The sequence below is a fragment of the Enterococcus sp. 9E7_DIV0242 genome, from assembly GCF_002140975.2.
In the GTDB taxonomy this organism is placed as follows: domain Bacteria; phylum Bacillota; class Bacilli; order Lactobacillales; family Enterococcaceae; genus Enterococcus_L; species Enterococcus_L clewellii.
Map to the genome: position 1 here is coordinate 1,787,127 of NZ_CP147247.1, position 57,671 is coordinate 1,844,797.

A 57,671-nucleotide genomic window follows, 5' to 3' on the forward strand; every position below is an offset into this window, starting at 1 on the left:
CTTCAAGAAATCGAAACGCCCCATCCAGAAGAAATTGCTGATGCACATCTTTTTGATGAATTTCTGGAAAAATGGGACCGTGGCGAGTATACAGATTAGGAGATAGACATATGCTATTAACCGTAACGCTTAATCCTTCTATCGATATTTCTTATTTTGTAGACAACTTTCAAATGGACCATGTCAACCGCACAGACAAAGTAACGAAAACTCCCGGTGGAAAAGGGCTAAATGTCAGTAGAGTCCTCCATCAATTAAAAATCCCCGTAACAGCAACTGGTTTTCTTGGCGGTCATACAGGGGAATTATTGAAAGATGGACTCGATCAGTTAGAGATCAAGCATTCTTTTTCTCCTTGTGCAGAAGAGACACGCAACTGTATTGCGATTCTATCAGAAAATAAGCAGACAGAAATTTTAGAGCCAGGACCTACCATCAAGCAGGATGAAATCAATCAATTCTTAAAAAACTTTACTGTACTATTAAAAACCGGAATTGAATGGGTCACACTTTCAGGAAGCTTGCCTCAAGGCTGTCCAGATGACTTTTATCAGACGCTGCTAGCTCTATCAGAAAAAGAAAAATGCAAGGTACTGTTGGATTCATCTGGTCCATATCTCCAAAAGGCACTGGCTGGAAAAAACAAACCCTATCTCATCAAGCCAAATCACCAGGAGCTTGCTGACCTGTTGCAAAAGAAACCCAGTCGTAACACAGAGACACTCCTTGATTATCTGAAAGATCCATTATTTGATGGCGTTTCGTATATTGTTGTGACATTAGGCGCAGAGGGTGCCTTGATTAAAAACGGTGACAACTATTACAAAGCTTCACTGCCAAAAATACAGGCCATTAATCCCGTTGGCTCAGGAGATGCTTCTTTAGCTGGGATTGCTGCTGCACTTTATCATAAGAAGTCTCTCTCTGATGTATTGAAAACAGGGATGACGACAGGTTTGCTCAATACATTAGAAGCTCAGACTGGAACGATCGATATAGATCATTTCAATGACTACTTTGATCAAATTCACGTAGAAAAACTTTAGGAGGAAAATAAAATGAATGACTCATTAAAACAGTCCGCTATGAAACGTTTGGCAAATAAAGACGGAGTAATCGCCGCATTAGCTATTGATCAACGTGGCGCTATGAAAAAAATGATGACCCGCTTTCAGCCTTCAACAGACGATAAAGAAATTGAGGCGTTTAAAACCCTCGTTTCAGAGGAATTGACGCCTTATGCCTCGTCGATTTTACTTGATCCTGAATACGGTCTTCCAGCAAGTAAGGCGCGTGACAAAGAAGCTGGGTTACTTTTGGCTTATGAAAAAACGGGTTATGATTCTTCTGTAAAAGGGCGCTTTCCTGATTTACTTGATCACTGGTCTGTTCGACGTCTGAAAGAAGCTGGAGCAGATGCTTGTAAATTCTTACTCTATTATGATGTCGATGAAAGTGTTGAGATCAATGATCGAAAAAAAGCATTTGTTGAAAGAATCGCCTCCGAATGTATCGCAGAGGATCTCCCTTTTTATCTAGAGCTTCTTTCGTATGATGACACGATCGACGACCCACAGTCGAAAGAATATGCACAGATCAAGCCTCGAAAAGTGATCGAAATGATGAAAACTTTTTCTGAGCCTCAATTTCATGTAGATGTATTAAAGGTAGAAGTTCCGGTAAACATGAACTTCGTTAAGGGCTTTGGTGAAGAGAGTATCTACACCAAAGAACAGGCGCAAGCCTATTTTCTCGAGCAAAGTAGTATAACAGATATTCCCTTCATCTTTTTAAGTGCAGGCGTTTCAGCTGACTTATTCAAGGAAACCCTCCGCTTCGCTAAAGAGGCTGGATCGACCTTTAATGGGGTCCTTTGCGGACGGGCAACTTGGGCTGGCGGCGTAGAACCATTTATAAAAAATGGTGAAACAGCCGCTAGAGAATGGCTACAGAGTACCGGGCGAAAAAATATTGAAGAATTGAATGCTGTTCTAAAAGAAACAGCTACCCCATATACGGAAAAAAACTAATTTTATTTAAACAAACCGATGATTCCAAGAAAAGCCTTCTTTTCTGAAATCATCGGTTTGTTTTTATTTTATGCTGGATATGCTTGAAGTCTTCAATAGCAATCTCTTGATTTTAAACGATTATCTACTGCCCATCTTCCAATACAGGTAATTCTGTATGTTCAGTCAACTCTTTTGTTTCTTGTTTTTCCGGTAAAACAGTAACCATCACTTCATCGACACGATGTTCGTCCATCTTTTTGATTTCCAGCTTTAGTCCCGGAACATCAAGCATTTCTCCAACAGTCGGTACATGGCTAAGCTTCGTCATAATATACCCACCAAGCGTAGTAGCATTGGTATCATTCTCAAGTCCAAACAAGTCTTCAAGTACATCAAACTCCGCTGCACCTTGAATCAAATATTGACGTTCATTTAATTTTTGATAATCGGTTTGACGGTCATCATGCTCATCCCAAATCTCACCAACTAGCTCTTCTACCACATCTTCCAAAGTAACAAGCCCTTCTGTCCCACCATATTCATCAACAACGATCGCCAAATGACTTTGCTCCCGTTGAAATTTCTTCATCAGCTCAGAGATACGCATAGCTTCATGAATGAACAAGACTGGTTTAACAATGTCTACCAGTTCCATTTCTCCAATCAGCACATCATAATAAAAATCCTTTTGATTTACAACACCAAGTACTTGATCGATCGTTTGGTCATAATAGGGCAAACGAGAAAGTCCACTTTCACGAAACAGATCCGAAATTTCTTCTAGTGTTCGCTTGCTGCTGATCGAAACGATTTCAGGACGTGGTGTGTAAATATCTTGAACCTCCAAGTCATTGAACTCCACAACATTCTTTATTAGAATCTCATCTTCTTCATCGATCGAGCCTTCCTGTACCGCCTCTTCTACCAAAGTCAACAACTCTTCTTCCGTGATCGAAGGTCCGCCATCTTTTTTAGGCATCAGCCAAACGAGCACTTTTTTCATGCCGGCAAAAAACAACGTCAATGGAGATAACACAACAATCAAAAGCTTCAATGGTCTGGCAAACATCAGTGCAAAATATTCTGGCGATTCCTTAGCAATCGTTTTGGGTGAAATCTCAGCAAAAATTAGTACAACAATCGTCATCACAACAGTAGAAAGAGTCACACCCATATTTCCAAAATAAGCTACGAACAACATAGTAGCTATAGAAGAGCTCGCAATATTTACAATATTATTCCCAATCAAAACCGCTGAAAGAAAACGGTCAAAATCATTTAGCAAATCTAGTGCAATTTTGGCACGTTTATCGCCGGCTTCTGCCAGCTTCATCATTCGAATTCTATTCAGCGAAGAATAAGCTGTCTCACTGGAAGAGAAGAATGCCGAAAGTAAAATCAATATCATCAACACAGGCAACATTATGCCTATCTGGGGGTCCATAAAATGTCATCATCCTTTTTTTCTTTTCTACCATTATAACGGAGTGAATGGTTGTTCGTCTATATGATTCTTAATAATCCATGAGAGTACTATTTCAATCATCCACGAAAGGACGCACCCAAAAAAGAGATGAGATAGTTCGCTCCTTCACTCAGACTACCTCATCCCCTCTATTTTTCATTATCCAGTTACAAAATACCTATTCTATCTTTTCGTATAATAAATGCGATCCAACGCGATAGTTGTCAGTAAAAAAACTCTATGGTCATGGGCATCATCAATCTCAATATGATACTCATCTCCACCCATAGTCAGTTTTCGCTTATCAATGTCGCAAAGAATCTCTCCATTGAGTGTAAACTGATGGCTACCGGTTGCTCCATAACCCAGTTGCACTGCACCTAAAGGAGAATCAATAGTAAAATTATAACTAAAAATATTTAATGATCGTGCGATCGAGATAGCCTTTTGTTCTCCTACGCTGATATGGTATTTCTTGAAATTGTATCTCAAAAATGACCCAAGTACACTGAACAGATTCATATCTGTCCCACATTTTGCTACAGTCTTGCCTTCTAAATCAGTAATCTCGAAATTTTCACGTCCTAGAAAACTTCCTTTTACTTTATACACGGCATTGCCCGCCCCATCCAAAATCTCATATGTCGGTTTTAAAGCAACCAATTTCTGTTTCACTATATATTTCATTTTAGTAACTCCATTTCTTTTTTCACAATCTACTTACGTCTTAGATTCTATCTTTTTCTTAAGAATATACTTCAGCCTATTTCACTTAAAATGTACGAAGCAGCACTTTTTCACCAACGATATAGATCGATAGTTCTTCTCCAGCCACGTTATACTCCAATAACTCCATGCCTTCACTTGCAGAGTCTAGCATATCATTCAAAGCTTCTTGCATCTTTTCTTCCGTGCCTCCAAAAAAATGAACAAGCTGCTGTTGCTGTGCCTCATCGGTCATCTCGGTTTGAATCGCTGTCATATCTGTTGTCAACCGTTGGATAACCTCCGTATTATCTGAAACCGTTGCTTCCGGCTCGCCGTATGTTTTAATCAGCTGATCCTTTGTAAGGCCTATCTGAATATCATCAAAATCAGCTTGTTTCTTCTCTGTTTTTGCCGCTTGATCTGTTTTATCCGCAGCCGAACCGCAGCCCGCAAACATAATCGTTACCATACTTACTAAAATCCCTATATAAATCAATTTCTTTTTCATTTTATTTCTCCTTATCGTCAACGATTTTTTCATTACTCTTCTAGAGTACTTTGATTTACTTTATCGCCCGTCGGGGCACTCTAGCTTATTTTCTTTTTTGAGGTGCATTTTCATGACAGCTGATACTAGAGAAAGTAGCTACTCTGCCTCCGATAAACTTAGTTCCTGTCTACTCAATAAATTGTATTCATCATCATAGACTGTGATATTTACTGGCATCTTTTCTTCTATCAGATGTAGTGCTGCATAATATAATAGCTCAGTATCAGGTTCCAACGCCTCGTCTTTTAGTGCCATAGGATCAAGCTTGTCACTCTGATCAGCTAAAATCGTGTGTGACAGCTGCTCTTTCCCTTGGGTAAAGAAAAAAAAGTCCTGATTGGGGAAATCGCCGTACTATTCTTTTTATTTTTAAATGTATAATAAATAATTAGGGTTTTGTTATCAAAGGAATCAGGTACTACTACCCTATCTGTGATTGTTATTCTATAGTCCATTGTTTCAATTGTTCCTTCTGTAATAGGCGGGATCGTGTGTGTTCGTTTTTTTATGTCCGTCCCATCAATGTCCAGAACATTTATTCGTTCATTTTCATGAATCGCATAAAGATAGCCGACCGGTTTTCCAGAAATAGACAGAATATCGCCATCCTTTGGCCACGCTTCTTTTTCAATCAGCGATACATTCAAGTACAGAGGTTTTTTTTGATTTCTCAATAAATAAACAGAAATATACCATTCACCATCTAATGTTTCTTCTGGAGAATCTATTTTCATAGGGGATCCCTTCATTTGAGCAACAAAAGAAATCTCTTGCTCGAACATCCCTGATTGCGTGATCAGCTGTGGATTATTAACATACGTATACAGGTTGCTATATAGTTCATTATTCATTTGAAACTCGGATTCCTTTTGGTCGCTATCCAAAATAGTTTGAGTACTCTTAGCTACCGAATCATTAGTAGTAATATCTCGCAAATCAGATTGACGAAACAAAAAACAACTATTCACTATCATTCCAAGGATAAAAATAAACACTAATCCCAACAAATACTTTTTACTCAAGTAATACCTCCTAAAGTTGAACGTGTTGTGAAGTTCAATTTGTGCGCGCTCACATTTTATACCTACAACATGTAGTTATACTAGCATACGTTATTATAAAGTGTCAATATTCATGTTATAATTAATTGGCTGAAATTTTTTATTTTCAAAAAAATACAACTATCAAACTATAAGGAGACTGAAGATGGCTTCATTGATATCTGATTCAGAATTGGAGATACTACGGATTATCTGGGCGCATAATCAACAGATGATGTTCTCTGAAATCGTTGATGAGCTTCATAAAAAGGAATTTACCTGGAAAAATAATACGATTTTGACTTTCCTGTCACGTTTGACGGAAAAAAATATGTTGAGGGTTCAAAAAAAAGGACGAAAAAACGAGTATATCGCTCTTTTGACAGAGCAAGAATACCTCAAACTGGAAACAAAGGAATTTGTTGGAAAGGTTTATGAGGGCGAGGTCAAGGGATTGATTGCTACATTGGTTGAAAATGAATTAATTTCCAACGATGAAATGCAGGAACTAAAAGATTATTGGGAGAAGCATGCGAATGACGATTGAGCAATTTCTTAATTTATTGTTTTCGCTTAGTTTATCTGGCTCTATCATTTTTTGTGTATGGAAGGCGTTCAGTTGCCTTTTTCAAAAGCTATTTACAAAGCGTGTTCACTACTACCTGTTGTTAATCGTACTTCTCCGCTTCCTACTTCCAATAACTGCAGAATACAGCTTAATCAGTACACTGTATCCTGCGATAGAGTCTACCTCTTTCTATGAAATGATTTTTGGTATAGGAAATAGCGCATCTCCTATCATTGTAGGGGAAAATGTTGTGATCGGGGATAATGTCGTAATGGGAAGTGTTCGTACACCAATTGACCGCTATATATTCTATTTCTGGTTGATTGTCGCTTTTTTCCTTATAGTGCAAAAAATAACAAAATACCAAAGCTTTATAAAGTATATCAAAGCCGATTGGACACCTGTCGACGACCCTGAAATTCTGGATATCCTAAGTACGATTTGTGAGGAGAAAAAAATCACTCGTCCTATCGAGCTTTACACGACCTCATTGATTTCTTCACCACTACTGCTTGGTGTAGCCAAAAGCAGCATCGTTCTACCACATGTGAATCTGACAAGTAGGCAATTGTCTCACATCCTTTCACATGAATTGACGCACTATAAAAGCAAGGATCTTTTGTATAAATGGCTGATGCAACTCATTCTCTGCCTTCATTGGTTCAATCCGTTGATCTATTTTATCAACAGAACACTCAATCGCGAATGTGAATATGCTTGTGACGAGGCATCTACACGCTTTATGACAAAGGAAGAGCGGTATCAGTATGGCATGACCTTGATAGAAATGACCAAGCATTCTGGGACTTACAAGGAGAAAACCGCCGCGATTACCTTATATGAAAATGTTAATGAAATACAAACTAGGCTGAAGGTGATGCTTGACTCACAAAAACTGAGAACACAGAGCAGTCTATTGGTCGCCTTAGCCACAATACTTCTGATTGGCTGCTCTCTTTTTACAGGTGCTTATGATGTTTTTCCAAGAAAGCAAGCAGAGTCGTATCCAAACAGCTCACAAGAAACACCGTCATCTTCTCAAAAAACACCTGGAAGACAATTTTATTACAAGTAAAATGACAAATGAAGCTCAGTGGACTAAGTTTTCTTAATCCGTGGAAGAAAGGTTTATCACATTATGGAATATTCTTATGAAATAACTTTGGATGATATGATGGTTTATCAGGAACAGCTCTTTTTATCAGAGTGTGTCCCCTCTATAAAAGATTCAGTGAAACGTTGGGAAAGATTGGTTTTCTTATTATTGCTCATTGCTATGCCACTGGTCTTATATTTGATTCTTAACAACTTACTTATTTCAGGAGTGGGATTAGTCATTGGCGGGATTATATCTGCAGCCTTTAAAAGCAAATCAACTATCTATTTTTGGCAAAATTATCAATCAAAAGCGAGGAAAGACCTGCTCGTGACCTATTTTAACAATGATGAAAAAGCAACGATTCCTTATACATTAACTGTTTCTTCAGATAAACTAGAAATTCGTTCAACTTTTGCAAAAAAAAGAATTTCTACAGGATGAAGTTACTTTTAAAAAGATCACAGACAGCTACGTTTTTTTCTATACGAAAAAGCATGATGCTTCCTATATTCCATTAGGCAAATTATTCTCTGGGAAAAAGGAGATTCTTTCCTGGTTTTCTTACTAATCACAACAAATAAGCTGTTTGAGTAAATGTACGTGACATACCCCACATTTATTCAAACAGCTATTTTTTCTCAGGTTTCTAAACGTTTACCTCAGGTTTCTCTGCTATTTGGTCAACCAAAAGCTTTCATCCAACAGACTGAACACTATTTCTTTTTCAAGCTGACCATCCAATCGGACAGTTATCCAATGCTCTTTGTTCATGTGATATGCTGGAAAAAAATCATTTGATTGCGAAAGAATTTCAGCCATCTCCAAGTCTACTTTAACATTAACAACCTCCATCAGCTCATTTCCAGCTAAACCCACTTTATTTCTTGGCAGCTTCATTATCAGCGCATACCATTTCTTATTATAGTTATGACGAAGAACTGTATACTCCGGCTGCTTTTTGAAAGGATGATCTGGTATTGTTCCATAGGTTTCCTGTACATAATCCAGTACTTCTTTTATTGAGATGATTGCAGTTCCTCCTCCCTATTTTAGATGTATCCATTCTACCAAATAGAGAGTTGGTAAAACAGAATAAACTGTCGACTATGTAAGAGCACAGCAAAAAAGAGAACTCTCCTCTTATAATGAGTAGAATCCCCTTTTATTTTCGTATTATTTAGCTAAAGCGTCTTTCGCTTGGTCAGCCAAAGTTGTGAACGCAGCTGCATCATTTACAGCTAAGTCAGCAAGCATTTTACGGTTAATATCAATTTCAGCCAATTTCAAACCGTGCATTAATTTAGAGTAGCTCAGGTTGTTCATACGAGCTGCCGCGTTGATACGTGCAATCCATAATTTACGGAAATCACGTTTCTTTTGACGACGATCTCTGTATGCGTAGCTGTAAGATTTCATTACTTGTTCTTGAGCTGTTCTAAATAAAGTATGTTTTGATCCATAGTAGCCTTTCGCTAACTTAAGGATTTTTTTACGACGTTTACGGGTTACTGTTCCACCTTTAACACGTGCCATGTTGAATTCCTCCTAAATATCTATCATTTCTTTGGATTTTTTATTTTTTTCGTTACAAGAGTTGTTCAGCTATAATTAGCTAAAATCATTTCATTCCTGCTAATTGCTGACGAATACGTTTGAAATCGCCTGCTGATACCATTCTTGCTTTACGTAATTGACGACGTTGTTTTTTAGTTTTACCATGGAAACGGTGACTTGTAAACGCACGGAATCTTTTTAAACCGCCTTTACCAGTACGCTTGAAGCGTTTTGCTGATCCGCGGTGTGTTTTTTGTTTTGGCATGACTAATTTTCCTCCTCAAAATCTTTTGTTCTGACGAACAGGTCCATTGATATTTCTCAAACTACTTGTCGATTTTCGGTGCCAGCGTTAGAAACATGCTGCGTCCGTCCATTTTCGCTTTCTGTTCCACTGTAGCAATATCTGCTGTTTCTTCAGCTAAGCGATCAAGAACTTTCTGACCAATTTCTTTGTGGGTAATGGCACGGCCTTTGAAACGGATCGAAGCTTTCACTTTGTCACCTTTTTCCAAGAATTTACGTGCATTACGAAGTTTTGTGTTAAAGTCGTTGACATCAATTGTCGGACTCAAACGAACTTCTTTTACGCTGATTACTTTTTGTTTTTTACGAGCTTCACGCTCTTTTTTCTGCTGTTCAAAACGGAACTTTCCATAATCCATTATCCGTGCCACAGGTGGTTTTGCGCCTGGAGCAACAAGGACTAAGTCTAGGTTTGCAGTTTCAGCAATTTGCAAAGCTTCCACTTTCGTCTTAACACCTAGTTGTTCACCATCTTGCCCGATCAAACGTAACTCACGCGCACGAATCCCGTCGTTCACCATCATATCCTTTGCTATGGTCATTCACCTCCAAGTTTTTTAGAGAACATCCAACAGAATGCGTTATTCTTTTCCTTGTGTTTCAGTGACAAGGCATAAAAAAAGCCGGTTCCATTCAGAACCCGCGTAAATTCATACTCATATCTTACCGATACAAGGAATCCTCTTATCCAGCCCAGTGATATACTCAACTAAGGCGAGAAGCGGGTGCTTCTGCTTTTATTTCTCAACTAGAACAGTATAAACGATATTTTATTTATTGTCAATACTGTTTTTTTCTCTTTTATTGTATCCGTTAATTCGGTTGAAGTTCTTGCATCTCGTACTGAAATGACTAAACAGTGTGGAAAAAGATATTCAAATCCCGTGCTCTATCTACACCTTAAACCGAATAAACGGTGGGTAAGAAGCAACTCCTTCGACAATAAGCTGAAATTCAGCAAAAATCTATGGATCGATTTTCGTAAATTTTCTCTTATTGTTTGAAGCTTAACGCTTCTGACCCAACCTCTATAGTATCCTTTATTAATAATTAGTGAACTGCCTTCCAACCAAGTCGGAGAGCTTCTTAGAAACAGATAATCTATTATCTTATATCCCCTAAGCTAACCCTGTAGTCCCTACAGTTTTTCATACTTATTGATTCAATCCTTGCAACAATAACTGAATACTGCTCGCTGTTTCAGTATCACTTTCACTGAGCTCTTGATCAATATCCAGTATCATCTTAGTAGGAATCTTTGTTGCTTCAATTTGATCATTTTTCTTTATCTTGATTAGTCGCTTATCGTGCCACATGGCCTTGTATTCTAGCTTGGATACAAATAGCGACCAAGAAACATCAGAAACCCTTTTTGTTAATTTACAGTTTCGATGAAACTCCTTTTTGTGTGCCTCTTCAATACAAATCAAATCATATTCCTTGATCAGATCTGTGGTTACTTTGTTCAGAAAATCATTGCGCTGATTTAGCAACCGTTCCCTTAATTTCGCTACCTTCATTTTTTGCTTCTGATAATTTTTCTGCTCTAACAGATCCAAACCCTTTTGGCTAGCCAACTTTTTCTTTCTCGCCAGCTTTTTCTCTTCTCGTCGAATTTTACGTTCAATTTCTTCTGTCAAACAATCATTATCGATTCGCCGTCCATTAGACAATACAGCGAGCTCTGAACAACCGAGACTGATTCCCACAGCCTTGTTTGTCTTCTTTTGACAGGCAATTGTCTCTTCGCACAGGATCGATACAAAATATTTTCCAGTTGAGGACTTTGAAATTGTTGCAGATTTTATCTTTCCCTTCACTTCACGATGCATTTTGACTTTTATCAATGATTTTAATTTCGGAATTTTCAAACAATTTAGACCAACAAACTTTATTGTACCATTTTGATTGTTGGTTGTGTATGACATAACCGGATTTTTTCTTGATTTCATTTTTGGAAAGCCAACATCTTTCCCACTATAAAATCTTTTTAGAGATCGTTCCAAATGAACCTGCGCATTCGCAAGAGCAAGGCTATCGACTTCTTTCAACAACGGATGCTCCCTTTTATACTTCGCCGGAGTCGGTAAACTCTGCTTCAGCTGAGGATTCTTTTTGGCTTCTCTGTACAGGTTGATTCGATCCTGCAACAAGAGATTATGGACCAGATAAACACTTGAAAAAGTCTTTTCAAAAAATTCGATTTGAGACGAGGTAGGATAGAGTCTGTATTTACAGGCTTTTAACACTTTCACCAATAACACCACCCTGCGAGAGCGACAATCAGAAGGAGAAACAGCTGACCATTTCAGACAGCCTTGAGCAACCTTCTGATAGACCATCACTCGTAATTCCTTTTTTCAAACATACCAAGAGTAATATAAAAGCTGAACAAGGATGTCCAGCTTTTATAGGATTTTCTACTGAGTGTCGCAACACTCAGAAATAAATTAAACTAATTTGCCCATCAATGAAGTGCTTTTGCCTTTTTATCGGCAATTTTTTGACTGTACATATCGATTTCATCTTCTGCACAATAAACATAGTGTTCCGGTGCTACTTCACGCAGCTGACGCTCTTTGCCGTCTTGCGGCTGAGGCTTGTAAACAATCCGTTTACGTGTACGTTCATAGTCTGGATCTGGTAATGGGATAGCTGAAAGCAAGCTCTCAGTATACGGATGAACACCATAGTTGTAGATATCATCACTTGAACCCATTTCCAACAGTTTCCCACTGTGCATAACACCGATACGGTCACTGATATGTTTTACCATGGATAAATCATGGGCGATAAACAAGTAAGTCAATCCAGCTTCTTTTTGAAGATCTTGAAGCAAGTTAACTACCTGTGCCTGAATCGAAACGTCTAAGGCAGAGATCGGCTCATCACAAATGATGAACTTCGGATCAACTGCTAATGCACGAGCAATACCGATACGCTGACGCTGACCACCTGAAAACTCATGTGGATAACGTGATGCGTGGCTTGGATCAAGCCCAACAACTTTCAGTAACTCTTCGACTCTAGCTGTACGTTCTGCATCATTTTTTGCTAATTTATTGATATCAATCCCCTCAGCGATGATATCATTTACTTTCATTCTAGGATTCAGTGAAGCATAAGGATCTTGGAAAATCATCTGTACTTCACGACGGAATGCCTGCATTTTTTCCTTTGAACGGATATTTGCAATATTCTCGCCATCAAAGATGATTTCTCCATCTGTCGGATTGTATAAACGAATAACGCTTCGGCCTGTAGTTGATTTACCACTACCGGATTCGCCAACTAATCCAAATGTTTCGCCTTCATAGATATGAAAACTGACATCGTCTACTGCTTTTACTTCATCAGGACGACCAGTATTAAAATACTGCTTCAAGCCTTTAACATCTAAAAGTAACTTACGTTTTTCTAAATCCACTAGTTCGCTCCTCCTGTCTCTGAAATATTATGACGCTCTCTGTAAATAGCCCAACGTCTTTCGATTTCCGCCGGAGGAGTTACTTTCGGCGCTTGCGGAGCTAACAACCAAGTTGCTGCTCTATGCGTAGGTGATACCTCAAAATAAGGAGGTTGTTGTTCTGCATCGATTTTCAATGCGAACTCATTTCTAGGATAGAACGCATCTCCTTTAGGAGGATCCAATAAATCAGGAGGTGATCCTGGGATCGCATATAGCTTCTCTTCTGTTCCTTCCAATGTTGGCATTGAACCAAGCAAGCCCCATGTATATGGATGCTGCGGGTTGTAGAAGATTTCCTCAGAAGTTCCCACTTCCACGATTCGTCCACCGTACATAACTGCTACACGATCAGCAACATTCGCCACAACACCCAAGTCATGGGTGATGAAAATGATTGATGTGCTGATTTTTTGTTGTAGGTCCTTCAACAGTTCAAGAATCTGTGCTTGAATTGTTACATCCAATGCAGTTGTTGGCTCATCGGCAATCAGAACTTCCGGGTAACAAATCAATGCAATCGCGATTACGATACGCTGACGTTGCCCACCTGAAAATTGGTGAGGATAGTTTTTCAAACGCTTTTCAGCATTTGGAATACCAACCAACTTCAATAGTTCAAGTGCTTGAGACAAGCCTTCACTTTTTGAAACTTTATTATGCTTAATCAAAGATTCAGCGACCTGTTTGCCGATCGGCATTGTTGGGTCCAATGATGTCATTGGGTCCTGGAAGATCATTGCGATCTCTTTTCCACGAATGGTCTGCATTTCTTTTTCTGTCTTTTTAACAATGTCAGATCCTTTGAAAAGAATCTCACCTTTATGAATATTCGCATTACTGCTCAATAAGCGCATGATTGTTCTGGTTGTTACAGATTTCCCACTACCAGATTCACCAACGATTGCCAGTGTTTCCCCTTTATGAAGATCAAAGTTCACACCGCGAATGGCATTGACTTTTCCTGCGAATGTATCAAAAGATATATGCAAATCTTTTACTTCTAATACTTTTTCCATAGTCATTCACTCTACTCTTTCATCTTAGGATCTAAGGCATCACGCAAACCGTCAGCCAGTAAATTGAAACAAATCATAATCACAGATAATGTTGCTGCCGGAATCCACATCAGGTAAGGCAAGAATCTGAATGTCTTGTATCCTTCATTCAGTAATGTACCCAGTGAAGCGGTCGGCGGTCTCAATCCCAATCCAATGAAACTCAGGAATGCTTCGAAGAAGATCGCTGATGGAATACTGAACATCATTTGGACAATGATTATACTTGAAATATTCGGAAGGATGTGTTTAATGGCAATCTTCAAGCGAGATTCTCCCAAGGTTTGGGCTGCCAAAACAAATTCCTGATCCTTCAATTTCAAGGTCTGGGCTCGAACGATCCGAGCCATTGAAATCCAGTTCGTTACCACCATTGCAAGAACAATAGATAAAATTCCTGGATCAAATACAGTAAGCATCAAAATCATAACAACTAAGTTGGGAATACCGGAAAGGACTTCTAGAATACGCTGCATCACAGTATCTACACGTCCACCCAGTAACCCTGAAATCAAGCCATAGGTTACCCCGATTGTAATATCAAGAATTGCCGCAATAAAGGCGATCAATAATGACACACGTGTCCCCATCATTAAACGACTAAGAACATCACGGCCTAATCCATCTGTCCCGAAATAAAAATTCAGATTATCCGGAACTTTTGCTTGTGCATATTTATCGACCACTTGTCCTGCAACAACAGCTTTTCCGTTCAAGCCATCAATAGCATCTAACCCCGGAATTCTCGGAGGTAAGTTGATATACGAAACATTTTGTTTGGTTGGATCATGTGGAGATACCCAAATTGAACCAATAGAGATGATGATAACGACAATCAAAATAGCCAGTGAAATAACTGCCGCTTTATTTTTCTTCAAACGGCGCCATGAATCCTGAATAAAATTCAGTGACGGCGCAACGATTCGTTCTCTTTCTTTTGATGTTGACGCATCTAAAAGCTGAAACTCATCAGAAGGAATATTTTTAACAGAATCAGGTACTTTGTTCAAATCGATTGTTTCCATTAGCTATTGTCACCTCCTGATACACGAATTCTTGGATCGATCAAGCCATAAAGCAAGTCAACAACCAAAATAACGATAACTAGCATTGTAGAATAAAGGATTGTTACTGCCATAATCGTTGGATAGTCATTAGTCATGATCGACTTAACGAATTGTTCCCCAATACCAGGGATCGCAAAAATATTTTCAACAACAAGAGAGCCTGTCATCAAGCCGACAGCCAAAGGTCCCAATAATGTGATCAACGGGATCAAGCTGTTTCTTAAACCGTGTCTGAACGCCACCTGCCAGCGGCTTAATCCTTTCGCACGAGCTAACTCTACATAATCACTATGTAAGACCTCGACCATCTCGGTTCGAATAAACCTGGCCGAATCCGCCATAGGACTCATCGCCAAAGCAATCGTCGGTAATATTGTAGAAGCAAAGGTCTCCCATTTTGCGATTGGCAGTATGCCCAATTTCATTGCGAAAATGTATTGAAGCAGTACCGCAAAAACAAAGTTTGGAATAGACCGCCCTAAAATTGCAAGTAGGGTTGCTAAAGTATCCACCCAGGTATTTTGACGCATTGCTGCGATAATCCCTAATAGAATACCTACAAATGTACCGAATATAATCGCTTGTCCACCTAATTGTACAGAAGGACCGATACGATTAAACAAGAGTTTCGCTACTGGCTGATTTTTAAATTGGAATGAAATCCCAAAATCACCCACTACAAGATTTTTTAAATAGATTCCGTATTGAACGATGACCGGTTTGTCCAGACCGGACTGCTTGTTCAACATGGCAATTGTTTCTGGACTTAGTTTTTCCTGGTTGGTATATGGTGTACCTGGTAATAATTGCATTAGGAAAAACGTAAGTGTTGCGATTAACCACAATGTGATTATCATGAAGAAAACACGTTTAAGAAAATACTTCCCAAAACTGTTCAAGAATGACACCTCCGAAATTTTTTTGACTTCAACAGCTGTTTTCGATAAAGTATAGACAATAAAACTAATATAGACAAGGAAAGAACCTATGAAAAAATTAAAATGGCCATTGGCCACATTTATAATCTCCAGTTTTGGCATTTTTATCTATTTATTTCTAATAAAAAAATCAGTTACTGTCCAATCCATATCTGATACGTTCTTTATCGTTTCACTTTTCTTTCTCATCATCGGAATTGCACTGTGGATTATGTCCTCAGGATTCTTTGATAATTTCCAATACTTTATGAAAAAAGCTTTTCAGCGGAGAAAGAAAAATGAACCGAAAGAATTTATACCATTTTCAGAAATCGGCAACGCCCACCGGCTTTACTGGCTTGAAACAGGGGGACTTTTGCTGATTCCAGCTATCGTTTCCTTACTATTTTACTTTTTCTAAGCAAAGATAGCAAGAGGACCGTTGCCTTTTCCTAAGAAGGCAAGGGTCCTTTTGCTATATACAGCTTCTGCTAAATTAGCGTGACATACGAGTATTTCCTTTGTTTATACTCTATTCAAAGGAGGCTTTTCATGTGTAGAAAATTTAACAGACTTATATAGACAGCTCTTTCAGCTTATTCTGAAACGTATGTCCACTTGTAATCATATTGAGCTCCAGCTGGGTGGAAACCAACGTCTTTAATCTTCGCAGAGCGCATATGACCTTCTGCTTTTTGATAAAGAGGAATGACACCCATCTCACCTGTAATGATTTTTTCTGCATTTACTAAATCATCCCAACGTTTTTCAGGATCATTCGCATTTGTTGTTGCAGCAGATTTCAAGTACTCATCATATTCTGTGTTGCTGTAACGTCCACGGTTGTAAGAGTTATCCGTGATGAACAGATCTAGGAAACTACTTGGATCAACGTAGTCAGCACCCCAGCCGCCCATTACAACATCAAAATCACCTTTATTTGAGCGATCCAGACGTACAGAGAATGGTACCGGACTCAATGTTACTTTTACGCCATCCAATGCATCTTGAATCGCACCTTGGATGTATTCTGTTACTTTCTTAGAAGAATCTGTATCAGAAGAAAGAATGTCAAACTCAAGAGAATCGATATTCAGTTCTTTTTTCGCTTTTTCCCAATGTTCTGCTGCTTTCTTTTCGTCAGAGGTGATATCATCCCCAGCATCTTCTACAAAGTCAGCATCTGTATCAGGATTAGTAGACATATCAGCTGGTACTAAGCCTTTCGGAGCTACTGATCCATCACCAAGAATTGAGTTTACCAATGCATCGCGATCGATAGAATAAGAAATGGCTTTTCTTAAGTTTTCATTTTTGAATGGTGAATCGTCTTTAATTTGATTTAATTCTAAATATTGTGTTGATGCTTCTTTTTGAATTACATATTCAGGGTCTGCTGCCATTTGTTGCGCTAACTCACCTGTAAGGATTACGTCGTCCGCTTGACCGTCTTGGAATAGGTTCAATGAAGTTGGTGCTTCTTTAACAACACTTATTTTCACTTCATCTAATTGAACAGTATCAGCATCCCAATAGTCTGCATTTTTCTTGTAAGACCATTCTGTATCTGTACCAGGTCCGTCAAATCCGTCTAGTACAAACGGGCCATTATAAACAGCATTTTCGCTTGTTGCTGCATATTCTTTTCCATGTTGTTCCACGATATCTTTTCTTTGTGGGAAGAATGAAGGGAACGCTAACAGGTAATCAAAGTAAGGCGTTGCTTGCTCAAGTGTGATTTCCAACTCGTAATCACCGATTGCTTTGATTCCTAATTCTTCAGGTTTCGCTTCGCCATTCGCAATTTTTTCACCATTTTTTACTGGTGCAAACATATACCCATACTCAGAAGCCGTCGCAGGATCAACTGTACGCTGCCAGCCATAAACGTAATCTTCTGCTTTTACCGGCTCGCCATCTGTCCATTTAGACTTTTCATTCAGTTTTACGGTATAAACTGTTCCATCTTCATTGACTTCAGCCATTTCAGCGGCACCAGCAATGATTACTTTGTTGTCCAAGTCTAATCTGTATAACCCTTCATAAACATTGTTCAACGCAGTAAAGCTGATTACATCGGTCGCAACTGATAAATCGGCACTAGGCATTTCTTGTTGCTCGATTACACGGAAAATTTGTTCTCCGCTCGCTTTTTTAGTAGAGCTTGAATCTGCAGATTTTGAATCATCTGTTGAACCACTGCCGCCTCCGCATGCAGTTAATACTCCTACACTAAGTAAAGTGATTGTCCCTAAAGCAAATGACTTCTTTAACTTCATTCCCTTTTCCTCCTAAAAAATTCTGTCGTCAATTTTTCTGAAAACTCAGAATTTAATAATTATTTATTGCTATGGGATATAGTTTACCTTCATAACATTAAAAAATCAAGAAAAATCTTATGCTATCTTAATAATAAGTCGTGAAACTTTCTTTTTGCTCAGAATTCATCACTAGGAGTGTACATTATACAATGATTGTCTGATTGTACATCCTCATTTTTCTCACAGAATTAAAAAAACAACTGTGATCATTAGAACGAGAAGGAAATTGTTCTAGTATAATGTAGGATAAAAAGTGCGAATGAAAGGGAGAGATTATAGATATGAAAGAAAAAAAACGAATCACACCAATGCTTTCAGGCAATTTGATTGCTGAAATGCCCACATTTGAAGATGAAGCGACCATTGATGCTGTGCTACTCGAAAATGAGGGGCTGTACGAGGCCGATTTCCATCATCTCTTCATCAAAGAGAGCCACATCAAAAAATTTCAAATGCCAGCTAGTCGGTTGAGTCAATTTGAATGTGTTAATGTTGTTTTTGAACACTGTGATTTTTCCAACTCTGAATGGATTGGTTCCGGCTTTCATCAGGTAGAGTTTCGCCAATGCAAGCTGACTGGTTGTAATTTTGCGGAAGCTTACTTGAAAGACTGCCTTTTCAGTGACTGCATTCTGGATTATGCCTCTTTTTCAATGTCTACAATGAAGGTAGTTCATTTTGAAGAATCCAGTTTGAGACAGGCTGAATTCTCTGAGCTGGATTGGCAGCATTTAAAAATGAAAGATTGCCAACTTACACAGAGTCAGTGGTTTAATACGCCTTTAAAAAATTTGGACTTTTCAGAAAACCAATTTGATACAATTGCTCTTTCGCCTGAATCAATTCGGGGAATGATCGTGAATGCCGAACAAGCGTTGACAATCGCGGAAACATTGGGAATCATTCTCAAGTAGCTGTTATTTTATTCCTAAAAACTGTGGAAATCCCCAGTTGACGGGCTTAACGTTTTCTTTAGAAATGAGCGAAAGAATTTTACTTGCTTTCCCTTTTTCGATAAACTAATGAAGGTTAACTATGTGAAATCTACGGAGTAGCAGGCTGATCGTCTGCTTTCTTTTTTTGCCAGTCAGCTGAAATCAAGAACATAGTGATGTTCTCAGGTTCAGCCTTTAGTGGTACTAATTAATTGAGGTTGTGACAAAGCTCTTCCATGTCTCAAGGATTGTAATAACCTGAAACCTGTGGAAGCAGAAGAATGCAGCTTCAAACACTAAGCCGGAAATCCTCCAATTTTTTTCACAAATTTTTACGAATTTCCGTCTTACTATCGAAGATGCTGCCTTTGGAACATCGTATGTCCGTTTTTCGGGGGAGTTATGGCATGTAATTGTCACAGTCCCTAGATTTCACAAATCGAAAGGAGAAAGAAAGTGAAAAAAGAATTTATTGAGATCTGGGGAGATCTCGTTACAATCAAGGATTTAATTATTGCTGTTGCTGTGTGTAGCGGTTTTACTATGGCGGGGTATTTCATTGCTCCGGCCACAGACCAGACAAAGCAATTATTTTTTGGACTCGGTGGTGCTGTTCTAGGATTTCTGATTATCACCTTTGCGATAAAACCAAAACGAACAGTCGTTGAGGAGGAGGAATAGTTATGGATATTTCTTTGCTTTTGCAAATGCTGTTGGCGATTTTTGGTGCCATCGTTCTTTATACATTTATTGGTTTTGTTCCCGGTACGGATGAAACATCTGTACTGATGCCAGTCACACTGGCACTGGTTCTTTCTGGTGTAAAGCCGATTGTTGTTCTCACCTTCTTTATTGCAGCAATCATCACATTGAACCTCATGAATGCTATCCCTACTGCCCTTGTTGGGTTGCCGGGTGGTGTCATGTCAACACCAATGATTGAGCATGCCCTCTTTCTTAAGGACAAAGGATTGGCGGCAACGAGTATCAAAAAAATGGCGACTGGCTCAATCATCGGAACTGTCGTAGCTATTCCTGTCAGCCTTTTGCTGGCAAATATTTTGGCTCCTTTTTCTGAATCAGTTAAAGCCTACGCGTCCCTACTTTTCGTATTTGGTGCTGTTTTTCTGGCACTGATTGGAAAGAACAAATTATTCGCTTTACTCAGTATCATTCCACTAGCTCTTCTTTTCCAAGGGCTGCGTTATTTATACTGGGGTATCGGTGCCGTTCCTCAAGAAAAAAATGTAACAACTTCTTTCTTCTTGGGAATTACGATTGGTCCGTTAATCGTCTCTTTACTGGGTTTGCTAAACAAGCAAAAAAGAGACCAACTTCCTCGCCATGACAAAAAGAAAATTACTATAAAAAAAGTATCTGAAGAGGACAGCTTGAAGCACCCGCTGAAAACTGTAACAAAGAAAGAAGCAGGGACAAGTGCTCTCGTTTCATTACTATCTAATTTCCTTTTCTTTTTAAGCCCTGTTGGTTTAACTATTCTTTTCGGTGAGCTTACAGCGAATAAAGAAAAAGACCCTGTGAAAAAGGCAAGCATGGCAATCACTTCAATGAGTGCTCTTTCTCATGCAACCTATCTTTCAGGTGTGATCATTCCATTGATTGCCTTAGGGATTCCGCTTTCTCCTGTAGCTGTCGGACCAGCAAATGCACTGTTTAACGCGCCACCTGTTTTTACGCTAGACAACAATATTCATCACCTGCTTTCACGAAGTGAATTTATCTTTTCTATTTTATTAGCAGCAGTGATTGCTTCTGTTGTTACTTACTTTATTGCTATGAAATATGCACAGCAGATGACTGCTTTTGTACTGAAAAAAATCCCCCATGAAGCAATTTTAGGTCTGTTCATTGGCTTTATCCTATTGCTTGCCTATATGGATGCCGGCTTAATCAATATTTTTGGTGTTTTATTAGTCGGGATCGTATGTGGTACCTTGAACAATATGGGGGTCAATTACGGTGTCCAGTTTATGATTCTTTACGCAGCTCCTTGGATCACTGCGCACTTACTATTTTAATATCAAAGGATGTATATCATGAAAGAAAAACATTTAGGGACCGGCACTGCTACAGGGAAAATTATCCTGATGGGCGAACATGCCGTGGTTTATGGAGAACCCGCAATTGCCTTTCCCTTTCATGCTGCTGCGGTGACAACGACCGTTGAATCAGCCGAAAACATGTGGCTGGATTGTACTTATTTCTCAGGTCCTCTATCAGAGTCACCTAAACAGCTTCATAATATAAAAGAAAGTATCGTTGAGACATTAGCATTTCTATCTAAGAACGACTCCCTCGCCATCACCATTGCCAGTACGATTCCTCCCGAAAGAGGCATGGGATCAAGCGCAGCAGTTGCCGTTTCAGTAATTCGCAGCATCTTTGATTACTATAATTATGTAGCAACAGATAAAGAGTTAGCGATTTTAGTGAATAACGCAGAAAAAATTGCTCATGGAAATCCTAGTGGCATTGATGCTGCAGCGACAAGTGGACAACAGGCGCTCTTCTTTGTGAAGGGGCAAGAATTACAGCCATTTCCAATGGATTTGAAAGATGCTTGGTTAATTGTGGCAGACACAGGAATCAAAGGTCAGACACGAGAGGCTGTCAAAGATGTTGCCCACTTATTTGAAATAGACAAAGTGACTATCAGCAAAAAAATCACCACTTTAGGAAATCTGGTACAAAACAGCAAGCAGGCAATTTTGACAAATGATGTACAACAGCTTGGGGATGCGATGGATCAGGCTCAACAGCTTCTTACTGAACTAACCGTTAGTCATCCGATGATCCAACAACTGGTAAACGCGGCCAAAGCAAACGGTGCTCTTGGAGCTAAGCTGACAGGTGGTGGACGTGGCGGTTGTGTCATCGCTTTGGCTAGCTCGCAACATTCTGCAGAAAAAATTGCCACTGCATTTCGACACACAGGTGCAGTGAATACTTGGATTCAATCATTGGAGGCACAAAAATGAACATCGGAAAAGCACGTGCGTATACAAATATTGCCTTAATCAAATATTGGGGAAAGAAGGACGACCAGCTTATTTTGCCGATGAATAACAGCCTTTCACTCACACTTGATGCTTTTTATACGGAGACTAGTGTCTTATTCACAACAGAATTATCAGCTGATCGCTTTTATTTAGATGGTCAATTACAGAATGAACAACAGACCAAGAAAATTGGCCGCTTTCTGGATCTTGTGCGTCATACTTATGATGTTCCCTTGTTTGCAGAAATAAATAGTCATAACTTTGTCCCTACAGCCGCTGGCCTGGCATCTTCTGCTAGTGGTCTAGCAGCTTTAGCCGGAGCTTGCAGTGCTGCATTGAATTTATCACTCTCACCGAAGGAATTATCCAAACTCGCTCGACGAGGATCAGGATCAGCTTGTCGGAGTATTTTCGGCGGCTTCGCTGAATGGCAGAAAGGCGATTCAGACGATACCTCCTACGCCATCCAAGTTCCTTCTGATTCCTGGGAAGAGGAACTATCTATGTTGTTCGTCTTAGTGAATGATGCGCAAAAAGATATTTCCAGTAGAGATGGTATGAAGCGCACTGTTGAAACCTCTGTTTTTTATCAAGGCTGGTTGAACGCCGTTACTGACGATTTAGCGACAGTCAAACAGGCAATCGGAGAGAAGGATTTCACTCGTTTAGGTGAAACGGTTGAATCAAATGCCTTGCGTATGCATGCAACAACACTCGGTGCAACACCACCATTTACGTATTGGTCCCCAGATAGTCTGAAGGCGATGAACCTCGTTCGTATTTGCCGCCAAGAAGGTATCCTCTGCTATTTCACAATGGATGCGGGACCGAACGTCAAGGTCCTTGTACAGAAGAAAGATAGCAAATGGTTAATGGCACGTTTTGCTGAACAATTCAGTAAAAATCAGCTAGTACTGGCTAACGCCGGACCAGGCATAGAAATACTTGATTCAGAAAGGTCGTTGACACATGATTGAGATTTCAGCACCAGGTAAGCTGTTCATTTCAGGCGAATATGCCGTTGTTGAGCCTGGGCATCCTGCCGTAATCGTTGCAGTTGATCAATTCGTGACAGTTACGTTAGAGGAAGCACAGGACGAAGGCAGTATTCAATCTGAGCAATACCGCTCGATTCCTGTGCGATGGACCAGAAAAAATACTGAGCTAGTTTTAGATATTCGTGAAAATCCGTTTCATTATATTCTCGCCGCAATTCGTCTGACGGAGAAATATGCACAGGAACAGAATGCCTCACTCACTTTTTACCATTTAAAAGTAACTAGCGAACTCGATAATGCGAATGGTCGAAAATATGGACTAGGCTCAAGTGGGGCCGTTACTGTTGCTACTGTGAAGGCATTGAATGAGTTTTATCAACTGGGATTGGACAATGAGAAAATTTTCAAGCTGTCTGCGTTAGCACACTTGGCTGTCCAAGGAAATGGCTCTTGTGGGGATATTGCTGCCAGCTGTTATGGTGGTTGGATTGCATTCTCTACCTTTGATCATCCCTGGGTTAAAGAGCATTTAGAGACGCTGACACTTCACGAGCTACTGAATAGCCACTGGCCAAGCCTGATGATCGAACCTCTTCCTGTTCCCAAGCAGCTTAGACTGTTGATTGGGTGGACAGGGAGTCCGGCTTCAACTTCGGATTTGGTAGATCGTGTTCACCGTTCTAAAGGTGATAAAGAATTGTCCTATCAGTCATTTTTAGATGAAAGTAAAGCCTGTGTTACACAAATGATTCATGGCTTTAAGACAGACGACATTCGGATGATCCAAACAGCATTAAGAAAAAATCGTGCATTATTGCTCCAGCTTACGGACTTGACCGAAGTGGTCATTGAAACACCTGCGCTTAAGAACCTTTGCGATTTGGCGGAACAATTTGGCGGAGCAGCGAAGTCATCCGGTGCTGGTGGTGGGGATTGCGGCATCGTACTATTCAAACAAAAATCAGGTATTTTGCCTTTAGTCAGCGCTTGGGAGAAGCAAGCCATCACCCCTTTACCATTGCATGTCTATTTTTACGGAGGTCATACACATGAAGAATCGAAAGGATGAACATCTATCTCTAGCGAAAGCTTTTCATAAAGAACGAGAAAATGATTTTGATCGTGTCCGTTTTGTACATCATTCGTTTCCCGAAACGGACATGGAAACCGTAGATATTTCTACTGCTTTTCTAGGTTTTACCTTCCCCCAACCCTTTTACATCAATGCGATGACTGGCGGCAGTGAAAAAACCAAAGAGGTCAACCGGCAGCTGGGGATCATTGCTAAAGAAACTGGGGTATTGATTGCGACTGGCTCTGTCAGTGCAGCAGTGAAGAGTCCGGAGCTTGTCGATTCATTTGCTGTCATACGTGAAGAAAACCCAAAAGGGGTGATTTTTGCAAATATTGGTGCTGGAGCGTCCTTAGAAGAAGCGAAGCGAGCTGTTCAGCTCGCTCAAGCGGATGGGCTCCAAATCCACGTCAACGCACCTCAGGAACTTGTTATGCCTGAGGGAGACCATCAGTTCAGCAGCTGGTTAGAGTCTATTGAAGCCATCATTGCCGGAATCCAACTTCCGGTAATTGTTAAAGAAGTTGGCTTTGGTATGAGTAGCGAAACGATCGACAAGCTTCACCAGATCGGTGCCACCGCTGTTGATGTCAGTGGTCAAGGCGGAACCAGCTTTACTCAAATCGAAAACGCACGTCGGAAAAAACGGGAGTTGGACTTCCTATCTGACTGGGGACAATCAACTATCCTTTCGCTACTAGAGTCCGTCAGTCACCAAAAAGATATGACTGTTCTAGCCTCCGGCGGCATTCGACAATCGCTTGATATCGTCAAATGCTTAAGCTTAGGTGCCAAAAGTGTTGGGATTGCAGGAACTATTTTGAATGAACTTCTTACTAACGGCTTAGATGAAACGATCCAGCTAATCAGACAATGGGAAAGTGAACTGAAGATGCTTTACACCTTGTTAGGAAAAAGTAAAACTGCTGATTTGCTGACAACAGATCTTATTTTCGAGCGTTCTATCATTGATTGGTGTGAAAGCCGTGGCATCGCTTGGCAGCACTATGCCCAACGAACATAAGAGTTTTACTTATTCGAAAGACTTAAACAACTGACAAAAAGCAGGATCGAGAGCAGAGATAGCTAAAGCTCGCTCAGAATCCTGCTTTTTTGCTTTCCCTACGTATTCATCGTATTTGCAAGGATGTTCAATTGGGTTGCCAATGTCCCCAACTGATTCTCCAAAATATCTACTCTTATTTTGGTTCGCTCGATTTCTTCCATCAAAAAGGGTTCAGCTTTTGACTGTCCACCTTTTCGCTTTGTTGTGCTATAAAGTCTATCCAATCCAGAACCCACATACATTTTCACAATATCATCAGCAATTTCAGAAGTAACTGTAACCATTGTTTTAGGCTTGCCGTCCGGACCAAAATAAGCTGTATCTTCTGTGTTCATTCCTTCCAGTGCGTTTGAACCAATGATATAACCATTGTCTGTTTTCTCGATTAGTTGCTGATCCTTCATCCAATTGTAGAATGTTCTTTGATTGAAGCCATAGCTTTCTCTTATCTCATTTAATTTCAACTTATCATCTCCTTATTTTAAAATTACGCACTATGGGTTTATTCATATTATTATTCCTCAAATTTTTTATAGAAACACAAAAACTCTCGATCATACACCTTTTACTCTGGTGTACAATCGAGGGCTATTTTCATTTTTTATTCGCCGGTTCTACGCTAGATCCGCTCCATTGCTGGCAATAACTTTCTTATACCAATCAAAGGAATCTTTTTTCGAGCGTGCCAAAGTCCCTTTGCCTTCATCATCCAAATCAACATAGATGAAGCCATAACGCTTAGACATCTCACTTGTACTTGCACTGACTAGGTCTATACAGCCCCAAGGTGTGTAACCCATCAGCTCTACACCTTCATCGATTGCTGTTTCCATCTCTTTGATATGGTCACGCAAATAATCAATACGATACGCATCATGAATGCTACCATCTGCTTCAACAACATCCTTCGCTCCCAATCCATTTTCTACAATATACAAAGGGATTTGGTAACGGTCATACAATTTATGCAAGGTCACACGCAACCCGACAGGATCGATCTGCCAGCCCCAGTCGCTTGCTTTCAAGTAAGGATTTTTCTTCGACCCTAATAGGTTCCCACCAACTTGATCCTCATCTTTCTCATGGGTAGCAATACTGCTCATGTAATAGCTGAAGGACATATAGTCAACGGTCCCCTCTCTAAGTAACTCGTCGTCACCTGCTTCTTTTTTGATCACAATGTTGTTGTCTCGGAAGAACTTGTTCATGTAGCTTGGGTAGTAGCCACGAATCTGCACATCTGAATAAAATAGATTCGTATGATCATTATAAATACTTTCCATAACGTCCATTGGGTTGCAGGTATCAGGATAAGCTTCCATTCGTGCCAGCATACAACCAATTTTTGCATCCGGAATAATTTCATGACAAGCCTTCACAGCTAATGCACTGGCCACAAATTGATGATGCGCTGCCTGAAACTGCGCCTGAAGCATATTCTCTGTTTTGTCAGCCAATATCCCCCCACTTAAATAACCCGTCATACCGATAATATTGATTTCATTGAAGGTTAGCCAATATTTCACTTTATTCTTATAACGATTAAATAGCACGCGTGCATATTTTTCAAACGCAGCAATCGTTTCACGACTTTCCCAGCCATTTTGCTCAAATGCTAATTCTAATGGAAACTCATAATGAGAAATCGTTACTAATGGTTCAATACCATATTTTAACAGCTCATCAAAGACCTTATCATAGAAAGCTAGTCCTGCTTCATTTGGCTCGCTCTCATTGCCTTTCGGAAAAATTCTTGGCCACGAAATCGATAAACGAAACGTTTTGAAGCCCATTTCTGCAAACAGAGCAATATCTTCTTTATAATGATGATAAAAATCGATTCCGTGTCGTTTCGGGTAAATGCCCTCTTTATCCTCCATCGCTGCTTTAACATCAGCAGTCGTCATTGGTTTGGTGATGGCATGGATATCTGTGCCATTTTCTTTGATATAGCGAGCTGTATCAGCTGTTGACCAGCCTTTACCGTCTTCTAGAAATGCCCCTTCAAACTGATTGGCAGCTGTTGCGCCACCCCATAAAAAATCCTTAGGAAATCCACTCATTCTATTCATCCTTTCTATTCCATTCAGGCTTGTATAGTGTATAATTGAAGCACTTGATCTCTTTCATCATATCACAGGAAAAGCGCAAGCGATTTTCCTGTTTTTATCGCTATTTTCATTTTTTTTACCCATTTTCACTTTTATGAAAATGAACCTATCTATTGATTGGAGTATGTGCTGCCTATGTTCGATATTTTTGATTTTTTAACTTATTTAAATACACATGGAAAAAATACGACTTATTCCAAAATCATCATTTTTCTTCTTACTAATACAAAAGAAATTCCTAATTTAACCATCTCAGAAATCGCCGACAGGTGCTTTGTCTCACCAGCAACCTTGACGCGCTTCAGCCGAAAATTCCACTTCTCTTCTTTTGCTGATTTAAGAGATGGATTGCAGGTGTTGAATGGATTTACGCCATACAGTGGATTGCGTATGAATGAAAAAGATTTTCACTTGCTTCAAAAAGATCCAAAGTCTTATTTAATCTCCTATAGTGAAGAAATTACGGCTTCTATTCAAGATGTCCTTCAAACGATTGATATCGATGAAATCGATCAACTGTTGCATGATATCCATCAAGCATCGGAAGTCGTTCTGATTGGCTACAGCTCGACACTTGAATTAGCAAAAGAGGTACAGACCGCCTTTCTTTCCAGCAAAAAAATTCTCTACATAGGAGAAACAGAGGAGCTGCAAAAAGAGCTGATCGATCAATTAGACAAGAATGCATTGATTATTGCCATTTCTTCGTACGGTACACTGCTTACAAAGAACCATGAACTGATGCGCAAAATCAGTCAAAGTCCAGCTAATTCGATTTTTATCACGCAAAACACAAAAAATACCTTGACCAATCAATTTACTCAAACAATCCGGGTAACCCAAGAAAATTATGTACAAATCGGTACCTATCCTCTGACCTTCTTCTTTGACTACTTTACCCGCAGGTATGCCAGCTTATTTGAACCATAAAAAAGGTGAGCCAGAGCGCAATAGCTCTACTCACCTTTTCTATTTGATTTACAGCGAACGAATCAAGATAACCTCTCCTTCATCATCCTTCTCTCCATTTTCTTTAAAGCCAAGCTTATGATACACATTCAAGGCCCGCTGGTTGTGTTCATCACAGGATAAGCCGATGCTGGTTCCTTTGCCAAATGGTGCAGATTGGAAATAAGCAATGACCCGTTCCAACCCTGCAATGCCATATCCTTTCCCCTGTTCCTCTTTATCAATCAACATATGCCAGATACAATACATGCCATCTGAAGGATCATAAATCGTCGATACATATCCGACAAGCTTTTCTCCATCGTAGATGCCAAACGGTCGACAATACTCCTGATTAACATAAGCATAGGCTAAGCTTTTAGCTACCGGAGCAACAAAATGCTCCTGGTCATCCATTACTTTTAAAGCCAGGCAGGCATCGATAGTTTCCTGTGTTACTGGTTTGAGTTGAACATTATTCATTTTTTCCCTTCCGACTGTCGTTTCATTTAATACGTGATCCCAATCGTTACCCACGGCCTCAAAACCAAGACGATCATAAATCTTTTCTGCAGGTATATTTCCATCTTTCACAACAAGGTAAGCTGCTTCATACTCTGATGCCAATGACTGTAACGTTTGATTTAGAATTGTCGTTGAAAGATTCCTGCCACGTGCTTCCGGAAGCACTGAAACATAAATGATCAATGGAATTTCGCGAAAGAAACTGACCAAGGCACAGCCAAGAAATTGATTCGTTGATTTCTCTACATAAACATAAGAATGCTTGCCAAGGAATTCGCCATATTTTCCAGCCAATATTTCTTCCGTCTCTACTGCCATCTCTTCCGGCGTCTCTCCCAGATCATCGATTGACCCATGAAAAGATTCCCACAATAACTGAGCAAGCTTTTGCTGCTGTTGACTCGATACAGTTTCCAAACTAACCAACTGTTCCAGCAGCTTTTCGTTAGACTGCATTTCTGTATACAGTGCTCTTTTCATAATAATTTTCTTTCTCAAATTATTTTCTCCTATCTTAGCCTTTAAAATTATACAGAGGCTTAATGATTTCTTGAATAGCAACAGCTGGTTGAATATCTTCAAGTAGCTGTTTAACTGGTTTATACGCTTTTGGTGCTTCATCTACTGTCTTTTTTGAAACCGATGTTGTCCAAATGTTCTTCATCACATGTTGATAGCTTTCCAAACTAATATTTTTCTTTGCTTCTGAGCGACTCATTTGTCTCCCAGCACCATGCGGCCCCGAATAGTTCCACTCAGGATTTCCTTTGCCTACCCCTAAAATACTGCCATCCTTCATGTTCAATGGAATAATTAGCTGCTCATTTTTCTGAGCAGACACCGCTCCTTTGCGTAGGATTCCTTGTTCCAGATCGATATAGTTATGGGGACAGTCAAAACTATCAAGGATTGATTTCTTCCACTTCATTCCTTTTAAAATGATTTCTCCCATCAAGCGGCGGTTTTCAGCAGCATAGGCTTGAGCAAGCTTCATATCGGATAAGTAGCGTTCCTTATCTGTTCCGGCAACATAAGACAGCTCATAGGGCATCTTTATCGCTTCCCGTTCTTGTTCTAACACTTTTGCACGCTCTAAATCATTTTTCTTTTGGGCATGCTTTCTTTCAATTTTCAGTGCCTTACGTTGCTCTGATAACGCTTGATACGCCACTTCCTGATGGTATTCTGCAATTTCTTTTCCCAAGACACGGCTGCCGCTGTGAATCACAAGATAATAGGCATCCTTTCCTTCATTGACCTCAATGAAATGATTGCCTCCGCCTAAGGTTCCTAAGCTTCTCAAAGCCCAACCTTTATGAATCGGTGCATGGACAGCACCCAACTCAAACTCAGCGGTCGTCTTATTGTGTGTCTGGCTGCCGCTTGGTATTCTCGTACGAATCACTCGATCCAATTTATCAAAATTCAATTTAATATTTTTCTTAATTTTTACAACGTACAATCCACAGCCAATATCTACGCCAACGAGATTTGGTACGATCTTATCACCAATTGTCATTGTTGTACCGATTACACAACCTGTTCCGCTATGCGTATCCGGCATAATCCTGATTTTGCTCTCCTTCGTAAACGACTGATTACACAGACCAATAATCTGACCAATCGTTCCTTCACCGATTAAATCTGTATAGATTGTTGCTTCATTATATTTTCCTTGTAGTGTTAACATTCTGCTTCCTCTTTCAGTAGCTATGACTGGCCGATAGGCAATCATAGCTGTTCTATTTTGACATAGAGGGCAGGTAAAACATTTGATCTGACCTCTACTTATTCGCTAATTTCCTTCTTCGTTACAATCATTGGTAACACCTCCGTTAAAATTATATAGCCATTAAACTGCTTCTCTTCTTTCTTTACACGACTTATTTTCATCATTTAAAAGCACAAAAAGACCCGTTGATCCAGAAAAATGATCAACGGGTCTTTTCTATCTGAAAACAGATGAAATCTATACTGTAGAGAGTGCATGAAAAGCTTTCCCGCACCATTCAACAGTATTACCGAATCTACAATCATTCTTCATTTTTCCACTGAAATGTCTGTTTTGGTTCATCATAATCATGCCTCTCCTTTCATTATTGGTTTATTGTTTGCTCTTTCAAAATCATTGATAATAACAAACAAATGTAATTTAATTACTTCGTAATGGTATCATGCAACTTTAATCATTGTCAATCTATTTTTCTATTTTGTCTAACGCCTTCTTTTACTTCCTTTTCAGTAACGTCTATTCATTAGCCAATCTGATCTTTAGCTACCGAAAAATCTACTTCCATATTGTCACTCTCAAAATAAGTATATTCTCCGTTGGGCATTACCCAGTTCACCTTGACGTGTCCTGGTAACCAATGACCGCCTTGCTTCTGATACCTTTCGTAAGTAACAAACCATGGAACTAGCTTACTACTCTTGCCGTTGTCATCTCGGTACCGATCCTCTGTATCAAAGCGGGCAATATTACCATGCTCATCAAAGGTAAATTGGCCCTTAGCAGATACACCTTGCCAGGCGATTTGTCCTTCAACTGTTTGCTCATCAATAATTGTCCAAGAAACAAAATCCTGTAAAAACAATGCCGGCATAAATACAGCATCTGCCAACGCTGTGATTAGTTGGCCTTGGTCCATCTCCGGTCCAGTTGATCGAAACAATTGAATTTGCTTCGCGAGTATACCTGTCATCGATCCTACACCATCAATTGTACTGTCCTTCGCTTGGATTGGTAAACCAAACATTCGACCAGTCAAAAATGCATGTCGATCCGGTCGTTCAACAAAGTTGACCTGTTGAAAATCGATCGCCATCGGTTCTTTATCCTCTGACATACGAAATTTCGTGTTATAAAAACGAATGTGCATATTGCTCATTAACGGTTGATTAAGATATCCGCCATTTTCAATATGCTTTTGAATCTGCTCCGGAAGCTCTTGCATCGTCTCTTTCGTAAACCGTTTCGATGTTGCTTGCTCTCTCTCTGTTGCTTTAAACGATACAGCAATATCATCTAAATAGTTCCTCCACAACTTGCCTCCAGGAAGTGCCAGATAAATCAGCGCTATACCTACACATATAATTAGAATTCCCACTAAAAGCATTCGATTCCACCTCAATTTCTTTCCTACGTTCTTATTCATTCGATTCCCGCTCCATCCGTTCGATGTTCTGTTGCAGCTGCAGGATCCCCTTGAACAAACTAGTCATCATCTCACTATCAATGCCATGAAATAATGACATCAAAAAGGCCTCTTCCGTCTCTCCACGTTCATCAAAATATGTTCGGCAATACTCCGTCAGCGAAATAACAACTACCCTCTTATCTTTAGGATGCTTTTCCAATGTAAGAAAGCCTTGCTTTTCCAAAATAACAGCCATCTTCTTGATATTCTGATGGGAGCTGCCAATAATTTCTGCGGCTTCTCCAATGGTCAGCGATTGCTTTTCGCTTTTAGTGATAACAGCAATCAGCATCCATTGCTTGATCGTTACGTAATCCTCTAACTTATCGCCAAGCTTTTGCATTCGATTGGCCAATGCAAAAATACTGGCAAAGATATATTCTCTTTCCGGTATCGTAGTCATTTTTATTCCTCCTCAAAAACATAACTGGTTACCTAATTATATAACCAGTTACCTTTTATGTCAATGATGGTTTCTATTCCTTTCCAAACTCACAACAAACGTAAAAACACACTCTTGGAAAGCATTCCAAGAGTGTGTTGATTCGCATGATTATGCGTTATATGCATCGATAATGATTTGTTTCAATTCACTGATCAATGGTTCCTTAGGATTAGCAGTAGTACATTGGTCTTCATAAGCCAATTCAGCCATATGATCAACAGTAGTGTCTAATGTTTCTTGTGTAACGCCCTGCGCTTTCAAGCTCATATCGATTCCTACTGAAGTTCCAAGGTCAGCAACAGCTTTAACTAAAGAATCTACTAATTCAGCAGTTGTTTTCCCTTTCAGACCCAAGAATTTCGCAATATCAGCGTAATCTGTATCTGCACGGAAGTAGTCATATTTAGGGAACATTGCATGTTTTGAAGGATCTTTGGCATTGTAACGGATAATATGAGGCAATAGAATTGCGTTCGTACGTCCGTGAGGAATACCATATTCTCCACCAATTTTATGCGCGATTGAGTGACAAATTCCCAAGAATGCATTCGCGAATGCCATACCAGCCATTGTAGAAGCGTTATGCATTTTTTCACGAGATTCCATATCAGGAGTTTTCACTGATTTTTCTAAATAGTCAAAGACTAATTTGATTGCTTGTAAGCTCAATCCACGAGTATAGTCTGATGCCATAACTGATACATAAGACTCGATTGCGTGTGTCAATACGTCCATACCAGTATCAGCTGTTACAGATGCAGGAACTGACATAACGAATTGAGGGTCAACGATTGCTACGTCTGGTGTCAAAGCGTAATCTGCCAATGGGTATTTCACGTGCGTATCGCTATCAGTGATAACAGCAAATGGTGTTACTTCTGAACCAGTACCTGAAGTCGTAGGGATACATACAAACTGAGTTTTTTCAGGTTTGTCGATCTTGTACGTACGTTTACGGATATCCAAGAATTTTTGTTTTGCGCCGAAGAATGAAGTATCTGGGTGCTCATAGAACATCCACATGCCCTTCGCAGCATCCATTGCAGATCCCCCACCTAATGCGATGATCGTATCTGGCTTGAAGTCTGCCATTACTTTTGTTCCAGCGTATACTGTATTTGTAGACGGGTTAGGTTCTACATCAGAGAATACTTCGATTTGTACATCGTTTTTACGTTTTTGTAATTCTTTACGAACTGTATCAGCGTAACCGAATTGAACCATACCTGGGTCACAAACGATCATTACGCGTTCTACATTTTCCATTTTTTGCAAGTACTGTAATGAGTTCTTTTCAAAGAAAATTTTTGGTGGTAATTTAAACCATTGCATATTATTTCTCCGTTTCGCTACAGTTTTGATGTTGATCAAGTTGATTGCAGATACGTTCTTAGATACAGAGTTTTTACCATAAGAACCACAACCTAATGTCAATGAAGGAATCATTTCGTTGTAGATATTACCGATTCCGCCTTCTGCTGATGGAGAGTTAACCAATACACGACAAGCTTTCATGCGGATACCAAATTTGATTTGCAGGTCTTCATCTTCTGTATGGATAACAGCTGTATGGCCTAATCCACCTAATTCAAGCATTGCTTCACATAAATCAAAAGCATGTACAGAATCGTTTGCTTTCATCATTGCTAATACTGGAGATAATTTTTCACGTGAAAGTGGGTATTCAGGTCCGGCACCTTCAAGCTCGGCTACTAAGATTTTCGTTCCCGCAGGTACTTTAATCCCAGCTAATTTTGCGATATGTTCAGCAGAGTATCCTACGATTGATGGATTTACTGCATATTTACCTTCGTTCATTACAGCATCTTCAAGCTTTTGTAATTCATTTGGTTTCACAAAGTATACTTGATGTGCTTCGAATTCAGCTTTTACAGCTGCATAAATTTCTTTATCTACAATTACTGCTTGCTCAGAAGCACAAATCATACCGTTATCGAAAGATTTAGAAACGATCAAATCGTTTACTGCACGTTTGATTTTTGCAGATTTTTCAATGTAAGCAGGTACGTTACCGGCACCAACACCTAAAGCTGGTTTACCAGTTGAGTATGCTGATTTAACCATACCAGGACCACCAGTTGCCAATACGATCGCAACGCCTGGGTGATTCATCAACATAGATGTCGCATCGATCGATGGTTGTTCGATCCATTGTACACAGTTTTCAGGAGCGCCTGCTGCAATCGCTGCATCGCGAACGATACGAGCTGCTTCAGCAGAACATTTTTGAGCGCTTGGGTGGAAGGCAAAAACGATTGGATTCCCAGTTTTCAAAGCGATCATTGCTTTAAAGATTGTTGTTGATGTTGGGTTTGTTGTTGGTGTAACACCACAAACTACTCCAACTGGTCCAGCGATTTCAATCAAACCTGTTTGTTCATCATTGCTGATTACGCCAACAGTTTTGTTGTCTTTAATACTATTCCAAATATATTCAGAAGCGTACATGTTCTTGATTGCTTTATCTTCAACGATTCCGCGACCAGTTTCTTCCACTGCCATTTTAGCAAGAGGCATATGTTGATCTAAAGCAGCCATTGCCATTTCATGAACAATGTGGTCAACTTTTTCTTGATCGAAACTTTCCATTTCTTTTAAAGCAACATTTGCTTTAGCAGCTAGTTCATCGATCATTGTTTGGACATCAAGAGCTTTTGTTTCTTCTTTTTTCTTCGTTTTTGCCATTGTAATCCTCCTAAGAAAATTTATCATTAATTTGTTTGTTAACTATTTCACATTCACATCATACAACATTCTCGTTTCCTTGTAAATAGTTTTTTGTGATTTTTTTCACAGTTTATAAAAATTTATTTTTCAAAGCGTTTTCATTCAAGAAACATTGTTAAATGAACAAAAAATGGACTGGCTTTCATTTTAAAGCCAATCCATCCTTCTTTTTCCCTATAACTAGTTATTTATTTAATAACACACTTTATTTTGTTCATTATTCCACAATATGGTACTTATTCAGCTCCGTTTATAATACATTCCTGTTGATTCAGGCATTGTTTCAGTAAAACCGAATTGACGATATAGCTCCTTGGCTGGTCCATCTGCAATCAGGCTGATATATGCGGCTGTTGGTATCTCTTGTTCGATATATAGATGCAGCTCCCGCATAATCTTTTTTCCTAATCCCTGACCTTGATAATTGGGGTCCACAGCGATATCCGTGATTTGGAATGCTGTCCCTCCGTCGCCAATGATCCGTCCCATTCCTACTAGAACTTTTTCTTGTGTTCGTAACGTCACACAAAAACAGCTATTTTGCAGTGCTTTGGCAATCGCTTCCGGGTTTCTTGGCGATAAACCAGCTTTGATACGTAGCTGTTGAAATTCTTCCGGAGTCGGAAGGTCATGTGACAAAATGATTTTTTCGCTCAACTGTCGTTCCCCTTTTCCTAAAAAGGCAGCACTCGGAAAATAGCAATCATTTTCTGCGTGCTGTCTATGTCCATTTTTCATCCATAAAAGGATAAAACTTTTATCTAAAGAAGATCTTCGATATCTTTCCAATCATTCCATTGAAATGGGCTGGTCTGTGCAACGAGTTGCTGATAATCAAAGAATTCATTTGGTTTAATATGTAAAATGTCACGTTTGCATTCTTTAATGGATAACCGTTGCTGATTTTTCCAGCGATACAAAAGCAGGTAGTTGAGTAGTTCAGTCTCATTTACCCCTCGGTAGCCGTTATCTTGAAAGGAGCGGCATTTCTGTTTGATTTCTTTCGATAAAAGTACCTTTTGATGCCAAGATAGCTTTTGAATCTTAATCCCCTCCCTAACTTCACGGTGAGAAACTGATCATAATAACAAGCAGTGAAGTCTCAGGCTCACTGTTTTCTCCTCCAAATAGGACGTTTTTCCTGCCATCCATTCGGACATAAAAGCCGAGCTGCTTGTTGGCAGCTCAGCCTTCTCAATTTCTCGATTTTAGCTGATGAAAGATTTAGTCTTTGGTTTCATCCACAGAGTCTGTTACATCTCCCGATTCAGCGATTGATTCCTGTTTTTCTAAAACAACAGATTCTTGTTCAACTGCGGGTGTTTCTGTTGGTGTTGCTGCAGTATTTGGTTTTACAGTACGAATCGCTGCTTGGTCAAATTCCAAAACGATTCCTTCACAATCGATAAAGACTGTCTTGCTAATGTTATCCATCTCAGAAATAACACCATGCAAACCACCGATTGTTACTACTTTGTCCCCGACTTTCATGCTATTTAAAAGTGACTGACGTTCCTGCTGCTGTTTCTTTTGAGAACGAGACATCCAGAACATCATACCTCCTAAAAGGACTAATGTAAAAATCATTGTAATTCCGCCGCCCATTTTTTTCACCTCACCATTCAATCTATATTGAATACGACTAAATAAACAACGCTTCGTGCAATGAACTATTCAGTGCGATTCATATAGTTTTAACTGTAACAAATATTCCTTGATAACACTAGCGTTTTACTATATTTTTTAGAAACTTTTCGCATTTTCTTTATTAAAACCGTACTCTTCAAAAAAGGCCTGTCTAAATTCCAGAAGCTGATCATCCATAATTGCTTGACGCACTTGCTTCATCAAGTTCAATAAGAAGTACAGATTATGGTAAGAAGTCAACCGAATACCAAAGGTTTCATCACACTTGATCAGATGGCGAATATACGCTCTTGTATAATTTTTACATGTGTAGCAATCACACTTCTCGTCCAATGGTCTGAAGTCGTTCGCATACTGCGCGTTTTTAACAACTAAACGTCCTTGAGAAGTCATACAGGTGCCGTTACGGGCAATTCGTGTTGGTAAAACACAGTCAAACATATCGACCCCACGTATCACGCCATCAATCAGTGAATCGGCTGTCCCAACACCCATCAAATAGCGCGGTTTATTTTCAGGAATCAGAGGTGTTGTGAACTCTAATACACGATTCATTTCTTCTTTAGGTTCCCCAACAGACAGACCACCAATAGAGTAACCAGGGAAATCCATACTGATCAAATCTTTGGCGCTTTGACGACGTAAATCTTCAAAGCCTGCACCTTGAATGATGCCAAATAGACCTTGACGATCTGGATTACGATGCGCCTGCAATCCTCTTTCCGCCCAACGAGAGGTTCTTTCAATCGAAGCCTTCACGTAATCATAGCTTTCATCAAACGGTGGACACTCATCAAAGCTCATCATGATATCTGAGCCAAGCTTATTCTGAATATCAATGGCCTTTTCCGGAGATAAAAACATCGGTGAGCCATTCAAATGATTCTTAAAATGAACGCCTTCTTCTGTAATATTTCGCATATCACTTAATGAAAATACTTGAAATCCGCCGGAATCAGTCAGAATCGGTTGATCCCAATTCATAAACTTATGTAATCCACCAGCTTCTTCAACCAAATCTTCTCCAGGTCGAAGCCATAAATGATAGGTATTGCTCAGAATGATTCCTGCGCCCATTTCTTTCAATTCCTCAGGTGCCATTGTCTTGACTGTGGCCAAAGTCCCTACCGGCATAAACATTGGTGTTGGAAATGTGCCGTGTGGTGTGATTATTTCACCAAGACGTGCCCCTGTATGTTTTTCTTTTTTTATTAAACGATAACGAATGGCTGGTTCTGTCATTCATTTCCCTACTTTCTCTTAAAAATTCGTCCTTTCCCATCATACTGTTTTTCCTGTATCTTTGCAAGATTTCTATGAAATCATTACTGCATTTAAGGTATATTTTATGAAATTCCAATCTTTTAAGAAATGCATCTGAACTTTCATTAAAGAAGCTCTGAAATAACCATAGATAAATAGATGAATCTTATTAAAAAATAACCATTTAATGAAGTCTCCCCTTCACTAGTAAGCTATTGAGGAAAACCGCAAAATATTTGCTGATTCCCAGTTTGGCGTTTATGATAAAAAAGGATTATTTTTTTATAGGAAAAGAACAACATCTGTTGCTAGCTACATAAAAAAGCACTGCCGGTTCGACCTATCGCCAAACCGTACACTGCTTCATTATTTATTTATTTATTATGAATGCTTCCAGAGCTTTCATTGCTTCCAATACAACAGTAGGTGTAATGATTTCCTTCATATAATGAATCGTTTCATGAGCCTCAGAAGCTCGCTCTGCGACAGCTAGATATTCCTGATCCGAAAGCTGCATATCCATCTCAGCTAAAGAAGCAGGCAAACCAAGTGAACGGTAGAATGGCAACAGATTTTCGATTTCTGCCCATTTGCCTTCTATTACTAGTTGGACAAATACACCATAGGCGACCTTATTGCCATGCAACTGATTGTGACTGTCAGGAAGGATCGTCAACGCATCATGAATGGAATGTGCTCCGGCAGTTCTGCCATAATCATCACCAAAACCGCCAACCATTCCGCCCAGTAGAATATTGGTTTCGATCACATTCAGAAACGCTTGATTGATCACGCCATCTTCCATTGCCTGAATCCCTAATTCGCTGTCTCGCAATAGGATATCTCTACATTGTTTTGCAGCAAAAGAAGCAACCTCGATTTCAATCGGGTGAACCTCCAATTGAGAAATCATCGTATCTGCTTCGTACCATTTTGCTATCGTATCACCAATTCCCGCAATCATCAGATCGACAGGGGAATGAAGAAGTACTTCTGGCTCAATCAATACTAAGGCATTACTGACTGGAAATACATCATAGCGGTCCATAGAGCCATCTTCATTATAGATGACACTTAATGGTGTATATGCCGCACAGGTCGCTGCAAGTGTTGGCAAAATCAACACAGGAATTTCGCAAGCGTTTGCCGCTGCCTTACCAAGATCAGCGATTTTTCCACCACCAACGGCAATAATGCCTGTCAGTTTTTCACTCTTTACCAAGGCTGAAACAATTTCAGCTTCCTGATCTGTGCATTCTCCATTATAAGTCATAAAGCAAGTATACGTGTTTTCTAATGTAGGGAAAAACGGCTTGGCAGCTTCCCATGAAGATTTTCCATGAAGAACCAATACGCGTTCGATATGTCTGCGCTTCAAGTGGTTTTCCAAATCATTCCATGCGCCTAATCGACATTCGTATTCCTGTGGTGCTCCTCTAACGATCAATGACTGTTCCATACGTTTCTACCCCTTAGATTATTTTTATTCAACCTAGTAATTCAATGGTAATTTAGTCTTTTCCTTTAATACAAACTATGATATGATAAATCACATCGAAAAACAATAAATTTTTATACATTTATGCTGTTTTTTAAGAATATTTATTGCATAAAATTTCAAAAAGGAGTTACGCCCATGAAACTTTTTAAGAAACTATCCGCTCTTATTTTATCTGTTCTATTCGTGCTCACGACGCTGCTTCCTATCCATACCACTTTAGCAGCAGAATCAGATCCTGTCTATGACCGAATTATAGAACGAGGGGAATTGATCGTCGGACTTTCCGCTGACTATGCCCCATATGAATTCCATACAGATGTGGATGGTAAGGATACGATCGTCGGATTTGATGTATCCATTGCTGAAAAAATTGCTGAAGACCTTGGTGTAAAACTAAAAATCGAGGAACTTGGCTTTGATGCTCTATTAGGAGCTTTAAAAACAGACAAGATCGACCTGATTATTTCCGGAATGGCTCCAACACCTGAACGTTTAAAGGAAGTAGATTTCTCTAATCCTTATATGAATGTTCAACAGCGTGTCATTGTTCGCAAAGATGATCAAGATAAATTCCATTCAACGAAGGATTTTAGCGGCATCAAAGTGGGGGTACAAAAACAAACGACCCAAGAAGATCTTGCTAAAAATGAATTGATTGGTTCAACTCCGACCTCCCTTCAGAAGGTACCGGATATCGTGATGAACTTGAAAAATAAAAAAGTAGATGCCATTATTCTTGAGGGACCTGTTGCAGAAGCTTACGTTGACCGAAATGAGGACTTGGTTTTTGCCGATGTTTCTTTTGTTGAAGGTGAAAAGCAGACAGCTATTGCCATGGCTAAAAACACGCCAACACTGATGGAAAACGTCAATGCAACGATTCAAACAATCAATGACGAGAATTTACTGGAAGGCTATAAAAAGGATGCCGCTGAGTTGATGTTTGATGATAATGAAGGCTTTTTACAAAAATACGGTAAATTCTATCTGAATGGTGCCGGTTATACGATTTTCCTTGCCTTTATCGGTGTACTTTTTGGAACGATTTTTGGTGGTCTATTAGCCCTGATGAAGCTTTCAAAATCAAAAATATTACGAGCACTTGCTATTATCTACATTGAATATGTGAGAGGAACACCTCTTTTGGTTCAAATTTTTATCGTGTATTTCGGAACAGGTGTTTTAGGACTGGATTTGTCTAAAGTCGCTGCCGGTTGTATTGCCTTGACCTTGAATAGCGGTGCCTATGTTGCCGAAATCGTCCGCGCCGGTATCAACGCTGTAAATAAAGGGCAGATGGAAGCATCACGTTCATTGGGGATGAGCCAGTCTCAAGCTATGCGATTCATTATTCTGCCGCAAGCAATCAAAAATATTCTGCCCGCTTTAGGGAATGAGTTCGTTACAGTTATCAAGGAATCCTCTGTCGTTTCTGTCATTGGTGTATCTGAATTGATCTTCCAGGCAGGGAATGTACAGGGCGCAAGCTTTAAGCCATTCCTTCCATATCTGGTCGTGTCATTGATTTACTTTGTACTGACCTTTACGATCTCCCGTCTTTTAGGTGTTGCTGAAAGGAGAATGAGCACAAGTGATTAAAATTGAAAATTTGCATAAATCGTTTGATAAAAATGAAGTATTGAAGGGTATTGATTTAACCGTTAATGCCGGGGAAGTGGTTGTAATTATCGGCCCTTCCGGTAGCGGAAAAAGTACCTTTCTCCGTTGTCTGAATCTGTTGGAACAACCAACAGCAGGAAAAATCGAATTTGAGGGAAAAAATTTGTTAGATAAGAACACCAATATTGACGAGCTTCGTCAGAAGATGGGAATGGTCTTTCAGAGCTTTAACCTTTTCCCACATAAAACAGTGTTGGAAAATCTGACAATCAGCCCTATCAAAGTAAAGAAAGAAGACCCGAAACAAGCAGAAGCAAAAGCACATGATTTGCTTGAACAAGTCGGGCTGGAAGAAAAGAGCAGCAGTTATCCTTCCAGCCTATCCGGCGGACAACAGCAGCGTGTGGCGATCGCTCGGGCGCTTGCGATGAATCCTGATGTGATGCTTTTCGATGAACCGACCTCTGCCTTAGATCCAGAGATGGTTGGGGAGGTATTGTCTGTTATGAAAGCATTAGCTGTCAAAGGCATGACGATGGTCGTCGTTACCCATGAAATGGGCTTTGCCCGTGAAGTAGCGGATCGAGTGATTTTCATGGATGCCGGGATTATTCAAGAAGAAGGAACGCCAGAAGAAATTTTCGGACAACCAAAAAATCCTCGAACGCAGGATTTCTTGAAAAAGGTTTTATAAAAAAATGAACCAGCAGCTGTTCTTTCAGCTTTGAAATCTAAGCGGAAAGAACGGTTTTCGTTTTGTAGCTCTTAGAGAAAATAATCCCTTTGATTATTAAGTGGGATGCTTTACTATATATATAACTCCTATTAAATACATGCAGTTGAATTTTATTCCTCGGCTAGACTCTTGAGTAAAAATCACGTTTCGTGCAACAATGCATTAATAGGTTTTATATAGACAGAGGATTCTTAAAAGAAAAACAGGAATCACACGTTTATTAATGAATGAAGGAGATGTTTCTATACATGGATTTATCTAAAATAGCCAAACGACACCAACAGCCAGCTGAAAATATCTTGATGGATATTGCAACATTAGCGAAGCAAATCCCAGATTTGATCGACCTGTCTATCGGTGATCCAGATTTGATTACAGATGAACGCATTATTGATGCAGCTTTTGCAGATGCGAAAGCTGGTCATACAAAATATACTGCTTCAGGTGGAAGTACAGAATTTCTGGAAGCTGTCATTGAATTCTATAAAAAGGAATATAAAATGACTTTTGAGCCCTCTCAGATTCGTGCAACAGTTGGCGCGCTTCACGGGATGTACCTTGCCTTGCAAGTCATTCTTGATCCAGGTGATGAAGTGATCATCCATGAACCCTACTTCTCTCCTTATAAGGACCAAGTCCTTTTCGCTGGTGGAACGCCTGTCTTCCTGCCTACCTATGAAGAAGATGAGTTTCAGATCAACATCGACTTATTAAAGGAAAAAATCACGAACAAAACAAAAGCCATCATCATCAATTCACCAAACAACCCGACTGGTGCGGTTTTTTCTGCCGAAACCTTTAAAGCAATTGCAGCGTTGGCGATAGCTCATGATTTCTATATTCTTTCAGACGAAGTATATGAAGCCTTCTGCTTCTATGATACATTCACACCAATGGCAACCTTTGCACCAGAGCATACTATCACTTTTGGTAGCTTTTCTAAGGCCTTTGCTATGACTGGTTGGAGAATCGGCTACATGATCGCTCCGGAATATATCAACAATGCGGCCAAGCTGATTAACGAAAGTGTGACTTATTCTGCACCAAGTCCCTCTCAACAAGCAGGAATCTTCGCTCTGGCTCATTCAGATGTCTTGATCCCTGAAGTCGTTTCTGTCTTCAAGGAGCGATTGGAGTATGTAGAGAAGCGTGTCAAAGAGATCCCGTTTCTTTCTCTATTACCGGTAAAAGGCTCAATTTATGCCTTTATCAATGTTGAAAAAACTGGGTTAGATTCCGTTGCCTTTACAGAAAAGCTGCTGAAGGAAACGAAAGTACTTGTTATTCCCGGAAAGGCGTTTGGGGAAACAACAGGGAATCACCATGTACGACTTGCTGCCACACAGGATCTTGAAGAGCTGAAAGAAGCCTTCGACCGTATAGAAAAGCTGAACTTTTAGAAAATAGGAAACCCGACTGGAAGTGAATGGCATCGCCTCACTTCCAGTCGGGTCATTTTCTATTTTAAAAAGATTCCTACTCTTATCCTACTTGCTTTTGCAGCAGCTTTTTCGCATGTGTAAATACAGGGATATCAAAAGCTTTGCTCAAGCTTCCAGCTAGGAAGTACGCAATGTTGAAGTCCACCATACTATGAATGATTCCCCCAACTCCCATCAACAAGAGAATCGAATAGATATACCCATCTGTATAATACGTCTCAGGCAGATTGCCCATCGTATAAAAAGCAGTGATCACGACCAATTCTACAGCTGAATGAATCAACGCAATCACAAAGTTAAATAATTGAAAGCGACCGTTCAGCAAGGAAAACTGTTTCGAACGCAATGCAACCTCAGGATGCTTCTTCAAGTACATCGCCCCAATAACTGCAAATACCAAATGAGACAATGCTCTCAACGCTATAATCGGTGTTGCCGATAAAAAGAACCCAAATCCTGTTCCCAACGAAACCGCTATTGCTGCTTCCGGTGAAATAAACATTGCTATAAATACGGGTACATGACTGGCTAAGGTAAAGGACGCCGGACCAATCGTGATTCTCGGCATAACCATCGGAATGATGATTCCCATAGCAATCAATAGCGCAGAAATTGTCAGTTGTCTAACAGAGTTTTTTCTCATTTTCTTCCTCCCTAATGTGTCTTGACACATCTATGAATCCTATTCTATTCAAAATAAGACGGGGTGTCAAGACACATATTCCGAGAAAGCCTTTCCAATTTCTAAAAGTCACTTTTTTAGGTTCTGACGACTTGTTTTACAAAAAAAGACAGCTTCCGTTGAATAATCGGAAACTGGCTTTTTATTTATTTATTCTTTTGCAATGTATTGCTTAAACGAGCAAATTCTTCCAAGGATAGTGTTTCACCGCGACGTGAAGGATCGATTTCTGCTTCTGCTAAGCTTACTTTCAGCCATTCGACTGTTTGCTCATTTTTACCATAAAAATGTGTTAGGTTATTCCACAGTGTCTTTCTTCTTAACTGAAAAGATGCTTTTGTCAGCTTGAAGAATTCCTTTTCGCTGCTGACTTCTACTGCTGGTTTCTCGCGTTTCTTCAAGATAATGATTGCCGAATCCACATTGGGCTGAGGAACAAATACTGTTTTAGGAACAATAAAAGCAACCGAAGCTTCCATATAATACTGAACAGCAATCGATAACGACCCATACGCCTTCGTTCCGGGAACAGCCGAAATACGGTCTGCTACTTCTTTTTGCATCATCACGATCATCTCAGCGACATCCAAATCAGATTCCAGAAAATGCATCATGATTGGAGTGGTGATATAGTAAGGCAGGTTAGCTACTACCTTGATTGGTAACTCTTGTTTGAAAACTTGTTTTGTTTCTTCAATTAAATTGGCTTTTAGAACATCCTGATGTACAACAGTCACATTAGCATAAGGGCTCATCGTATCCTCTAAGACTGGAATTAAGCGATCGTCAATCTCAAACGCCAGTACCTGTGCAGCATTTCGAGCTAGATGCTCCGTTAATGCCCCAATTCCCGGACCTACTTCGATCACATTTGTCTCTTGATCAATCGTCGCTGTCTCAACAATTTTTCGTAGAATATTTGGTTCTGTCAGGAAATTCTGACCTAAGCTTTTCTTGAACGAAAAGCCATGCTTCTTTAAAATCTCTTTGGTTCTGGATGGTGTTGCTATGTCTTTATATTCGGTCACAGTGATTCCTCCACTTTACTCATCGCTTCTCTTAGTTCGTCTTCCGTTATCCTAAACATTTGCAGTCGCTTGATCAACTGCTTGCTGTTGGTATAACCGATGCGCAACTCATCGCCCAGCTTTTCTCGACGTTCCTTTGAATGCGCTCCTGCTATTAAACCATAGTCTAACAGCACCTGTCTAGGTATCTCCACATAATCATCTGATTCAAGAACAGGGGTGACTACCATCCTTAGCGCCTCCAGAATGGCTTCATCACTCGCGTGCTCTACGCCTAAGCTACTACCTCGTCGCTTGGGTTCTGCCAATCGGCGAGATAAAAAGGCATGCTTAGCATCAGGAACCACTTCCATAATTGTTTTCCGAATCTTTTCTCCGGAATAGTCAGGGTCCGTAAAAATGATGACCCCTCTCATTTCCTGTGCATGCTCGATTTGTGCCAAAATATCTTCATTGATTGCTGAACCGATTGTTTCAATTGTATCTGCATCAATCACTTCTAACAGACGGCGTGTGTCATCTTTCCCCTCAACGACAATAATCTCTTCGATTCTCATTTTTTCTGTCATTTTTCTATCCTAAACAGCTGATGTGCATTTTTGGTGGTCTGCTGCGCCAGCTCTTCCCAAGACATTTCTCTCAATTCCGCAATTTTCTCAACTACATATCTCGTGTAGCCCGGCTCATTTCGTTTGCCTCGATAAGGAACTGGTGCTAAATATGGAGCGTCTGTTTCCACTAGCATCCGGTCGAGCGGCACAATCTGAGCAGCTTCCTGCACCTCCACTGCTTTTTTGAATGAAACCACACCACTGAAGGAAATGTGCATGCCTAAATCTAAAAAGCGTTTCATCCACTCGCTGTCTCCACTATAGCTGTGCATAATACCGCCAATGTCCTGAACCCCTTCTTCTTTAAGAACCTGATAAGTATCCTCAATAGCATCACGCATATGAATACTGATAGGCAGCTTCATCTCTTTGGCAATCGCAATCTGTCGACGGAACACACGATCCTGAACCTCTTTCGGGTCCTCCATCCAGTAGTAATCTAAGCCAATTTCTCCTAACGCGACAACCTTCGGCGTTTGTAGCAGCTCTTGAAGTCTTGTCTCGATTTCCTTGGTATAGCTGCCCGCTTCTGTAGGATGCCAGCCGATGATACTATAGATATCCGGATGGTCTCTGCTTAATTCTAATGACTTATCGATTGTCGGTGTATCAAAGCCCACAACAGCCATTTCTGTCACGCCTAGTTCTTTCGCCCGTTCGATTGTCTCTGGTATGTCTTCATTAAATTGTTCTGCATTTAAATGGGTATGTGAATCAAAAATCATGTGTCTTCCTCCTGCTTGTTATACTCTTTCTCATTTTACCAGAAAAGCGCCTAAAACACTTGGAATCAAGAAAACTTCTTTCTTTTTCTTCATTATTTTCTGGAACAAACCGATTGAGCTATATAGCAGTATCTTCCGTCAGCCTCAAGCCTGATGTTTCACGACATATTTCCTGTTACACTACCTATACATCTTATTATTGTTAGGAGTGAGCCAATGAAACAACCTTTTTCAGCTTCTGACCTTTTCAAATCACTTATACAACAAAAAGTATCGCCACCCCGTAAAGAACAGACACAAACGATCTGGCATTGGAGTTTACTGATACTTTTTTCTCTGCTTACGTACGCTAGTCTTACCCAACAACTATTACTTGTTGTTTTACTGATTGGGATCACAGCTCTGATCAAAGGGCCTCTAATGCTCTTGTGGGGTAGTATCTATTCTGCAGTAATTGCCTTTTTCCCGCCGCTTGCAGTTATCCTTTCTCTTGTGTTTCTTTTGTTGAACATTGAGGCCGTAGTAAAAAACTGGCGAATTACGATTACCGGGCTTTTTTTCTATGTGTATCCATTAGTCGGTCGTTTGATCCTATCTCTTACTGAGCTTGAACCACGTTGGCTATTGCTACTCTGGCTGACTGTTGGAATCATCAGCTTCCATTTCTTACTGAAATGGCTTTACCGTCAAAATTTTGGAAGTAGGATGTTACTGTGGTCGATCGTCAGCATGCCTCATTCCTTCTTCGTTCTCTTTTTGCCGAAGAAGCTTGGACGATTCAGAAAAAATAAATTGCCAAATCGTTGATTCAAAGAAAAATGGGTTGACGTAGTAGATATGAATACCATCCTTCGCTACTCAGTTGTACTATTGCTGAGTAAGAAATAAACACCGCTCTATTTCATTATGTTCAATGAAATAGAGCGGTGTTTGAATGCTTAGCTAAAAATCTCTAAATAACCAATAATTCTACTAGTATCATATTCCGTGAGTATTCCTACAGCAGGGTCATAGTATTTCTTGTCGAAATAAAGCAGAAAATGGCTACGCTTTTCTGACACATCACTGGATTTTACATTTAATAAACATAGATTAGGTAATTGGAAAAAGTTTCTTTTTATGTAAATCATTTTATCTGCATGGGCTAAACTAAAATAGTCTAATGTTTCTATAAATTTACTTAAGGAAACCTGCCATTTTTTTGCTTTCATACTAGTGATTATCTCTTCTATTGTCAGTCCACTTAACATTGCCATACACGCTTGTCCACATAATCCCACATCCGGCTGTAAGACTAGCTGAATGGCCTCGATTTTTCGAATAGGGACAGAATAAGGACTATCATGATTGATTCGTGAAAGCTGGTCAATCAATTCAAAAGAAACCGTGTAGTTCTCTTCCATTTTCAACTGTTCAAAATATTTTTTCGTCACAGGAATGTAGTAAACGCCTTCGCCTTTCGGAATCAGTTTACATTCAAATGCATTAGATTGAATGGTTACTTTTACAGGGATATTGCCTTTTTGTTCACAGATATCCCAAACATTAAATGGAATTTTTATAAACTGCCTATTTCCCTCCTTAAAACATATACCTTCAAATGAATACACCATATTATCTCTCAATTCTCCTTTGCTTGAACTACTCTCTTCACATACAGAGATACGCTCTGCTTTGCTCTTACAATTACTTTATCATAGCTAGTCATGTTCTTTAAATAATTTTTTGATTTATACAGAAGTAAGAAAGCGAAACCACTGATTCGCGGCTTCGCTTTCTTACTTCTCTTTTTGAACGGAGTTATATAGGAGAATATATGTTATGCAGGTTCTGCATAATCAACTGGATGAAGAAGATAAATAGATGGGTTTGAATCGAAAGATTTGTTTTTCTTTCGCCAGCTGTTCTTCTCTGGTTGCTGCAGTGATGTTTAAACAATCCAAAATACACTCACAAATTTCCTTTATAGGGTGCTCGATCGTTAAAAGTATTTGGTCTAAAATCATGTATAGATCGTATCCATCAATAGAAACAATGTCGATTTTTTTTTTTGTACCAATCTGTTTGTACACTCGCAGTAAGCTTTCCAAACACGTGTCATTAGAGGCAATAAAGGCGGTTGGTGTATAGCTGCTACTTCTAAACAATGTTTCTATTTTTCCGCCTAAGCTTTCTTCTGATCCTGAAACAATACTCGGTAATATCCTGCCAGACTCCGATACCGCATCTTGAAACGCTTCAAGTCGCTCTGTTCGAGGGGTTACCTCTTCTTGAAACGGCAAGCTAAGATAAGCGACATGCTTATGTCCGCGATCTACAAGCTGCTGAACAGCCTCCACCATTGCGGCCTGGTTATCCAACAGTACACAGAAATACTTTTCAACATTGAGAGGGATTCTATCAACATAAACAATCGGGACATTCTTTTCATCAAGCATTCGATAATAATCTGTATTTTTTCCCGTAGGAAACAACACAATACCATCCACATCGGAGGCAATCGCTTGCTCAATCAGATTTTTCTCTTTGCTGTCATCATCATCAGAATAAGAAACGATGACCTGAACAGATGAAGAACTGATTTTACGATCAATGTACTTAATAACATTAGTAGAAAATGAGCTGGAAATATTTGCAACAATGATATTGATGACCTTTACCTTTTTAAATTTCAAATTCCTAGCGCTATTTCTGGGAATATAATTTGTCTCTTTCACGATTCGAGCGATTTTATTTTTAGTATCCTCACTCATGAACTTGAAATTGTCATTTAAGTAATGGGAAACAATTGTTTTGGAAACCCCCGCCATTTCGGCAATATCCTTAATGGTCACTCGACTCATAGCTGCTTCCCTCCTTTTTGTATTTTAAACACTGAATCAATTATACAAAAGGAATGGCGGCTTGAGAAGAGGAAGTCTGATATCCATTTTGTTAATTTATTTCTACAATTAATTCGATTTCTACTGGTGTATCAAACGGCAGTGTATTGGTTCCAATAGCAGAACGAGCATGTCTGCCCTTTTCGCCGAAGACCTCAACGAGAAATTCTGATGCTCCGTTGATTACATAAGGCTGTTCTGCAAATTCATCTGTTGAGTTGACAAAAGCCAGCATTTTCACCACTTGCTTGACTTCATCCAAGCTGCCCAGTTCTTTTTGCAGAACAGCAAGAATATTAACAACGACCTGTTTAGCGGCTTCTTTTCCCTGCGAAACATCTAAGTCTTTCCCAAGCTTTCCTTTCAGTATCAGTTCACCATTTTTTCGGCAGTCGCAGCCAGAAGTATAGACTAAATTCCCTACTCGTTTAGATGGCACATATTCAGCCACCGGTGTCGGTACCTTTTCAAGCTCGATACCAATTTCTTTCAATTTTTCTTCGATTTTTCCCATTGTTCTTCCCCCTGAATTCTTATTGTATTTTTCCGCGAGCACTGACAGAAACCTCTGTTCCATCCCTAAAATAATAATGATCATATAGGTTAACAGTGCTGCAAATATGGTTAGGAATGATTTCCAGCTCTTCACCTACAGCGACTTGTTCACCATTCAAAATCAGTACACCATGTTCTTCATTCATGCGTTCAAATACAATAGTTGGATGATTTTTTACAATCCCAAACCCTATGATCGATACCTCGCCTCGTGTGGGTTGAACATCTGTAGCAAAGCTTTTACTCCCACCATCAATAACTGCACGATCCCCATGCCTGCTAACAACAGTTACCCGAACAACTGCTGCACAGTCATCTTGAGAGCAGACACCATAAGCCACTTGCATCGCATCATTAAAAATGTAGGTGCCCGGACGAACCTCTGTGATTCGAGTATCAGAAAGTACACCTTCAAGCGTTGGTGTTGAGCCAACACTGATATCTTCGATAACTAGTCCTTTATCAGCCAGTTTCTCAGCCAGTTCAACCATTAGCTCAGCTTCTTCTACGCCAGCTTCAAAAGCATTTTTCACCACATTCCCATAGCGATCTTTGGACCCTCGATAGGTATAAATCCCTGTGATTTTCAATCCCTGTAATTGATGGAAAAGTAGCATGTTCTCTACAGCTTCTTCCATTGATAAGCCTGATCGAAACAATCCTGTATCGATTTCCACTCTGGCTTCCGCAATGACTCCGGACTCTGACGCACCCTCTGATAATCTTACAGCACCATCATACGTATCGATACTGAAAATGAAACGATCGATCCTTTTAGCTAGGCCCAGTGCTTGACGGATTTTCTCCGGATCAACGAGCGGGTAAGCAAGAAATACATCGCGAATGCCATGTGCAATCATGACTTCCGCCTCACTTAATTTTGCGCAAGTGATTCCTGATTTTCCCAACTCATTCTGCCGTATGGCCAGTTCAGGCGTTTTATGTGTTTTTATGTGCGGTCTTAAGGAAATACCACCTTTTTCATCAACCTTTTTCTGCATCGCAGTAAGGTTCTTCAGCATAATTTTTTTGTCGACAAGTAATACAGGTGTTTTCACAGAGTCACTTCTTTTCTAAAAATAAATTTTTTCCAAGGTGTGATGTAGTCCAGCATGAAGTGTTCTTCTTTTGGAATCGAACCAACAACATTCCAAACACCATCGTTTTCACGCTCCTCTAATGCAACCTGCAGCTCACCTGCATAAATGCCATAGGATTCATTTGCAATCAACACATCACCAACCTTGATTTTTGACTCAGCTGGCCTTGCCTTGATTGTTTGTCCCCGGTATTTTGTTCTCGAAGCAGTGGAACGAATCATAAAGCTAGAGATATCTCCCCTTTGAAAATGGAGCTCCTCATAACAGATTTTCGCTTCTGTTTCTGAAATGCCTGTTGACCGATCGACCGAGAAGTTTACAACATATGGCTGAATTTCTGAAAGCTGCTTCAATTCTGCTTCTGTTGCATACGCATTGCCTACGATGATGTCATCGATATCCGCACAAGCCCACATGGCTCTCGCTTGCAAATCGATCGATAGCTCACGGTCTCTTTCTAATGTAGGTTGTCCTTCCGAGATATCCCATGGACCGATCGTTCCAGATTGGCTGGTAACAAACGCTGCCGTATGCAGACCTAGCTTTTTATATCGCTCAGTTGCTTGGATAAAATAGGATTCTTTCAACCCAGAATAACGCTGTGGATAAAAGTTATGGCACCCGACAAGCTGATCTTTATTTGGTTGGAAATCTAAAATATTTTCCACATAGCTTGTGTCATTACTGATATTTACTTCAATTTTCAACCCTTCCGGATTGTAGGTCATCAAGCTCTCCTCTGATCCGGAAAAGCTCCGATCCAAACGAAAACCAGCAGCTCCAAGCTCTTCAAAAAAGGATAGATCATTTAGAGAAATGCCCATATTGGAGAAAAAAGAAGGGTAAACATCAACATAAGTCTCAATACCCAATGATCTCGCTAAACCAATTAGAGGCTTGTATTTTTCTAAAAGCTCATTTTTTGTCAATTCTACAGAAAGAAAACAGGTAAACATTCGTGTAAACCCATAGCCGGCTGCCAATCGAATATAAGCCATGTCATCTTCTTTCCGTGTCTTTTCAGGATAAATAGAAAAGCCAAGCCCTTTTGTCATTTAATTTTCCACCTCACTGGATTGAATAAATTGTTTTTCCGCTGCTTTTAAGAACGGCATATAGAGAACCACAGCAATCACGAAATTGACCAACGCTAGTGCGCCTCCTCGCCAAGAACCAGTAGCTAAGAAGCCGCCAATAACTGGTGGTGTTGTCCAAGGAACGAGCACGATCGTTTTTGGTACAAGTCCTGTACTGATTGCCATATAAGAAATAACAGTTAAAATCATTGGAACCAATAAGAAAGGAATAAATAACAATGGATTCAGAACGATTGGAAACCCAAACATCACTGGTTCATTAATATTGAATAAGCTCGGAGCTAAAGATAACTCTGAAACAACTTTATACGGTTTATTTTTTCGTGTGAACAATAGAACACTGACAACTAATGCTAACGTTGCTCCCGTACCGCCTAAATATACAAAAGAATCAAAGAATGGTTTCGTTACGATGTTCGGAATATCCAATCCTTTTTCTAAAGCGGCAATGTTTTGGTCGATTGCCGGTAAATAGACACTTTGCATGATTGGTTCAAGAATACTTCCGCCATTCAATCCAAAGAACCAAAACAAGTGGTTGAGGAATACGATCAATAATGCTGTTGGTAGTGTATTTGCCATTTTCACAATTGGTGCTTGCAATAAATCATAGAAGGACTGATGAATACTTTCAACGCCTGCTGCATTGAACAAAACTCGAATAAGTGCGAAGAAAATGATGGTAAGCATTCCCGGCATCAGTGATGAAAATGATTTCGCTACTGCTGGTGGAACACCATCTGGCATAGTAATGACAAGCTTTTTATTATTTGATAATCTGATAAAAATTTCTGTACCGATCAATGCTACAAAGATTGCGATAAATAGTCCTTGTGCTCCCATCCATGCGAAAGGCAAACCAGAAGTACTGCCATCTTCGGTTGAGAATGAGGCCATGATCGTTACCAATGATGCTAAAGAAATCGCTCCAGCAGTTACTCCGTCTTTTTTATACGATTTAGCTAATGCAGCAGAGATAGTGTAGACAACAATAAGTGACATCACATTGAACGCCCCTTGAGAAATGGAGTTGGCAAAGCCTTTCCACCCATCACCATCAAAAATCGAGTTCATCATATTTTGATAAGCATCAATTGGCAGGTTGTTGATCAACACAGCTAGAGAACCGACAATCATTAACGGCATAATGACCACAAATCCATCTCTGACGGCAACTAAATGTCTCTGTGCACCAATTTTTGAAGCAATAGGGACAAATCTTCGATCCAGTAAATCAATGATCTTTTTCATTTTATTTCCTCCTAACTAAATTACATTAACCGGTTAATATGATTTGATTATAGTCTGCAATAAAATGAATGTCAACTCTTTTTTAATCGCTTTCATTTGCATAGTGATTTTCTATATCCTGGTTAATGTAGCTTCTATTGAGCAAAAATGCTGAGGAATATTGAGAGTAAAAAAAGAGACGTGACATAGCTATGCCCGATCTCCTAAAATTGACTGATTATTCTTCTCATATGCATTCTCTCGCTGTGCTATAAATTACTCCCTCTAATTCAATCAATACTCTATCTATTAATTAGCTTTACTACTTGCTTTAAAACAATCGTTCCACCGACGATTAAAAACACATTTTGAATCAGTTTATCTGACACATTCAATTGATAGTTGAATGGCTTCGCATTAACTTTGATTTCCATCTACACACCTCCAACTCTTCAGTTTGCTTATTCCCATAGACTCTCTTTAGTATACAAAATAAACTAGACAGTGAAAAGCAGCTATTCTTCCTGTCGAGATCATTTCTCACAGAACCAATCATTAAGTTTTTCTTAAGAATTCATAGTACTACACTCTATGTCGTCGTATAATAAAGAACAAGGACGGTTTTAATAAATTTACTTAGACCAGTAAAAGGACGGAGGCTAACGGACAGTGTTACATAAAAAGAAAGAAGCACTTCAGAATATTCGCTCCAGACAAGTCCTGCTGGCACGCCAATGCTCAGATCTAATTTTGTTTCACCGAGAAAAACTGACACATGAAGCAGGAGCTGTCGAATCTCGTCCACACTGTAAACAATTTACAAGGAAGCAGTCCGAGTTTGCAGCAAATACCATAGCCATTCAGCAGCATATTACATTAAAAAAAGAGGAGGACATTCAAACATGACATCTTTTGTTAAAAATAACCAAGGCAAAGCCCCTTTTACTCTTTATCAGGAAACTGCGGTTAATCAACAGTTTCTTGAAGGAGAGAAAGTAGCCTTCTATTCCGAGCTATTAAGTACTTCACTTCATGGCATTCTTCTAAAAAAATATACTAATAGCTGCCTAATCGATATTTCTTCCAGCACAGAAATCACACGCTCCAATAAAGAAAAATACAATAGCCGATTGGTCATCAACTATAAAATGATTTTTGAGGATTCCTAAATAAAAAGATCATGCGCTCGTTGTCTCCCGCGCATGATCTTTCTGTTTTTTTTCGTATCAATAGCTTTGCTTTTCAGGAATCACGCCACGTACCCCGCCTTTTGGTTTAGACATATCGCCTTCATAGCGAGGAATCAAATGAATATGGCAATGCATGACACTTTGTCCAGCTGGAATTCCGCAATTGCAGCCAATGTTCCACCCATCTGGTTGATATAGTTTCTCTAAATAGTCTTTCCCTTTCAAAATCAACGCATCGATCGCACGTTTTTCCTCTTTTGTCAATTCAAAATAATCCACACGATGCTTCTTAGGAATGACCAACAAGTGGCCTTCATTCACAGGATATTTATCAAAAAAAGCGCCTGCCAGTTCATTTTCTAACACAAATACATCTCTATCACAAAAAAGGCAATCGGCCATAATCATTCCAGTCTCCAAACATCTTTTCTTCAGCCGATTGTTCGATTAATTTCTGTAATCTTTTGTCAAACACAGCTTTATCTTTTCTCTTATCTCGTTGAATGCAGTCAATACGAACTCGTTGGTACAGGGAGGGAAAATTTTTGAAGTGCGCCCATGCTGTCGGATTTTTGGTAAAGGCTTGCATAATCTCATCATCTATAACAAAACCATCTTCAGACATATCAGGTAATACTGCACGTCCTGAATCGGTCATAAGACCCAACTTTTCTAATCTACGGCAACGCTCCTTGTTTAATTCAGACCACGAACTTCTTTTAGCACGAGGGGTAAATTTCTGCATATCTATCCCTTCAATTTTTTTATGTGTTGTATCTATCCAGCCAAAACAAAGTGCTTCTTCTACTGCATCAAGATACCAGACAAAATTTTCCGGTGGGTTCTTTCCTTTTTTTGTGATTATCCAGCATTCAGTTTCTGTATCATGATGTTCAATTAACCATTGTCGAAACGACATTCTTGTTGTTATATTAAGTACATTTTTTGGTTCCACTTTGATTAAACCTCCAAAAGTTTGATTTAATAAGAGCATAGCATGTCTACTTTCAAAAAACAGTATCGAATAATTATGAACGCATTTTCAATACTATTATTTGAAATCGACTTTACTTACAGTCTGAATCATTCATAAGGATACCTCCTTGTTAAAAAAGAAGAGAGAGCGCCACTTTTCTGCGTTCTCTCTTCTTCATTTCTCTATGCAATAATTGATCCGTTTGGCATGTCTTTTGGTGCCTCGATGATTTGCAATCTGCCTTCTTTATCTTCAGCAGAAAGAATCATCCCTTGACTAATCTGTCCACGCATTTTTCTTGGTTTAAGGTTTGCCACGATTGCTACTTTTTTCCCAATTAGTGTACTTGGGTCCGGGTAAAATTCTGCGATTCCTGATAGGATTTGACGATGCTGTTTGTCCCCAGCATCCAAGCGAAACTGTAATAGCTTATCAGCGTCTTTCACCTTTTTACAATCAATAACCTCTGCTACTTTGATTTCTACTTTATCGAAATCTTCGTATTTAATCTGTTTTTCTTTGACAGAATGTAGTTCTGTTTCTTCTGGATCCCACTTGATTTCTTCGGCTTCCGTCTTAGCGCCCTGCGCCATTTTTCGTTGGATATAAGCAACTTCTGTCTCAATATCCAAACGCGGGAAGATTGGTGTTCCTGCACTTGTTACCTTAACATCTACAGGGAATTCACCAAAATGAATCGCGCCCATGTTCATTGTCTCAGGATCAAGTCCAAGTTGTTCAAAGATTCGTTTCGGCGTTTCAGTCATGACCGGTTGCAATAAGATTGCTACAATACGCAAGGCTTCTGCCAAATGAACCATCACGCTATCCAACTCTGTCTTCTTCTCTTCATCCTTCGCCAAGATCCAAGGCTGTGTTTCATCAATATATTTATTAGCACGAGAAACCAACGTCCAAACTTCTGCAATTGCAGTATTGAACTCCATTTTCTCCATTGCTTCATGGTACTTACCGATCACATTAGCGGCAGTTGTTGAAAGCTCACTATCAAACGGTGTAACCTTTGAAGCATATTGCGGAACATTGCCTTCACAATATTTGTTGATCATCGCAATCGTACGATTCAATAGATTTCCTAAATCATTCGCCAAATCATAGTTCAGACGAGAAACGAAATCTTCCGGTGTGAATACACCATCACTGCCGAACGGAATAGATCGTAATAAGTAGTAACGCAGTGCATCCAATCCATAACGCTCTACAAGCATCTCAGGATAAACGACATTGCCTTTCGATTTAGACATTTTTCCATCTTTCATCAATAGCCAACCATGACCGAAAATTTTCTTTGGCAGCGGTAAGTCTAGCGCCATCAGCATAATTGGCCAGTAAATTGTATGGAAACGAACAATTTCCTTCCCAACCATATGCACATCTGCCGGCCAGAATTTTTGGAACAAACTGTCATCATCAGAGCCATACCCTAAAGCAGTGATATAGTTTGATAATGCATCGATCCATACATAAACAACGTGTTTAGGATCTTTTGTCAGCGGAACACCCCATGAGAAGGTTGTCCGTGAAACAGCTAAGTCTTCTAATCCAGGCTTGATAAAGTTGTTGATCATTTCATTCTTACGAGATTCCGGTTGAATGAACTCCGGATGCTCATTATAATATTCGAGTAATCGATCTGCATATTTGCTCATACGGAAGAAGTACGATTCTTCTTTCACTAGTTCGACTTCATGACCACTTGGTGCTTTTCCGCCGATTACCTTGCCTTCTTCATTACGATAAACCTCAGCCAGCTGAGTTTCAGTGAAATATTCTTCATCTGAAACAGAATACCAGCCTTCATATTCACCCAAATAGATATCGCCTTGCTCCAGTAAGCGGTTGAAAATCATCTGCACAGCTTTGACATGGTAATCATCTGTTGTACGAATGAATTTGTCATAGCTGATATCCAAAGTTTTCCATAGCTTTTGAACATCTGCTGCCATTTTATCCACATATTCTTTAGGCGTAACATCCAATTCTGCCGCCTTATGTTCGATTTTCTGACCATGTTCATCTACCCCTGTCAGGTAAAAGACATCAAAGCCCATCAATCGTTTGTATCGTGCCAATGCATCGCAAGCAATGGTTGTATACGAATTTCCAATATGTAATTTCCCACTTGGATAGTATATAGGTGTCGTAATATAAAATGTTTCCTTTTGTGTC

62 protein-coding genes and 1 other annotated feature (2 of these 63 cut by a window edge) are annotated in these 57,671 nt (G+C 39.6%); of the genes, 21 read left to right on the plus strand and 41 right to left on the minus strand.

The window, feature by feature from the left end; all coding sequences use genetic code 11:
* The 3 genes in view from lacB to lacD are tightly spaced (at most 12 nt apart) and all read left to right on the plus strand, a layout consistent with a single transcriptional unit that may run on beyond the window.
* Positions 1-99 carry the end of a galactose-6-phosphate isomerase subunit LacB gene (gene lacB, locus A5888_RS08435; RefSeq protein ID WP_086350129.1) on the plus strand. The gene continues 420 nt to the left of window position 1, outside the view, so the window shows 99 of its 519 coding nt (coding positions 421-519); the start codon falls outside the window, past its left edge; the stop codon is at positions 97-99.
* 11 nt (positions 100-110) lie between these two features.
* Complete coding sequence (locus A5888_RS08440; RefSeq protein WP_086350128.1) at positions 111-1,046, plus strand: 1-phosphofructokinase family hexose kinase; 936 nt, start codon at positions 111-113, stop codon at positions 1,044-1,046.
* A 12-nt stretch (positions 1,047-1,058) separates the two neighbouring features.
* A complete protein-coding gene (gene lacD, locus A5888_RS08445) occupies positions 1,059-2,030 on the plus strand; it encodes a tagatose-bisphosphate aldolase (RefSeq protein WP_086350127.1) in 972 nt (323 codons plus the stop codon).
* Between the two features lie 124 nt (positions 2,031-2,154).
* Here lacD and A5888_RS08450 read toward each other — a convergent pair whose 3' ends face one another.
* From A5888_RS08450 to A5888_RS08470, 5 genes are all read right to left on the minus strand, one after another.
* Complete coding sequence (locus A5888_RS08450; protein ID WP_086350126.1) at positions 2,155-3,456, minus strand: hemolysin family protein; 1,302 nt, start codon at positions 3,454-3,456, stop codon at positions 2,155-2,157.
* 204 nt (positions 3,457-3,660) lie between these two features.
* A complete protein-coding gene (locus tag A5888_RS08455) occupies positions 3,661-4,164 on the minus strand; it encodes an LURP-one-related family protein (RefSeq protein WP_086350125.1) in 504 nt (167 codons plus the stop codon).
* Between the two features lie 85 nt (positions 4,165-4,249).
* Positions 4,250-4,693 (minus strand): hypothetical protein, encoded by a 444-nt coding sequence (locus A5888_RS08460; RefSeq protein ID WP_339102039.1) that lies wholly within the window; start codon positions 4,691-4,693, stop codon positions 4,250-4,252.
* 138 nt (positions 4,694-4,831) lie between these two features.
* Positions 4,832-4,990 (minus strand): hypothetical protein, encoded by a 159-nt coding sequence (locus A5888_RS08465; protein WP_170924844.1) that lies wholly within the window; start codon positions 4,988-4,990, stop codon positions 4,832-4,834.
* Between the two features lie 26 nt (positions 4,991-5,016).
* Positions 5,017-5,757, minus strand: a complete 741-nt coding sequence (locus A5888_RS08470) for a hypothetical protein (RefSeq protein WP_086350116.1) — start codon at positions 5,755-5,757, stop codon at positions 5,017-5,019.
* Between the two features lie 184 nt (positions 5,758-5,941).
* On the opposite strand from A5888_RS08470, the gene A5888_RS08475 reads away from it, so the two are divergent.
* The 3 genes from A5888_RS08475 (at position 5,942) to A5888_RS08485 (ending at position 7,883) form a co-directional block, all read left to right on the plus strand.
* The gene (locus A5888_RS08475; RefSeq protein WP_086350124.1) at positions 5,942-6,322 is read left to right on the plus strand and encodes a BlaI/MecI/CopY family transcriptional regulator; all 381 of its coding nucleotides are present in this window, start codon (positions 5,942-5,944) and stop codon (positions 6,320-6,322) included.
* The gene (locus A5888_RS08480; RefSeq protein ID WP_170924845.1) at positions 6,312-7,418 is read left to right on the plus strand and encodes a M56 family metallopeptidase; all 1,107 of its coding nucleotides are present in this window, start codon (positions 6,312-6,314) and stop codon (positions 7,416-7,418) included. Before A5888_RS08475 ends, A5888_RS08480 begins: the two co-directional genes overlap by 11 nt.
* Positions 7,419-7,481: 63 nt before the next feature.
* Positions 7,482-7,883, plus strand: a complete 402-nt coding sequence (locus A5888_RS08485; RefSeq protein WP_086350122.1) for a hypothetical protein — start codon at positions 7,482-7,484, stop codon at positions 7,881-7,883.
* A gap of 231 nt (positions 7,884-8,114) precedes the next feature.
* On the opposite strand, the gene A5888_RS08490 is transcribed toward A5888_RS08485, so the two are convergent.
* From A5888_RS08490 to opp1B, 9 genes are all read right to left on the minus strand, one after another.
* Positions 8,115-8,471 carry an MmcQ/YjbR family DNA-binding protein gene (locus A5888_RS08490; protein WP_086350121.1) on the minus strand — a complete coding sequence of 119 codons (357 nt, stop codon included), beginning with the start codon at positions 8,469-8,471 and terminating at the stop codon, positions 8,115-8,117.
* A 144-nt stretch (positions 8,472-8,615) separates the two neighbouring features.
* Positions 8,616-8,975, minus strand: coding sequence for a 50S ribosomal protein L20 (rplT, locus tag A5888_RS08495; RefSeq protein WP_086350120.1), 360 nt, complete (start codon positions 8,973-8,975; stop codon positions 8,616-8,618).
* 85 nt (positions 8,976-9,060) lie between these two features.
* A complete protein-coding gene (gene rpmI, locus A5888_RS08500) occupies positions 9,061-9,261 on the minus strand; it encodes a 50S ribosomal protein L35 (protein WP_086350119.1) in 201 nt (66 codons plus the stop codon).
* A gap of 61 nt (positions 9,262-9,322) precedes the next feature.
* Positions 9,323-9,844: a translation initiation factor IF-3 gene (gene infC / locus A5888_RS08505; protein ID WP_086350118.1), complete on the minus strand. Its 522-nt coding sequence runs from the start codon at positions 9,842-9,844 to the stop codon at positions 9,323-9,325.
* Between the two features lie 66 nt (positions 9,845-9,910).
* Positions 9,911-10,045: a sequence feature (ribosomal protein L20 leader region), on the minus strand.
* 411 nt (positions 10,046-10,456) lie between these two features.
* Positions 10,457-11,557, minus strand: a complete 1,101-nt coding sequence (locus tag A5888_RS08510; RefSeq protein WP_086350222.1) for an RNA-guided endonuclease TnpB family protein — start codon at positions 11,555-11,557, stop codon at positions 10,457-10,459.
* 212 nt (positions 11,558-11,769) lie between these two features.
* On the minus strand, positions 11,770-12,729 hold the full coding sequence (locus A5888_RS08515; protein ID WP_086350115.1) for an ABC transporter ATP-binding protein: 960 nt from the start codon (positions 12,727-12,729) through the stop codon (positions 11,770-11,772).
* Positions 12,729-13,793, minus strand: a complete 1,065-nt coding sequence (locus A5888_RS08520) for an ABC transporter ATP-binding protein (protein WP_086350114.1) — start codon at positions 13,791-13,793, stop codon at positions 12,729-12,731. Before A5888_RS08520 ends, A5888_RS08515 begins: the two co-directional genes overlap by 1 nt.
* Positions 13,794-13,798: 5 nt before the next feature.
* Entirely contained in the window at positions 13,799-14,851 is a 1,053-nt protein-coding gene (gene opp3C, locus A5888_RS08525) for an oligopeptide ABC transporter permease (RefSeq protein ID WP_086350113.1), read from the minus strand.
* Positions 14,851-15,792, minus strand: coding sequence for an oligopeptide ABC transporter permease Opp1B (gene opp1B, locus A5888_RS08530; protein WP_086350112.1), 942 nt, complete (start codon positions 15,790-15,792; stop codon positions 14,851-14,853). The genes opp3C and opp1B overlap by 1 nt, the downstream gene beginning before the upstream one ends.
* Before the next feature lie 88 nt (positions 15,793-15,880).
* Here opp1B and A5888_RS08535 point away from each other — a divergent pair, with 88 nt between their 5' ends.
* Positions 15,881-16,231, plus strand: a complete 351-nt coding sequence (locus tag A5888_RS08535) for a DUF3899 domain-containing protein (RefSeq protein ID WP_086350111.1) — start codon at positions 15,881-15,883, stop codon at positions 16,229-16,231.
* 175 nt (positions 16,232-16,406) lie between these two features.
* Here A5888_RS08535 and A5888_RS08540 read toward each other — a convergent pair whose 3' ends face one another.
* Positions 16,407-18,089 carry a peptide ABC transporter substrate-binding protein gene (locus A5888_RS08540; RefSeq protein ID WP_086350110.1) on the minus strand — a complete coding sequence of 561 codons (1,683 nt, stop codon included), beginning with the start codon at positions 18,087-18,089 and terminating at the stop codon, positions 16,407-16,409.
* A 323-nt stretch (positions 18,090-18,412) separates the two neighbouring features.
* Between A5888_RS08540 and A5888_RS08545 the strand changes: the two genes are divergently transcribed.
* The 7 genes from A5888_RS08545 to fni all read left to right on the plus strand — a co-directional run bounded on the left by A5888_RS08545 (position 18,413) and on the right by fni (position 25,180).
* On the plus strand, positions 18,413-19,045 hold the full coding sequence (locus A5888_RS08545; protein WP_086350109.1) for a pentapeptide repeat-containing protein: 633 nt from the start codon (positions 18,413-18,415) through the stop codon (positions 19,043-19,045).
* 477 nt (positions 19,046-19,522) lie between these two features.
* Positions 19,523-19,747: a hypothetical protein gene (locus tag A5888_RS08550; protein WP_170924843.1), complete on the plus strand. Its 225-nt coding sequence runs from the start codon at positions 19,523-19,525 to the stop codon at positions 19,745-19,747.
* A gap of 2 nt (positions 19,748-19,749) precedes the next feature.
* Entirely contained in the window at positions 19,750-21,105 is a 1,356-nt protein-coding gene (locus tag A5888_RS08555) for a tripartite tricarboxylate transporter permease (RefSeq protein ID WP_086350107.1), read from the plus strand.
* 18 nt (positions 21,106-21,123) lie between these two features.
* Positions 21,124-22,065 (plus strand): mevalonate kinase, encoded by a 942-nt coding sequence (mvk, locus tag A5888_RS08560; protein ID WP_086350106.1) that lies wholly within the window; start codon positions 21,124-21,126, stop codon positions 22,063-22,065.
* Positions 22,062-23,063, plus strand: coding sequence for a diphosphomevalonate decarboxylase (mvaD, locus tag A5888_RS08565; RefSeq protein ID WP_086350105.1), 1,002 nt, complete (start codon positions 22,062-22,064; stop codon positions 23,061-23,063). Before mvk ends, mvaD begins: the two co-directional genes overlap by 4 nt.
* Positions 23,056-24,153: a phosphomevalonate kinase gene (locus tag A5888_RS08570; protein ID WP_086350104.1), complete on the plus strand. Its 1,098-nt coding sequence runs from the start codon at positions 23,056-23,058 to the stop codon at positions 24,151-24,153. The genes mvaD and A5888_RS08570 overlap by 8 nt, the downstream gene beginning before the upstream one ends.
* Complete coding sequence (gene fni / locus A5888_RS08575) at positions 24,134-25,180, plus strand: type 2 isopentenyl-diphosphate Delta-isomerase (protein WP_086350103.1); 1,047 nt, start codon at positions 24,134-24,136, stop codon at positions 25,178-25,180. The genes A5888_RS08570 and fni overlap by 20 nt, the downstream gene beginning before the upstream one ends.
* Positions 25,181-25,278: 98 nt before the next feature.
* Here the strand turns inward: fni and A5888_RS08580 are convergent, their stop codons facing one another.
* Positions 25,279-25,686 carry a hypothetical protein gene (locus tag A5888_RS08580; RefSeq protein WP_086350102.1) on the minus strand — a complete coding sequence of 136 codons (408 nt, stop codon included), beginning with the start codon at positions 25,684-25,686 and terminating at the stop codon, positions 25,279-25,281.
* Positions 25,687-25,836: 150 nt separating this feature from the next.
* Positions 25,837-27,285 (minus strand): glycoside hydrolase family 1 protein, encoded by a 1,449-nt coding sequence (locus tag A5888_RS08585; protein WP_086350101.1) that lies wholly within the window; start codon positions 27,283-27,285, stop codon positions 25,837-25,839.
* Positions 27,286-27,468: 183 nt separating this feature from the next.
* Between A5888_RS08585 and A5888_RS08590 the strand changes: the two genes are divergently transcribed.
* Positions 27,469-28,263, plus strand: coding sequence for a MurR/RpiR family transcriptional regulator (locus tag A5888_RS08590; RefSeq protein WP_086350100.1), 795 nt, complete (start codon positions 27,469-27,471; stop codon positions 28,261-28,263).
* Positions 28,264-28,311: 48 nt separating this feature from the next.
* On the opposite strand, the gene A5888_RS08595 is transcribed toward A5888_RS08590, so the two are convergent.
* The 10 genes from A5888_RS08595 to A5888_RS08640 form a co-directional block, all read right to left on the minus strand.
* Positions 28,312-29,304: a GNAT family N-acetyltransferase gene (locus A5888_RS08595; protein ID WP_339102041.1), complete on the minus strand. Its 993-nt coding sequence runs from the start codon at positions 29,302-29,304 to the stop codon at positions 28,312-28,314.
* Between the two features lie 16 nt (positions 29,305-29,320).
* The gene (locus A5888_RS08600) at positions 29,321-30,496 is read right to left on the minus strand and encodes an RtcB family protein (protein WP_086350098.1); all 1,176 of its coding nucleotides are present in this window, start codon (positions 30,494-30,496) and stop codon (positions 29,321-29,323) included.
* Between the two features lie 565 nt (positions 30,497-31,061).
* On the minus strand, positions 31,062-31,961 hold the full coding sequence (locus A5888_RS08605) for a DUF6544 family protein (protein WP_249274516.1): 900 nt from the start codon (positions 31,959-31,961) through the stop codon (positions 31,062-31,064).
* A complete protein-coding gene (locus A5888_RS08610; protein ID WP_086350097.1) occupies positions 31,954-32,406 on the minus strand; it encodes a MarR family winged helix-turn-helix transcriptional regulator in 453 nt (150 codons plus the stop codon). Before A5888_RS08610 ends, A5888_RS08605 begins: the two co-directional genes overlap by 8 nt.
* A 150-nt stretch (positions 32,407-32,556) precedes the next feature.
* Positions 32,557-35,154 (minus strand): bifunctional acetaldehyde-CoA/alcohol dehydrogenase, encoded by a 2,598-nt coding sequence (adhE, locus tag A5888_RS08615; protein ID WP_086350096.1) that lies wholly within the window; start codon positions 35,152-35,154, stop codon positions 32,557-32,559.
* Positions 35,155-35,436: 282 nt separating this feature from the next.
* Entirely contained in the window at positions 35,437-35,853 is a 417-nt protein-coding gene (locus tag A5888_RS08620; RefSeq protein WP_249274515.1) for a GNAT family N-acetyltransferase, read from the minus strand.
* Positions 35,854-35,957: 104 nt separating this feature from the next.
* Entirely contained in the window at positions 35,958-36,245 is a 288-nt protein-coding gene (locus tag A5888_RS08625; RefSeq protein WP_086350094.1) for a post-transcriptional regulator, read from the minus strand.
* Positions 36,246-36,420: 175 nt separating this feature from the next.
* A complete protein-coding gene (gene yajC / locus A5888_RS08630) occupies positions 36,421-36,801 on the minus strand; it encodes a preprotein translocase subunit YajC (protein ID WP_086350093.1) in 381 nt (126 codons plus the stop codon).
* Positions 36,802-36,939: 138 nt separating this feature from the next.
* On the minus strand, positions 36,940-38,085 hold the full coding sequence (gene tgt, locus A5888_RS08635; protein ID WP_086350092.1) for a tRNA guanosine(34) transglycosylase Tgt: 1,146 nt from the start codon (positions 38,083-38,085) through the stop codon (positions 36,940-36,942).
* 391 nt (positions 38,086-38,476) lie between these two features.
* Positions 38,477-39,565 (minus strand): iron-containing alcohol dehydrogenase family protein, encoded by a 1,089-nt coding sequence (locus A5888_RS08640; RefSeq protein WP_086350091.1) that lies wholly within the window; start codon positions 39,563-39,565, stop codon positions 38,477-38,479.
* Positions 39,566-39,742: 177 nt separating this feature from the next.
* On the opposite strand from A5888_RS08640, the gene A5888_RS08645 reads away from it, so the two are divergent.
* The 3 genes from A5888_RS08645 (at position 39,743) to A5888_RS08655 (ending at position 43,363) form a co-directional block, all read left to right on the plus strand.
* Entirely contained in the window at positions 39,743-41,206 is a 1,464-nt protein-coding gene (locus tag A5888_RS08645; protein WP_086350090.1) for an ABC transporter substrate-binding protein/permease, read from the plus strand.
* Positions 41,199-41,921, plus strand: coding sequence for an amino acid ABC transporter ATP-binding protein (locus A5888_RS08650; protein WP_086350089.1), 723 nt, complete (start codon positions 41,199-41,201; stop codon positions 41,919-41,921). The genes A5888_RS08645 and A5888_RS08650 overlap by 8 nt, the downstream gene beginning before the upstream one ends.
* A 290-nt stretch (positions 41,922-42,211) precedes the next feature.
* Positions 42,212-43,363 carry a pyridoxal phosphate-dependent aminotransferase gene (locus A5888_RS08655; protein ID WP_086350088.1) on the plus strand — a complete coding sequence of 384 codons (1,152 nt, stop codon included), beginning with the start codon at positions 42,212-42,214 and terminating at the stop codon, positions 43,361-43,363.
* Between the two features lie 82 nt (positions 43,364-43,445).
* On the opposite strand, the gene A5888_RS08660 is transcribed toward A5888_RS08655, so the two are convergent.
* The 4 genes from A5888_RS08660 to A5888_RS08675 all read right to left on the minus strand — a co-directional run bounded on the left by A5888_RS08660 (position 43,446) and on the right by A5888_RS08675 (position 46,451).
* Positions 43,446-44,048 carry a hypothetical protein gene (locus A5888_RS08660; RefSeq protein WP_086350087.1) on the minus strand — a complete coding sequence of 201 codons (603 nt, stop codon included), beginning with the start codon at positions 44,046-44,048 and terminating at the stop codon, positions 43,446-43,448.
* A 185-nt stretch (positions 44,049-44,233) separates the two neighbouring features.
* The gene (rsmA, locus tag A5888_RS08665) at positions 44,234-45,115 is read right to left on the minus strand and encodes a 16S rRNA (adenine(1518)-N(6)/adenine(1519)-N(6))-dimethyltransferase RsmA (protein WP_086350086.1); all 882 of its coding nucleotides are present in this window, start codon (positions 45,113-45,115) and stop codon (positions 44,234-44,236) included.
* Entirely contained in the window at positions 45,112-45,684 is a 573-nt protein-coding gene (rnmV, locus tag A5888_RS08670) for a ribonuclease M5 (RefSeq protein ID WP_170924841.1), read from the minus strand. Before rnmV ends, rsmA begins: the two co-directional genes overlap by 4 nt.
* Entirely contained in the window at positions 45,681-46,451 is a 771-nt protein-coding gene (locus tag A5888_RS08675; RefSeq protein ID WP_086350085.1) for a TatD family hydrolase, read from the minus strand. The genes rnmV and A5888_RS08675 overlap by 4 nt, the downstream gene beginning before the upstream one ends.
* Positions 46,452-46,667: 216 nt before the next feature.
* On the opposite strand from A5888_RS08675, the gene A5888_RS08680 reads away from it, so the two are divergent.
* Entirely contained in the window at positions 46,668-47,258 is a 591-nt protein-coding gene (locus A5888_RS08680; RefSeq protein WP_086350084.1) for a hypothetical protein, read from the plus strand.
* Between the two features lie 131 nt (positions 47,259-47,389).
* On the opposite strand, the gene A5888_RS08685 is transcribed toward A5888_RS08680, so the two are convergent.
* From A5888_RS08685 to A5888_RS08715, 7 genes are all read right to left on the minus strand, one after another.
* Positions 47,390-48,064 (minus strand): DUF1905 domain-containing protein, encoded by a 675-nt coding sequence (locus tag A5888_RS08685; protein WP_339102042.1) that lies wholly within the window; start codon positions 48,062-48,064, stop codon positions 47,390-47,392.
* A gap of 225 nt (positions 48,065-48,289) precedes the next feature.
* Positions 48,290-49,294, minus strand: a complete 1,005-nt coding sequence (locus tag A5888_RS08690; protein ID WP_086350083.1) for a LacI family DNA-binding transcriptional regulator — start codon at positions 49,292-49,294, stop codon at positions 48,290-48,292.
* A gap of 91 nt (positions 49,295-49,385) precedes the next feature.
* Entirely contained in the window at positions 49,386-49,847 is a 462-nt protein-coding gene (locus A5888_RS08695; protein ID WP_086350082.1) for a RidA family protein, read from the minus strand.
* Between the two features lie 19 nt (positions 49,848-49,866).
* Complete coding sequence (locus A5888_RS08700; protein WP_086350081.1) at positions 49,867-50,946, minus strand: alanine racemase; 1,080 nt, start codon at positions 50,944-50,946, stop codon at positions 49,867-49,869.
* The gene (locus A5888_RS08705; RefSeq protein ID WP_086350080.1) at positions 50,943-52,043 is read right to left on the minus strand and encodes a DUF871 domain-containing protein; all 1,101 of its coding nucleotides are present in this window, start codon (positions 52,041-52,043) and stop codon (positions 50,943-50,945) included. The genes A5888_RS08700 and A5888_RS08705 overlap by 4 nt, the downstream gene beginning before the upstream one ends.
* Positions 52,044-53,336 carry a PTS sugar transporter subunit IIC gene (locus tag A5888_RS08710; protein ID WP_086350079.1) on the minus strand — a complete coding sequence of 431 codons (1,293 nt, stop codon included), beginning with the start codon at positions 53,334-53,336 and terminating at the stop codon, positions 52,044-52,046.
* 281 nt (positions 53,337-53,617) lie between these two features.
* The gene (locus A5888_RS08715) at positions 53,618-53,749 is read right to left on the minus strand and encodes a hypothetical protein (protein ID WP_283160597.1); all 132 of its coding nucleotides are present in this window, start codon (positions 53,747-53,749) and stop codon (positions 53,618-53,620) included.
* A gap of 235 nt (positions 53,750-53,984) precedes the next feature.
* On the opposite strand from A5888_RS08715, the gene A5888_RS08720 reads away from it, so the two are divergent.
* Together A5888_RS08720 and A5888_RS08725 are read left to right on the plus strand one after the other, a co-directional pair.
* Complete coding sequence (locus A5888_RS08720; RefSeq protein WP_086350078.1) at positions 53,985-54,221, plus strand: hypothetical protein; 237 nt, start codon at positions 53,985-53,987, stop codon at positions 54,219-54,221.
* Positions 54,218-54,484, plus strand: coding sequence for a hypothetical protein (locus A5888_RS08725; RefSeq protein WP_086350077.1), 267 nt, complete (start codon positions 54,218-54,220; stop codon positions 54,482-54,484). The genes A5888_RS08720 and A5888_RS08725 overlap by 4 nt, the downstream gene beginning before the upstream one ends.
* A 57-nt stretch (positions 54,485-54,541) precedes the next feature.
* Here the strand turns inward: A5888_RS08725 and A5888_RS08730 are convergent, their stop codons facing one another.
* From A5888_RS08730 to metG, 3 genes are all read right to left on the minus strand, one after another.
* On the minus strand, positions 54,542-54,907 hold the full coding sequence (locus A5888_RS08730; RefSeq protein WP_086350219.1) for an HIT family protein: 366 nt from the start codon (positions 54,905-54,907) through the stop codon (positions 54,542-54,544).
* Positions 54,885-55,460, minus strand: a complete 576-nt coding sequence (locus tag A5888_RS08735) for a YdeI/OmpD-associated family protein (RefSeq protein ID WP_086350076.1) — start codon at positions 55,458-55,460, stop codon at positions 54,885-54,887. The genes A5888_RS08730 and A5888_RS08735 overlap by 23 nt, the downstream gene beginning before the upstream one ends.
* A 203-nt stretch (positions 55,461-55,663) precedes the next feature.
* Positions 55,664-57,671 carry the 3' portion of a methionine--tRNA ligase gene (metG, locus tag A5888_RS08740; RefSeq protein ID WP_086350075.1) on the minus strand. The gene runs 2 nt beyond the window's last position, so 2,008 of the gene's 2,010 nt are visible here — the last part of the coding sequence; the start codon is cut by the window's right edge — 1 of its three bases falls inside, at position 57,671; the stop codon is at positions 55,664-55,666.

What these genes read in the sequence shown, in the direction of transcription:
- A5888_RS08440 (WP_086350128.1), top strand. Translation starts at nt 111, where the DNA reads ATGCTATTAACCGTAACGCTTAATCCTTCTATCGATATTTCTTATTTT.
- lacD (WP_086350127.1), top strand. Translation starts at nt 1,059, where the DNA reads ATGAATGACTCATTAAAACAGTCCGCTATGAAACGTTTGGCAAATAAA.
- A5888_RS08450 (WP_086350126.1), bottom strand. Translation starts at nt 3,456, where the DNA reads ATGGACCCCCAGATAGGCATAATGTTGCCTGTGTTGATGATATTGATT.
- A5888_RS08455 (WP_086350125.1), bottom strand. Translation starts at nt 4,164, where the DNA reads ATGAAATATATAGTGAAACAGAAATTGGTTGCTTTAAAACCGACATAT.
- A5888_RS08460 (WP_339102039.1), bottom strand. Translation starts at nt 4,693, where the DNA reads ATGAAAAAGAAATTGATTTATATAGGGATTTTAGTAAGTATGGTAACG.
- A5888_RS08465 (WP_170924844.1), bottom strand. Translation starts at nt 4,990, where the DNA reads ATGGCACTAAAAGACGAGGCGTTGGAACCTGATACTGAGCTATTATAT.
- A5888_RS08475 (WP_086350124.1), top strand. Translation starts at nt 5,942, where the DNA reads ATGGCTTCATTGATATCTGATTCAGAATTGGAGATACTACGGATTATC.
- A5888_RS08480 (WP_170924845.1), top strand. Translation starts at nt 6,312, where the DNA reads ATGACGATTGAGCAATTTCTTAATTTATTGTTTTCGCTTAGTTTATCT.
- A5888_RS08485 (WP_086350122.1), top strand. Translation starts at nt 7,482, where the DNA reads ATGGAATATTCTTATGAAATAACTTTGGATGATATGATGGTTTATCAG.
- rplT (WP_086350120.1), bottom strand. Translation starts at nt 8,975, where the DNA reads ATGGCACGTGTTAAAGGTGGAACAGTAACCCGTAAACGTCGTAAAAAA.
- rpmI (WP_086350119.1), bottom strand. Translation starts at nt 9,261, where the DNA reads ATGCCAAAACAAAAAACACACCGCGGATCAGCAAAACGCTTCAAGCGT.
- infC (WP_086350118.1), bottom strand. Translation starts at nt 9,844, where the DNA reads ATGACCATAGCAAAGGATATGATGGTGAACGACGGGATTCGTGCGCGT.
- A5888_RS08520 (WP_086350114.1), bottom strand. Translation starts at nt 13,793, where the DNA reads ATGACTATGGAAAAAGTATTAGAAGTAAAAGATTTGCATATATCTTTT.
- opp3C (WP_086350113.1), bottom strand. Translation starts at nt 14,851, where the DNA reads ATGGAAACAATCGATTTGAACAAAGTACCTGATTCTGTTAAAAATATT.
- A5888_RS08535 (WP_086350111.1), top strand. Translation starts at nt 15,881, where the DNA reads ATGAAAAAATTAAAATGGCCATTGGCCACATTTATAATCTCCAGTTTT.
- A5888_RS08540 (WP_086350110.1), bottom strand. Translation starts at nt 18,089, where the DNA reads ATGAAGTTAAAGAAGTCATTTGCTTTAGGGACAATCACTTTACTTAGT.
- A5888_RS08545 (WP_086350109.1), top strand. Translation starts at nt 18,413, where the DNA reads ATGAAAGAAAAAAAACGAATCACACCAATGCTTTCAGGCAATTTGATT.
- A5888_RS08555 (WP_086350107.1), top strand. Translation starts at nt 19,750, where the DNA reads ATGGATATTTCTTTGCTTTTGCAAATGCTGTTGGCGATTTTTGGTGCC.
- mvk (WP_086350106.1), top strand. Translation starts at nt 21,124, where the DNA reads ATGAAAGAAAAACATTTAGGGACCGGCACTGCTACAGGGAAAATTATC.
- mvaD (WP_086350105.1), top strand. Translation starts at nt 22,062, where the DNA reads ATGAACATCGGAAAAGCACGTGCGTATACAAATATTGCCTTAATCAAA.
- A5888_RS08570 (WP_086350104.1), top strand. Translation starts at nt 23,056, where the DNA reads ATGATTGAGATTTCAGCACCAGGTAAGCTGTTCATTTCAGGCGAATAT.
- fni (WP_086350103.1), top strand. Translation starts at nt 24,134, where the DNA reads ATGAAGAATCGAAAGGATGAACATCTATCTCTAGCGAAAGCTTTTCAT.
- A5888_RS08585 (WP_086350101.1), bottom strand. Translation starts at nt 27,285, where the DNA reads ATGAGTGGATTTCCTAAGGATTTTTTATGGGGTGGCGCAACAGCTGCC.
- A5888_RS08590 (WP_086350100.1), top strand. Translation starts at nt 27,469, where the DNA reads ATGTTCGATATTTTTGATTTTTTAACTTATTTAAATACACATGGAAAA.
- A5888_RS08600 (WP_086350098.1), bottom strand. Translation starts at nt 30,496, where the DNA reads ATGTTAACACTACAAGGAAAATATAATGAAGCAACAATCTATACAGAT.
- A5888_RS08605 (WP_249274516.1), bottom strand. Translation starts at nt 31,961, where the DNA reads ATGAATAAGAACGTAGGAAAGAAATTGAGGTGGAATCGAATGCTTTTA.
- A5888_RS08610 (WP_086350097.1), bottom strand. Translation starts at nt 32,406, where the DNA reads ATGACTACGATACCGGAAAGAGAATATATCTTTGCCAGTATTTTTGCA.
- adhE (WP_086350096.1), bottom strand. Translation starts at nt 35,154, where the DNA reads ATGGCAAAAACGAAGAAAAAAGAAGAAACAAAAGCTCTTGATGTCCAA.
- yajC (WP_086350093.1), bottom strand. Translation starts at nt 36,801, where the DNA reads ATGGGCGGCGGAATTACAATGATTTTTACATTAGTCCTTTTAGGAGGT.
- tgt (WP_086350092.1), bottom strand. Translation starts at nt 38,085, where the DNA reads ATGACAGAACCAGCCATTCGTTATCGTTTAATAAAAAAAGAAAAACAT.
- A5888_RS08640 (WP_086350091.1), bottom strand. Translation starts at nt 39,565, where the DNA reads ATGGAACAGTCATTGATCGTTAGAGGAGCACCACAGGAATACGAATGT.
- A5888_RS08645 (WP_086350090.1), top strand. Translation starts at nt 39,743, where the DNA reads ATGAAACTTTTTAAGAAACTATCCGCTCTTATTTTATCTGTTCTATTC.
- A5888_RS08655 (WP_086350088.1), top strand. Translation starts at nt 42,212, where the DNA reads ATGGATTTATCTAAAATAGCCAAACGACACCAACAGCCAGCTGAAAAT.
- A5888_RS08660 (WP_086350087.1), bottom strand. Translation starts at nt 44,048, where the DNA reads ATGAGAAAAAACTCTGTTAGACAACTGACAATTTCTGCGCTATTGATT.
- rnmV (WP_170924841.1), bottom strand. Translation starts at nt 45,684, where the DNA reads ATGACAGAAAAAATGAGAATCGAAGAGATTATTGTCGTTGAGGGGAAA.
- A5888_RS08675 (WP_086350085.1), bottom strand. Translation starts at nt 46,451, where the DNA reads ATGATTTTTGATTCACATACCCATTTAAATGCAGAACAATTTAATGAA.
- A5888_RS08680 (WP_086350084.1), top strand. Translation starts at nt 46,668, where the DNA reads ATGAAACAACCTTTTTCAGCTTCTGACCTTTTCAAATCACTTATACAA.
- A5888_RS08685 (WP_339102042.1), bottom strand. Translation starts at nt 48,064, where the DNA reads ATGGTGTATTCATTTGAAGGTATATGTTTTAAGGAGGGAAATAGGCAG.
- A5888_RS08690 (WP_086350083.1), bottom strand. Translation starts at nt 49,294, where the DNA reads ATGAGTCGAGTGACCATTAAGGATATTGCCGAAATGGCGGGGGTTTCC.
- A5888_RS08695 (WP_086350082.1), bottom strand. Translation starts at nt 49,847, where the DNA reads ATGGGAAAAATCGAAGAAAAATTGAAAGAAATTGGTATCGAGCTTGAA.
- A5888_RS08705 (WP_086350080.1), bottom strand. Translation starts at nt 52,043, where the DNA reads ATGACAAAAGGGCTTGGCTTTTCTATTTATCCTGAAAAGACACGGAAA.
- A5888_RS08710 (WP_086350079.1), bottom strand. Translation starts at nt 53,336, where the DNA reads ATGAAAAAGATCATTGATTTACTGGATCGAAGATTTGTCCCTATTGCT.
- A5888_RS08715 (WP_283160597.1), bottom strand. Translation starts at nt 53,749, where the DNA reads ATGGAAATCAAAGTTAATGCGAAGCCATTCAACTATCAATTGAATGTG.
- A5888_RS08725 (WP_086350077.1), top strand. Translation starts at nt 54,218, where the DNA reads ATGACATCTTTTGTTAAAAATAACCAAGGCAAAGCCCCTTTTACTCTT.
- A5888_RS08730 (WP_086350219.1), bottom strand. Translation starts at nt 54,907, where the DNA reads ATGGCCGATTGCCTTTTTTGTGATAGAGATGTATTTGTGTTAGAAAAT.